Source organism: Sphingomonas sp. MJ1 (PH-R8), assembly GCF_048058635.1.
Lineage (GTDB): Bacteria > Pseudomonadota > Alphaproteobacteria > Sphingomonadales > Sphingomonadaceae > Sphingomonas.
The window spans coordinates 53,996-108,202 of record NZ_JBBEFX010000011.1 but is presented as its reverse complement, the minus strand read 5'-3'; the positions used below and the strand labels follow the sequence as shown (position 1 = coordinate 108,202).

The following is a 54,207-nucleotide window of genomic DNA, read 5'->3' as shown; positions in this document are numbered from 1 at the left end:
ACCTGAAGCGCATGAGCCTGATCCTGCTGACGAGCTGCGCCGCGGTGGCGCTGGCCGGCTGCGACGGTTCCTCGAGTGTGGCATCGCCTGGCGAGGGCACCGTAGTGATCCCGGGAACGCCGACCCCGACGCCGACCCCTCAGCCCACGCCGACCCCGACGCCCGGCACGCCGGCCGCGGACTGCCCGACCGGCACCAGCAACGTCGGCGTCATCGGCAACTATCGCAGCTGCCGCCTGCCGTCGCAGATCACCTCGGCGCTGTCGCTGCCGAAGGTCGCAGGCGTCGCCTATGAGATGAACGGCCGCGTCGACGTGGGCGTCGACATCGGCGGTGCAGGCAATGCTCCGGGCGGCGTCAGCGCGACGCTGACCATCGCGCCGGGCGCGATCGTCTATGCAAAGGCCGACGGCGACAACGACTTCCTGGTGGTCAACCGCGGCTCGCGCCTGGTTGCCGAGGGCACCGAGACCCAGCCGATCATCTTCACCGCGCAGCAGAACCTGACCGGCGAAGTGACCGACGAGACGCAGGGCCTGTGGGGCGGCATCATTCTCGCCGGCCGTGCGCCGATCTCGAACTGCAACGCCACGGTCTCGCCGGGTACGGCGCAGTGCGAGAACGTCGTCGAAGGCACCAGCACCGCGCTGTACGGCGGCGCGACGCCCACCGACAACAGCGGCACCATCCGCTACGTCCAGATCCGCTACTCGGGCACCATCATCAGCCCCAACAACGAACTGCAGGGCCTGACGCTGGGCGGCACCGGTTCGGGCACCGCCATCGACCACGTCCAGGTGCACAACAGCTCGGACGACGGCATCGAGATCTTCGGCGGCCGCACCAACCTGCGCTACCTGGTGATGACCGGCGCCGATGACGACGGCCTGGATACCGATGTGGGTTGGCAGGGCTTCGTCCAGTTCCTGCTCGCGATCCAAAAGCCGAACAACACGCAGAGCGACACCTACGCGACGGAGATCGACTCCAACGGCAACGAGGACGTGCTGCCGCGCCAGCGCTACAACCTCGCCAACTTCACCTTCGTGCATACGTCGAGCGGCGTGAATGCGGCGATCCGTATCCGCGGTGGTGCCGACGCACGCTTCGTCAACGGCATCGTCGTCAGCCCGGTCGCCTGCCTGAACATCGTCGCCGGCGCCGATGCCAGCGGCAAGACCACGATCCGCCCGGCCAACCCGGCGCTCGAGGATCAGGGCCCGCCGATGTTCGACTCGGTGCTGTTCGGCTGCGCGAACCCCTATGCGGAGACCACGGTCAACAACATCACCGTCACCAGCGCCGAACAGCGCGCGGTGTTCACGGCCGGCACGAACAACCTGGAGAATGGTTCGGGCCTGCTGTCCAACACCTACTTCCCGGCCGGTGCCGCGCTTTCGGCGACGCCGTTCGACGCCTCCACCCTCAACCCGACGGGCACCAGCTTCCTGGTGAAGACCAGCTACGTCGGTGCGGTGAACGGTGCGAACGACACCTGGTACCGTGGTTGGACCTGCAGCTCGAACCGGGCGGCATTCGCGACCAGCGCCAGCTGCACCGCGCTTCCCAACTAAGACCGATGGGCGGGGGACGTTCGCGTCCTCCGCCCCACATCTCCTGACCAGACCGCCGGGGCAGCAGCCATGAAGAAGACCGTGTTCCTGACCACTCTGCTCGCCTCGACAGCCTGGGCGCTGCCGGTCCAGGCGCAGACCACCACCACGCCTGCGACCCCGCCGGCCGGAACCACCGTCTCCCCGGACGCGGGTGCGCCCGCCGAACCGGAGGTCGACGTGTCGACGCCGGGCGCGGACATGGGCGGCGAGATCGTGGTGGTCGGCCGCAACATTCCCGACGCCGTTCGCGCGACCCCGCAGGTCGTGAACGTCCTCTCCACCGCCGACATCGCGCGGACCGGCGAAGGCGACATCGCCGGCGCGCTGCAGCGGGTGACCGGCCTTTCGGTCGTAGGCAACGGCTTCGTCTATGTCCGTGGTCTGGGTGACCGCTATTCGTCGTCGCTGCTCAACGGATCTCCGCTGCCCAGCCCCGAGCCGCTGCGCCGCGTGGTGCCGCTCGACATCTTCCCCACCAACGTCATCGCCTCTGCGCTGGTGCAGAAGAGCTATTCCGTGAACTATCCCGGCGAGTTCGGCGGCGGCGTGGTGAACCTGACCACCCGCGCCGTCCCCGAGGAGACCTTCCTTCAGATCGGCGGCTCGCTCAGCGCCGACACGGTCACGACCAGCGAACTCGGCTATGTCTATGATGGCGGCCGCTACGACTGGACCGGCTTCGACAGCGGCGAGCGCGACGTGCCGGGCTTCGTCAACGGTGCGGGTGCCGACGGCACCTCGCTGACGCCGGCGCAACTCACCCAGATGTCGAACGCGCCGACGACGCTGCTTCAGGAGAATGCGCAGCTTCCGGCGAATTATTCCGCCGAGATGAGCTTCGGCACGGCCAAGGATGTGGGCGCCACGCGCATCGGCGTGATCGCGGCGGCGGGCTTCAGCAACACCTGGCGCACCCGCGACGCGGTGCAGCAGGTTACCGACAGCCCCGACGCGATCCTGCTGCGCGACTTCCATACCGTGCTGACCGACAACCGCGCGATCCTGAGCGGATTGCTGGGCCTAGGCGCCGAGTTCGGCGAGAACCGCATCCGCTTCACCAACCTCTATGTCCACGACACGCTGAAGCAGGGGCGGCTGTCGCGCGGCTCGACCGCGAACATCGGGACGCTGCCCAACGGCATCGATCCCTTCATCACCCAGAACACGAACTGGTTCGAGCGGCAGCTGATCGACAGCCAGCTCGTCGGCGAGTTCAAGCTGGGCGACGTCTCGCTCGACCTGCGCGGCGCCTACGCCAACACGCAGCGCAACGCGCCGTACGAGCGCGCCTTCACCTACCAGTACAACGAGGGGCTGGAGCGCTACACCAACAACCTGTCCGGGCTCCAGTCGGCCAGCGTCGCGTTCAGCGAGCTCGACGAGGACCTGTGGTCTGGCCAGGCGAACGTCAGCTGGAAGGTCCCCGCGGCGCGGGAGATCATTCTGTCGGCGGGCTATGCGTACAACGACACTGACCGGGACTCGACGCGCTACACCTTCCAATATTCGGCCGCCAACAACGGCGCGCTCGATCCGGTGATCTCGCAGCTACGGCCGGACTATCTGCTGTCCGACTATACGGTGCTCACCAACGGCATCTATCTGCGCAACACCTCCACGGGGCAGGGCGCAGCCGCCTATAGCGCGAGCCTGCGCGTACATGCCGGCTATGCACAGGCCGAAGCGGAAGTCCTGGACGGCCTGCGCGGTACGCTGGGCGTCCGCTACGAGGATGCGGTGGAAGAGGTGCTGCCGTCCGGCGGCGCTGCCGGCACCCGGCTTGCCAATGATTACTGGCTGCCGGCCGCCACGATCACCTGGAACTTCGCCGAGGACATGCAGCTGCGGCTCCATGCCTCCAAGACGCTCGCGCGGCCGCAGTTCCGCGAACTCGCGCCCCAGCTCTACCAGGATTTCGAGAGCGACCGCCTGTTCTTCGGCAACGTGTTCCTGAAGGACTCGCAGCTTTACAACGGCGAAGCTCGCTTCGAATGGTATTTCGCGCGCGACCAGCGGCTCTCGCTTGCCGGCTTCTACAAGAAGATCGACGATCCGATCGAGGCCGTGGCGTTCTTCCCGGCGGGCACGGACACGCTCCAGACGGGCTTTGCCAACGCTCCGTCCGCACGGCTGTTCGGCGGCGAGGTGGAGTTCCAGAAGTACCTGCCGCTCGCCAGCCTCGGTGGGGACTTCTTCGCGACCCGCCGCCTCGTGCTGATCGCCAACTACACCTACACCGACTCCAAGATCAAAGCCGACGACAGCCTGATCGCGAGCCCGCTCCAGTCGGGCACCGAGCCGGTGCTCCGCCCGGCCAACGTGCTGTTCCAGGACGGTGCGCCGCTGGTGGGCCAGTCGGACCATCTGGTGAACCTGCAGTTCGGCATCGAGGATACCGAGCGGCTTTCCCAGCTGACGGTGCTGTTCAACTATGCGAGCGATCGCGTCACCAACCGCGGTCCCGTGGGCGGCGGCGGCGGCGTGCGCCTTCCCGACCTGGTGGAGCGTCCCGGCATTCGCCTGGACGTGGTGGGCCGGCAGGGCATCGTCGTCGCTGGCAAGACCATCGAGCTGAAGGCGGAGGCTCGCAACCTGACCGGCACCCGCTATCGCGAGTCGCAGACCTTCTCGGAAGGCCAGCGAGTCGACATCAACAGCTATCGCCTCGGCCGCATCTTTTCGCTGGGTGCGAGCATCACCTTCTGATCGACGGGGCCGGAAGTAGCGCTAACGACCTTGCGAAGTGAGTGGCAAGAACCGGCCCAATCGCTGTCATCGAATCTCCACCGATCGCGTGCATGGAAGAGGGACTCGCGGGCACTTCTGGAGTATATAACGCAGGTGAGTGTCGCGTGAGCTGAGGAGGGACATACTCGCGCGGTGGGTGCGGTTCGCCGGCACCGCCAATGGAGAGTACGATGCAGAGGGAAGACGACCTTCAGTATTACTACAAGCGCGCGGAGACCGAGCTGGAGCGGGCGCAGAGCGCGGTGGATCCGGCTGCGGTGAAGGCGCACTATCTGCTCGCGGGCTATTATCTCGACCGGGTGTACAACCGCGAGCTTCCCGCAGGTCATGGCCGCTAAGCAGGGCCCGAGCCCGGAAGAGCTGGAGCGCCAGGCGCTCGGCGCCCCGTCGCTGGCGGAGGCTCAGGCGATCGCCCAGCACGCCGACCAGCTCCGGCGGCGCAGCGGCACAGGGTCGCTGCTGCCGCGCGGCCTGCTGTCGCCCATTTTCCGGAACTGACTGCGACCGGTTCCGCTTGGGAACCGCTCACCAGCTCCAGGGGCGCTCCCGAAACCATTTGGTGAGCACATATTTGGTGCCCGCGCGCACCTTCATGCCGTGGTGGATCGTCGACGGGTTGCACGACCCGTCCGGCCGCTTGTTGTTCCAGGCGAGCAGCTTGCCGGTTTCCGGCTGGACGATCTTGTCGATCGCCTTGAACCGCGTCGCGCCGCCTGCCTCCGGCTCGTTGAGGTAGAGCATGACCGTCCAGGTACGGTTTCCCGCCACTCCGCAGTATCGCTGGAAGTCGACGCCGCTCGGCTCGAAATAGTCGGTGTGGGCCTTGAACTCCTGGCCCACGGCGTAGCGCTGGCCCTGCAGCGGCTCCCCATGCGCAGGATCGATGCCGCAGAAGCGATGGATTCGCGCCTCTACCTCCGCGACCTCGGGATCGAACCGGTCGAGGTCGCAGGTCTCGCTGGTGCGGAATGCCGCGTCGCCGTTGGAGTCGGAGATGGTGGAGGGCCGGCGCTGAGCGTCGATCCGGGCGATCATCGCGGCGCAGATTTCCTGGGGCAGGAAGTCGCGGACCATGAACAGCGTGAGCTTGGGGCTGGGGACCCGCTGGACGCCCGGATGCGAGAGAATGTACGCGATGATCGGTTCCGCCGGAAAGCCGGAGCCGAGCGAAGGGGAGGCCAACGTCTGCATGAGGGTGTCTCCTGCCAAAGTCGGGGCCGCGTTTCCAGCCGCAGGCGACCACGGGGCAGGGACATTCTTTGCACGTGATGTGCGACACGCGCTTGACGAAGTTCGCCGACCCCGTCTAAGCGGCCGGCTTCGCGGCGACCGTAGTTCAATTGGTTAGAGCGCCGGCTTGTGATGCCGGAAGTTGCGGGTTCAAGTCCCGTCGGTCGCCCCACTCCTTTCCCTGACACGCGGATATTCAGCCAGTGCAGACCGACTGGGGCTTCCCCGATTTCGACGATCACGAAGGCGTGCATCTCTTCTCGGATCGGGAAACCGGCCTGCAGGCGGTGGTCGCGGTCCACTCCACGAAGCTGGGTCCGGCCGCAGGCGGGGTGCGCTTCTGGCACTATGCCGATAGCGCTGCTGCGATCACGGACGCGCTGCGCCTGTCGCGCGGCATGAGCTACAAGAACGCGATGGCCGGCCTGCCGCTGGGCGGCGGCAAGGGCGTCGTGCTGGCCGACTCGGCACGCACCAAGACTCCGGAAATGCTCCAGGCATTCGGCCGCGCGGTCGAGTCGCTGGGCGGCCGCTACATCACGGCCGAGGACGTCGGCATTTCCGAAGCGGACATGACCGCCATCGCCAAGGCGACGCGCTACGTCTCCGGCCTTCCGGCAGAGGGCGAGAACGTCGGCGGCGATCCGGGTCCGTACACGGCCAAGGGCGTGTACCTGGGCGTCCGTGCCGCAGCCCAGCGTGCGCTGGGTGCCAGCGACATGAAGGGCGTTCGCGTCGCGGTCCAGGGCCTGGGCAGCGTCGGTGGCCGGCTGGCGGAGATGCTCGCCGCCGACGGCGCCGTGCTGACGGTTGCCGATGTGGATGCAGCCCGTGCGCAGCGCTTCGCGGACGCGCATGGTGCCACCGTGGCGGCTCCGGACGCAGTGCTGACCAGCGAGGTCGACATCGTCAGCCCGAACGCGCTGGGCGCGATCCTGGACGCAGCGACGATCGAGGCGCTCCGCTGCAAGGCGGTTGCAGGCGGCGCCAACAACCAGCTGGCAACCCATGCGGACGGTGCGCGCCTGCACGGCCGCGGCATCCTCTATGCGCCCGATTATGTCATCAACGCGGGCGGCATTATCAACGTCGCGCTGGAGTATCTGGGGCAGGGCGACCGCGCCGAGGTCGATGCGCGCATCGGCCAGATCCCGGAGCGACTGGTCGAGGTCTGGGACGAAGCGGAGCGCACCGGCTCCTCGCACGCCGAGGTCGCGGACCGCCTGGCGCAGCGCCGCATCGGGCGCTGAGGCCGGCCCGCCGGTCTTCCGGCGAACTTGGAGCGATCGCTGGCCCGGGCCACGGCCTTTGCCGAGGTTCCGCCCGTATGCCGAGCTTCGCCAGCACGACGGCAAATGGCGGGCCTGCGGTTCCCGCCGCACCAGTTTGACCCGGCGCAATGTTGTGGAAAGCGCCATCGCCGAATAAGCGCAGGCCTCGGGGTGACGCCCCGGGCAATTTCGCTTAACCCTTGTGGCTGATCGTGCCGACCCTCCACGCCTTTGCCAATCCGACGCGCTTCCTGTCGATCGCCCGTCCGCTGACGCCGGTGCTGCTGGCGCTGGGCGCGGCGTTGCTGCTGTTCGGCAGCTGGGCGGGGCTGACCCAGACGCCGCCCGACTATCTGCAGGGTGAGACGGTCCGCATCCTCTACATCCATGTCCCCGCCGCCTGGCTGGGCATGGGCGGCTGGACCGGCATTGCCGTCTCCAGCATCGTCTATCTCGTCTGGCGGCATCCGCTGGCGGCGATCGCCGCGCGCGCGGTGGCGCTGCCGGGCGCGGTGTTCGCGGGGCTGTGTCTCGCCACCGGTTCGATCTGGGGGCGGCCGACCTGGGGCACCTGGTGGCAGTGGGACGGACGGCTGACGTCGATGCTGCTGCTGTTCTTCGTCTATCTGGCCTATCTGGCGCTCTCGCGCGCCGATGCCGAGCGGGACGGGGACGGGCGCATCCCCGCCCTGTTCGGGATCGCCGGCACCGCGCTGCTGCCGATCATCCGCTATTCGGTGATCTGGTGGCGCACGCTGCACCAGGGACCGAGCATCACGCTCACCAAGTCGAGCGTGGACAACAGCATCCTGTGGCCGCTGGGCTTCACGCTCGCCGGCTTCTCGCTGCTGTTCGTTGCGATCGTGCTGATGCGGATGCGGGCCGATCTCGCACGCATCAAGGTGGAGGCGCGCCTGCGCCGGATGGCGGCCGCATGAACCCCTGGCCCTTCGTCATCGGCGCCTACGCGCTGACCCTTGGCGGCACCGCGGCGATGGCCGCGGCTGCCTGGATCGCCATGCGACGCGCCGAAGCCCAGGCCGAGCGCCAGAGGAAAAAGTGAAGCCCAAGCATCAACGCCTGACCCTGGTGGGGCTTGCCGTCGCCGCCGTCCTCGGCGCGAGCGGGCTCGCACTCTCGGCCCTCCAGGGGGAAGCCGCCTTCTTCTACGCGCCCTCCGACGTCGCCAAGGCCGCGCCGCCCGTCGACCGAGCGGTGCGGCTGGGCGGCATGGTCGCGCCGGGATCCATCCAGCGCCAGCCGGACGGGGTGACGATCGCCTTCACCGTCACCGATGGCGCCGCGCAGGTGCCGGTGCGGTTCAGCGGCATCGCGCCCGACCTGTTCAAGGAGAACTCCGGCGTGGTGGCCGAAGGGCGCTTCCGGCCCGACGGCAGCTTCGTCGCGGACAACCTGCTGGCCAAGCACGACGAGCGCTACATGCCGCCCGAAGTCGCAGGCAAGATGCACAAGAGCGAGACGCTGGAGCCATGATCGCCGAAGCCGGGCTCGCGGCGCTGTGGCTCGCCGCCGCGCTGGCGCTGTTGCAGCTGGTGGCGGCCACGCTTGGGCTGCGCATGACCCGTACGGAGACGGCGGGAGCCGGAGGCGCCGAGCTGATCGGCGCCGTTCGCCCGGTCGCGGTGGTGCAGGGGCTGCTGACCGCCTTTGCCTTTGGCGCGCTGGTGCTGGTGTTCGTCCGCACGGACCTGTCGGTGCTGTTGGTCGCGCAGAACAGCCACTCCGCCAAGCCGATGCTCTACAAGGTGGCCGCGGCGTGGGGGAACCACGAAGGCTCGATGCTGCTGTGGGTCACGGTGCTCGGGCTTGCCGGGGCTGCGATTGCGCTGCTGGAGAAGCGCCTCGACCCACGCACGCTGGTGGCGACACTCGGCGGGCAGGCGGCGATCGCGCTTGGCTTCTTCGCCTTCCTGCTGATCGCGTCCAATCCCTTCGCGCGGCTCGATCCGGCGCCGGCGGAGGGCATGGGGCTCAACCCGCTGCTGCAGGACCCGGGCTTGGCGTTCCATCCGCCGACGCTCTACTTCGGCTATGTCGGCTTGTCGGTGGCGTTCTCCTTTGCCATCGGCGCGCTCGTCACCCGCGATGTCGGCCCGCAGTTCGCGCGCGCGATGCGCCCCTGGGTGCTCGGTGCCTGGATCTTCCTGACGCTCGGCATCACCGCCGGCAGCTACTGGGCCTATTATGAGCTCGGCTGGGGCGGCTGGTGGTTCTGGGATCCGGTGGAGAACGCGTCGCTGATGCCGTGGCTCGCCGCCACCGCGCTGCTCCATTCGGTGACGGTGCTCGCCACCCGCGACGGGCTGCGTGCCTGGACGGTGATGCTGGCGGTGGTCGCCTTCTCCATGTCGATGGTCGGCACCTTTCTGGTGCGCTCCGGCATCCTCACCAGCGTCCATGCCTTCGCGGTCGATCCGAGCCGCGGCAGCTTCATCCTGGCGCTGCTGGTGCTCTACATCGGCGGCGCGCTCACGCTGTTCGGTCTGCGCATCGGCACGGTGCGGCAGGGCACGACGTTCGAGCCGATCAGCCGGGAGGCGGGGCTGGTGCTCAACAACCTGCTGCTGTCGGTGATCCTGGGTATCGTTCTGATCGGCACGCTTTATCCGCTGGTCGCGCAGGCGATGGACGTGCAGCTTTCGGTGGGGCCGCCCTTCTTCAACAAGACCGTGGGGCCGATCGCGCTGCTGCTGGTGGTGGCGCTCGCCGCCGGGCCGCTGCTGCGCTGGCGCCGCGACGACGCGCGGGCGCTCGGCCGGCGGATGCTGGTGCCGGCGGTGGTGACCGGGGTGGTGCTGGTGGCGGTGCTGCTGCTCGCGCCGGAGACCGGCCTACTCTCGCTGCTCGGACTGGCGCTGTCCGCCGGTCTTGCGGTTGCGAGTGTGGCGCCGCTGTGGGGTCGCAACCTGCGCCGGGCGCCGCTGTTCACCTGGGGCATGGTGATTGCGCACCTGGGCGTCGCGGTCAGCCTTGCCGGCATGGCGAGCGAGAGCGCCTTCACCCGCGAGGTGCTGGTCGCCGCCGGTGTCGGTGAGACCCAGGAGGTGGGGCCCTATCGCGTGACGCTGGAAGGCGTCCGTCCGGTGATCGGCCCCAACTGGACCGCCATCGAAGGGCGCATGCGCGTCGAGCGTGGCAGCAGCCGCTTCTGGATCGCTCCGCAGCAGCGCTATTTCGCGGCGCCGCCGACCGAGACGAGCGAGGCGGCGATCACCAGCGCGCTCGACGGCCAGCTCTACGTCGTGCTCGGCCAGGCGAGCGAAGGCGGCCGCCGCCAGCTGCGCCTGTGGTGGAAGCCGCTGGTGACGCTGATCTGGCTGGGCGGCGCGCTGATCGCGATCGGCGGCCTCTTGTCGCTAGTCGGCCGGCTCTGGCGCGAGCGGCGGCCCGGCCACCGCGCGAGGGATGCGGAGGTGCTGGCATGAAGCGGTGGCTGCTGTGGGTGCCCCTGGCCGCATTCGTGGTGCTGGTGATCGTGGTCGCACTCAACCTGCGCCCCACCGACACCACCGTGCGTTCGCGGCTGGTGGGCAAGCCCTTGCCCGCATTCACCCTCGCCGCGTCCGTGCCGGGCAAGCCCGGGCTTTCGGATGCCGCCTTCCGCGACGGCAGGCCGAAGCTGCTCAATGTTTTCGCCAGCTGGTGCGTGCCGTGCCTGGCGGAGGCGCCCAAGCTGCTGCGGCTGAAAGAAGCGGGGGCCGATATCCGCGCGGTGGCGATCCGCGACCGATCGACCGACGTGCAGCGCTTCCTCGCGGAGAATGGCGATCCCTACGCGGCGATCGGCGACGATCCCACCAGCCAGGTGCAGCTTGCGCTCGGCTCGTCGGGCGTGCCGGAGACCTTCGTGATCGACGGCAAGGGGATCATCCGCGCACAGCATATCGGCGACGTTCGCGACAGCGACGTGCCCGAACTGCTCCGCGCGCTGGAGGCGGCGCGATGAGCCGCACGACGCTTGCCGTGCTGGCGCTGCTTCTGGCAGCCCCCGCGCTCGCCCAGTCGGACCTGCCGCCGGCGCCGCTTGCCTATACCCAGCTGCCGGACCCCGCCAAGGAGGCCCAGGCAAAGGCGCTGATGAACACGCTGCGCTGCCTGGTCTGTCAGGGGCAGTCGATCGCCGACAGCGATGCCGAGATGGCCGGCGACATGCGCGCGCTCGTGCGCGAGCGGATCGCAAAGGGTGAGAAGCCCGAAGCGGTGCGCGCCTGGCTGGTCGAACGCTATGGCAGCTATGTGAGCTACGATCCGCCGCTCGATGCCGCGACGCTGCCGCTGTGGATCGCCCCGCTGGTGCTGCTCGCGGCGGGCATCCTGCTCGCGCGGCGCAGCATCCGCCGGCGCAGGAGGGCGTGATGGGCTGGGTGATGCTGGGCCTGCTGGCGCTCGCGTCGGGGCTGCTGCTCTGGCGACTGCGGGTAGCGCCGGCGCTGTGGTCGCTGGTCGGCGCCGCGATGATGCTGGGTGCGATCGGCTATTCGGTGCAGGGCCGGCCAAGCCTCCCCGGTGTTTCGGCCGAAGGGCAGCGCGAACGTCGCACGATCGACCCGAGCCTGAAGGAACTGCGGCAGGCGATGTTCGGCCGCTTCAACTTCGAAGAGAGCTATTTCATCGCCTCGGACGCGCTGCTGTCGTCGGGCGCGGTGGCACCGGCGGCGCAGGTGATGCTGGGCGGTGTGCAGAAGGCGCCCCAGAGTGCGGCCTTGTGGACCTGGCTGGGCATGATGCTGGTGGAAAAGGATGGCGGCACGCTGTCACCCGCCGCCAAGCTCGCGTTCGAGCAGGGGATGCGGCTGGCTCCCGAGCATCCCGGGCCCGCCTTCTTCTATGGCCTGGCGCAGGCGCGGACCAACGACTTCGCCCGTACCCGCGAGCTGTGGATGCGCGCGCTGGCGCTGACGCCGAAGGACGTCTCCTACCGGCAGGACATCGCCGTGCGGCTGGTGCTGGTCGACCGGCTGCTGGCGTTGCAGGCGCGCGAGCGTGCCGCCGGTATCGCGCAGCCGCAGCCGGAATAAGGCTCAGGCGACCAGATAGTCGGTGGACGCCCGCAGCCGCTCGACGTCGCGGCTGGGGGGAAGGCCCATGGTGCGGGCGTATTCCCGGCTGAACTGGGACGGGCTGCCATAGCCCACCTGGAAACCGGCGGTGGCGGCATCGAGCCCGCGCGCGATCATCAGCCGCCGCGCCTCCTGGACGCGAAGCTGGGTGCGGTAGCGCAGCGGGCTGAGCCCGGTGACGGTGCGGAAATGCTGGTGGAGGGCCGAGGGGCTCATGCCCGCGACCTCGGCCAGCGTGTCGATCGATACCGGCTCGGCATAATGGTGGCGCAGCCACTGAAGGGCGCGGTTAAGTTTGTCGCTCTGCGGACCGCCCGCCATCTGCCGCAACAATTGCCCGGCGGGGCCGCGCAACAGGCGCCAGAGCAGCTCGCGCTCCAACAGGGGGGCGAGGGCATCCCGGTCTTCGGGTGCATCGAGCAACGCCAGCAGCCGGCAGGCGGCGTCGATCATCTCGGCGGTGGTCTCGCCCAGGATGAGGCCCGGGATCGGGCGGTCCCCTTGCGAATCCGCAATCGGGTGCTCGGCCACCATCTCGGCGACCCGCGCAGCATCCAGGTGCAGGACGAGGCATAGATAGGGCGCGTCCGCGCTCGCCTGAGTCACTGCGCCGACCACGGGCAGGTCGACCCCGGCGAGCAGGAAGCTGCCCGGATCATAGTAGAACCGGCTCCGCCCCAGCTGCGCTTCCTTGGCACCTTGCGCGACCATGCACAGCGACGGCGCATAGACGGTCGGCGTCGGCGTGGTCACCGCGGCGGATCGTATAAGCGTGACCGAGGGAAGTGCGGTTTCCTGGAAGCCGTCTTCCGGAGCGTGGCGCGCGATCAGCGCGGCAAGATCGGTGATGCGGTGCATGGCTGCCTTGCTTCCACGCGGAAGCTGCCTGCGCAAGCCGCCGAACGTCCGGATGCAGGATCGTGCAAGCATCCCGGACTTCGCGTCTACCGCCTCTCGCGCCCGATCACGCAAAAAGGGTGCGGGCCAGCGACGATCGCTGGCGGATGGAGGAAGCACCATGTCCGACCTGAACGAGAAGACGATCCTGATCACCGGCGCCAGCAGCGGCATCGGCGAGGCGACCGCCCGCCTGCTGGCCGGTACCGGCGCCCGCCTGATGCTGGGCGCCCGCCGGACCGATCGCCTGGAGCGGCTTGCCGCCGAGATCGAAGCGGCCGGTGGCACCGTCGCGTGGCAGCGGCTCGACGTCACCGAGGCGGCCAGCTTCGCCAGCTTCGTGGACGCGGCGGTGGAGCGCTATGGCCGCGTCGACGTGCTGGTGAACAATGCGGGCATCATGCCGCTGTCGCCGCTCGCGGCGCTGAAGACCGACGAGTGGAACCGGATGATCGACGTCAACATTCGCGGCGTCCTGAACGGCGTTGCTGCCGCACTGCCGGGTTTTGTCGAGCAGGGCTCGGGCCAGTTCGTGAACGTCGCCTCGCTCGGCGCACATTATGTGGTGCCGACCGGCGCCGTCTATTGTGCGACCAAGTTCGCGGTGTGGGCGATCACCGACGGCATCCGCCGCGAGCACGACAACATCCGCGCCACGATCATCTCGCCGGGCGCAGTCGAATCCGAACTCGCGGACGCCATCACTCACCCGGAGACGGCCAAGGCGATGGAGGCCTTCCGTGCATCGATCCTGAAGGCGGACGCGATCGCCCGTGCGATCCTGTTCGCGGTCAGCCAGCCGGGCGATGTCGACGTCAGCGAGATCATCGTACGGCCGACCGCCAGTGACGCCATCTAGGTCCGTCCCGCTGCCGCTCGTCCTGGAGAAAGGGCGAGCGGCACGTCTCAGGAGGCGGCGGCAGAGATCGCGAGGCCCGCGCGTCGTCGATGGGCGGCGATGCAGGTGAGCACACTGGCGACCACCAGCACGAACGCGGCCGACTCGAGGAGAGTCGGGAGGCGCCGTTCCCAGACAAAGGCGTAGAGCAGGCCGAACAAGGTCTCGAACAGGATCATCTGGCCGACGAGCGTGAGCGGCAGCAGCCGGCTCATCCGGTTCCAGAGCAGGTTGCCGCCGATCGACGCAAGAAGCGCAACCGCGATCGAGACGCCGGCATATTCGAGCCAGGCCTGGGGCGTGTGGTTCAGCGGCTCGAACAGGAGCGTGACCGGGATCAGGGCCGTTGCCTGGAGCCCCGTGACGACACCGGTCAGCAGGTTCCAGTCCTGTGCGGAGACGTGCGCGAAGCGGCTGAGCGAACGGGTGTTGCCGATGGCATAGGCGGTCCACGACGCCAGCGCTCCGATGGCGAACAGGAGCCCCGTGACCGCGCCTGCAGCCGGTGCGGCGATCGCCTGCCAGCCGATGCAGACGGCGCCTGCGACGCACAGCAGGAGGGAGGGCACGAGCTTTCGCAGCGGCACCGCGCCGGAATCACGGCTGCCGATGATCGTCACCGGGACCGGGAGGAAACCGAGCACGAGCGACGTCATGGCGATGCCGCCCGTTTGCACCGCGGTCGACAGCAGCACGTAATAGAGCGTGTTGCCCGCCAGCGAGAGCCAGGCAAGCGACAGCCAGCCACGCGCCGGCACCGCCGCGACCAGGCTACGCCAGCGGGAACCGACCAGCGCGGCCGAGATGAGGCCGAAGGCGAGATACCGCCCGATCGCGAGTTGCAGGGGGGTGAACGCCCGCACGAGATCGGGAGCAAGAAACACCAGGCCCCAGAGCGCCCCGGCTCCCATGCCACAGGCGACCCCTAGAATGGTCCTGTTGGTGCCGGGCGAACCGGCCGCGGTGCTGATCATCGTCCTCCTCGTCGCGAACACCGCGCGGAATAGCACCACCTGCCTGAGGTTTTTGCGCTTGTGCCTGGCGTTGGATGCAACAAAAACTCGCGCATGGCCCAAGCGAATGCCCTTCGCCGACGCGTCCTCGACGCGTTCGACCGTGCGATCCTCCGCATCCTCCAGCGGGACAACCGCACTCCGCAGCGTACCATCGGGGAGGCGGTGAACCTCTCGGCAGCGGCGGTGCAGCGGCGGGTGGCAGCGATGGAGAAGGCCGGGATCATCGAGCGCAACGTCGCGATCGTCGATACGCGCGCGGTGCAGATGGGGATCACCGCGATCGTCGAAGTCCAGCTTGCGGACGAGCGCTCCCGTACCGTCGACGCCGCCAAGGCGCTGTTCCGCGATGCGCCGGAGGTGCAGCAATGCTATTATGTGACGGGCGGCATCAGCTTCGTTCTGGTGATCGTCGCGGCCGACATGGTCGCCTATGATGGAATCAGCCGGCGGCTGTTCTCCGAAAACGACGCAATTGCCAGCTTTCGCAGCCTGATCGCACTGGACCGGGTGAAGTTCGGGACGGAGATCATGATCCCGGACGCCGCCATGGTGCCCGCGCCGGGTCGCTGCTAGCGAGAGCGGCCAGAGACGAAAAGGGGAGGGAGACGATGCGAATCGGCCGGCGCGAACTATTGGCGGCGGGCATGGCGGGAACGGCGGCATCCGCCCTGCCGGCGTTTGCCCAGGCGGGGAACGGCGCGCGCGAACCGGTGCTCGCGCAGACGCCGCCGATGGGCTGGAACAGCTGGAACAGCTTTGCCACCACCATCACCGAGGCGCAGGCACGAGAGACCGCCCGCATCATGGCCGACAAGCTGCTGCCGTTCGGCTATGACGTCTTCACCGTCGACATCCAGTGGTACGAACCCAACGCCGCCAGCTACACCTATAATGCCAAGCCGGTGCCGGCGATGGACGGCAACGGCCGGTTGCTGCCGGCGCCGAACCGGTTCCCCTCCAGCGCGAACGGGCGCGGGTTCGCGCCACTCGCGGCGGAGGTCCATGCCCTGGGCCTCAAGTTCGGCGTCCACCTTATGCGCGGCATCCCGCGCCTGGCCGTCGAGCGCAACCTTCCGGTGCTGGGCACCCAGGTCCGCGCCGCCGACATCGCCGACACCAGCAGCACCTGCTCCTGGAACCCGGACATGTACGGCGTCGACATGACCAGACCGGGCGCACAGGCCTATTACGACAGCGTCTTCCGCCTGTTCGCGTCCTGGGGCGTGGACTTCGTCAAGATGGACGACATGAGCCGCCCCTATGATGCCCATGCGCTGGAGATCGAGGCGGCGCACAAGGCGATCGCCGCGAGCGGCCGGCCGATGATCCTGAGCCTGTCGCCCGGTGAAACGCCGGTCACCCGCGGCGAGCACGTGCGTCGCTTTGCGCAGATGTGGCGGATCAGCGACGACTTCTGGGACGAATGGCCGCTGCTGGAGGCGCAGTTCACCCGGCTGGAGAACTGGAACCCGTGGCGGCGACCCGGCGGCTGGCCGGACGCCGACATGCTGCCCCTCGGCCGGCTGGCGCTGGGCGAGCGGGATACCAAGTTCACGCCCGACGAGCAGCGGACGCTGATGACGCTCTGGTCGATCGCACGTTCGCCGCTCATCATGGGCGGGGACCTCAGGCACTTGGACGCTCCGACACTGGCGTTGCTGACCAACCGCGAGGTGCTGGCGGTGAACCAGGCGAGCACGGACAATCGGCCGCACTTCCTGGCGGACGGCGTGCGGGTCTGGTCCGCGCGGCCAGCGGACGGCGGCGGCCGCTATGTCGCGCTGTTCAACACTGGCAAGGAGGCGCGGGAGATCAGCCTGCCGTTCCGCGAACTCGGGTTCAGCGGCAGCCAGCCGGTGCGCGACCTGTGGGAAGGCAAGGCGCTGGCGCCCGAAAAGGACCGGCTCATCCGTCGTATCCCTTCGCACGGTGCCGGGCTCTACCGGGTCGGCTGAGTCCGCCCGGTCGAGCCCTGCGCGCGCACCGCCGCGACCCCCTGCAGGATGTTGTCCACCACGAACTCCGGCGCCTCGTGCGGCAGGCCGTGCCCGGCGGTGGCGGCGATATTCTGGTGCGCGTTGAAGGAAAGCGTCAGGAACTGCTTCTGCATGCGCTGGCTCGACTCCTCCAATCGGATGGCGAGCGGCTCCGAAAGCCCGGGCACCATGCGAAAGCGCTGGCTGTGCGTCGCCACGATCACCGGCTTGTCGCCCAGCGTCTTCAACTGACGCGCCGCTGCCGCACTCGCGCGCCAGTCGAGCCGTTCCTCGTTGCGGTTCGGATCCTCGATCATGGCGGAGAGAAAGGTGCGCACGTCGGTCAGCGGCTTCTCCTCCCCGGGCCTGGCACTGGGCAGCATCGCAAGCCAGGTCGTCATCTGGTCCGGATGGGTCGAAGAGACGAGCACCAGCCCGGCCGTATCGACCGGAAAGCGGCTCGCGAACACCTGCGCATGGAGACCGCCGATTGAGTGGCCGACCAGCAGAAACGGACCCCGAACCCCCGCTTCTTGTAGCACGGCGTGCAGATCGTTCGCCGCATCCAGGCTTGTCCGGATCGGCTCCGGCGATCGGTCGCTGCTGCCCAAGCCGGCGCGATCATAGAGGCAGATACGTGTCACGGGTGCGATCCGCGCCGCGATCCGTTGCCACCCTGCGTCTTCGACAGGTGCGGTACCCATGCCCGCATCCACCACCGCCGTGGGCTCGCCGGCACCCTGGCATTGTAGCCGGATCGCGCGCCCCCCAACGTCAAACCGGCCGTCAACTTCCGCGGGTGTTGTCGCGGTCCCCGCCAGCGCTAGCGACGCAAGAAGGGCGGCAAGCAGGTCGTGCATCGGTGCGGGCTCCCGGGTGGACGCCGCAATCTACGCCGACGCCAACGGCGCAAACAACCGGTCTCAACCCGGGCGGGGGGAAACGCCGCCACCCGAAGGCGGCGGCGCCGTACCTAGTTCGCTCCGCGGCCGGTCTTTTCCTGCAGCGCATCGATGCGCTTGGAAGCCTCCGCCTTGGAGAGGCCTTGGTCGAATTCCTCGCCGGCCTCTACGCTCAGCGTCTGGAGGTAGGATGCCTGGGCGCCGGTCATCGGCTCGTCGCCGGTGGTCCAGTCGTCCGGGTCCTTTTCGGCGTTGGAAAAGGGCTCGCTCTTGGGATTCTGATCATTCGCCACGGGGTATCTCCTTCCCCGGGACAAACGCCTTTGTTCTCACTCCGTTCCGGACCAGGCTTCCATCGTGAACGTCAGGGCCTCCGCCACGGCGGCATGCCGGATCTTGGCGCGGGACACGTTCAGGCCTGCTGCCAGGTGCCGGTCGGCACGCATGGCGCCTTCCGCGCCGAACTTGGCGAGCCGCATCACGAACGGCAGGGTCGCGTTGTTGAGCGCGAATGCGGAGGTGCGGGCAACCGCGCCCGGCATGTTGGCGACGCAGTAATGGATCACGTCCTCCTCGACGAACACCGGGTCGTCGTGGGTGGTCGCGCGGGAGGTTTCGAAACACCCGCCCTGGTCGATCGCGATGTCGACCAGCACGCTTCCGCGCTTCATCGTGCGCAGCATCTCCCGAGTGACGAGCTTCGGGGCTGCGGCACCCGGCACCAGCACGGCGCCGATCACCAGATGGGCCTGCGCCACCGCCGCCGCAATCGCGGCGCGAGAAGCATAGGCGGTCTTGATCTGGCTGCCGAAGTGAAGGTCGAGCTCGGCCAGACGCTCGTTGCTGATGTCGTAGATGGTGACGTCCGCGCGCAGCCCCACGGCCATCTGCGCGGCATTGATGCCGGCGACGCCGCCGCCCAGGATCGCGACTCGCGCCGGCGCGACGCCGGGGACGCCGCCCAGAAGAACGCCGCGGCCGCCCTGTTCCTTTTCCAGATAGTGGGCGCCGACCTGCACGGACATGCGGCCCGCGACCTCCGACATGGGCTTCAGCAAGGGCAGCGAGCCGCTGTTCGAGGTCACCGTCTCATAGGCGATGCAGGTCGCGCCGGACCGCATCAGCCCTTCTGCCTGGGGCTTGTCTGCGGCGAGGTGGAGGTAGGTGAACAGTGTGTGCCGCGGCTCCAGCAACGCGATCTCGGACGGCTGCGGCTCCTTCACCTTCACGATCATGTCGCTCTCGGCGAAGACGGTGGCGGCATCCGCCACGATCCCGGCACCCGCCTCGACATAGTCCGAGTCGGTAAAGTCGATTCCGGCCCCGGCGGAAGTCTCGACAACGACTTCGTGCCCGGCCGCGACCAGTTCCGCCACCGAGGACGGCGTCAGACCGACGCGATACTCGTGGTTCTTGATTTCCTTGGGAACACCGACGCGCATAAACCTCTCCGATACGGTAGATGATCCGCTATAGAACGGGTCGCCGGGCTTGTCCCGTTGCTAGCGCATGCTGCGCGTGCTAACGGCCGGCGCTTTCACGGCGAAACGAGTAGCGTTCAGGCGATGGTCATGTTTCACGCGATCCAGCAGATGCCGCGCCTGTGAATTCCCCGGTCTCCTCCCCGACGGGGATCGCCCTGCTGCCATCAGACCGCGTCGAGGATGGGCATGCCCATTCGCGTGAGCAGGCGACGTGGAAGCTCATGCTGGGCGCCGTCGGCATCGTGTTCGGCGACATCGGCACCAGCCCGCTCTACGCGTTCCGCGAAACCTTCGACGGGCACCACAAGCTGGCGCTCGACCCGCTGCACATCATGGGCGTCATCAGCCTGATGTTCTGGTCGATGATGATCGTGGTGACGCTGAAATATGTGTCGATCATCATGCGCGCCGACAACAAGGGGGAGGGCGGCAGCCTCGCACTCCTCGCGCTCGTGTCCGGCCGCACCCAGGGCAAGCGCTGGACCAGCGGCATCGTGCTGTTGGGCGTGTTCGCCACCGCGCTTTTCTATGGCGACAGCATGATCACCCCCGCGGTTTCGGTGCTGTCGGCGGTGGAGGGCGTCGCCATCGCAGCGCCGGCCTTCGGCGGCCTCGTGCTGCCGATCGCGGTGCTGATCCTCGTCGGGTTGTTCTCGATCCAGCGCGGCGGCACGTCGCGTGTCGGCGCCTTTTTCGGCCCGATCATGGTCTGCTACTTCACCGTGATCGCGGCGCTGGGCGTCGTCAGCATCGTGCAGACGCCGACCATCCTGCACGCCTTCCTGCCGACCTACGCGATCGCCTTCTTTGTGCATGATCCGCTCGCCGCGTTTCTGGCACTGGGGTCCGTGGTGCTGGCGGTGACCGGCGCCGAGGCGCTCTACGCCGACATGGGCCATTTCGGCCGCAAGCCGATCGCCTTCTCCTGGCTGTGGATCGTGCTGCCCGCGCTCATGGCGAACTACATGGGGCAGGGCGCGTTGCTGATGCGCGAGGGCGCCGCCGCCCTGCAGAGCCCGTTCTACATGCTGGCGCCCGACGACTTCCAGCTGCCGATGGTGTTCCTGGCGACGGCCGCCGCAATCATCGCCAGCCAGGCGGTGATCTCCGGAGCCTTCTCGGTCACGCAGCAGGCGATCCAGCTCGGCTTCATTCCGCGGCTGCGCATCGATCACACCAGCGCCGCTACCGCGGGGCAGATCTACATCCCGCTCATCAACTGGGCGCTGATGGTGATGGTGATCCTGCTGGTGCTCACCTTCCAGACCTCGTCCAACCTGACCGCGGCCTATGGCATCGCCGTCACCGGGGCGATGTTGATCGACACCTGCCTGCTGGCGGTGCTGCTGTTCGCGCTGTGGCGCTGGCCGGTCTATTACGCGCTGCCGCTGCTGGCCGTCTTCTTCCTGGTCGACGGCGCCTATTTCGCGGCCAACCTTACCAAGGTGCCCGACGGCGGCTGGTTCCCGCTGATGATCGGCATCATCGTCTTCGTGCTGCTCACCACCTGGGCCAAGGGGCGCAAGCTGATGATCGAGCGGCTGCGCGAGGCCGCGATGCCGATCAAGGTGTTCATCCAGTCGGCCGCGAGCTCCGCGAGCCGGGTGCCGGGGACGGCAGTGTTCATGACCTCCACCCCCGATGGCGTCCCCCATGCGCTGCTCCACAACCTCAAGCACAACAAGGTCCTGCACGAGCGGGTGGTGCTGCTGACGGTGAAGATCACCGACGAGCCCTTCGTCGCCGAGGAGAACCGGGTGAAGGCCGACGACCTGGGGCAGGGCTTCCACCGCCTGATCCTGCGCTACGGCTTCATGCAGGATGCAGACGTGCCCGCCGCGCTTCGGCAGGTGAAGGTCGCGGGCGGCGATTTCCGGATGATGGAGACCAGCTTCTTCCTCGCTCGTCAGACGCTGTTGCCCTCGTCGCGGCCCGGCATGATGATCTGGCGCGAGAAGCTGTTCGCCTGGATGCTGCGCAACGCGGAAAGCGCGATGGAGTTCTTCCGTCTGCCCACCAATCGCGTGGTGGAGCTCGGCAGCCAGGTCGAGATTTGATCGAGCCCGCGCCCCCAGCCTCCGCTCCGGGCGCGCCGATCATCGTCTCGGCCTTGTTCGGCGCGGCGGATCATGCCGCGCTGGACGCGCTCCGCCGCCGCCACTTCCCGCCGGAGCGCAACCAGCTGGCCGCGCATCTGACGCTGTTCCACCATCTGCCGCCGCATGTGGCGCCCGAGCTGCGGCAGCGCCTTGTCGCCGAGACCCGCGGCGTCGGCGCGCCGCGCGCCAGGATCGCGGGGCTGCGCAACCTGGGGCGCGGCGTCGCGCTGCGGATCGAATCGCCGGAGCTGGAGGAAATCCGCGCCCGCCTCGCAGACGCGTTCGCGATGCTGCTGACGCCGCAGGATCGGGCCGGCTGGGCGCCCCACGTCACCATCCAGAACAAGGTCGAGCCGGCAAAAGCGCGCGCGCTGCTGAACGCGTTGCAGGCCGATTTCCGGCCGCGTCCGCTCGCGATCGCCGGGCTGGCGAGCTGGTGGTACCGCGGCGGCCCCTGGGAGCCGATTTCCCGTCACAAGTTCGCTTGACCGGCGCGAAACGCCTTCGTATAGGCGCGCCCTCGCCACGGCGAGTGCCCATGGGGCGGAGTAGCTCAGTTGGTTAGAGCAGCGGAATCATAATCCGCGTGTCGGGGGTTCAAGTCCCTCCTCCGCTACCATTTTCCCGAATAGAAGCAGTTGCGTGCGGATCGGTGTCGATCCGCTGGAACACTGTACCGCACCATCCGTTTCGCGCTCACCAATTGGGAGACGAACATGCGGAAGCTGCTGATCACGATGAGTGCACTTGCGCTGGGGGCGATGCCCGCAGCCGGCATCGCGCAGACGATGACCCCGGAACAGGTTGGGGCCGCGCCGATGAGCGGGACTCCGTCCGAGAACTACGCCGCCTGGGCGGCCGACAGCGACAAGTATGAGATCCAGTCCAGCCGGATCGCGCTGACGAAGTCCAAGAGCGACGCGACCAAGGCGTTCGCGCGCGAGATGATCGCGGATCATACCACCACCACCAAGGCGCTGATGGCGGCGCTCCCGAAGACGGAGCCCAAGGTCAAGCGCCCGCCGAGCGCGCTTTCGGAGCCGAATGCGGCCAAGATCGCGGCCCTGAAGGCGGCGGATGCCGACAGCTTCGACGCTCTCTACATGCAGCAGCAGGCCGAGGCGCACCGTGCGGCCTGGTCGCTGCACAAGGGCTATTCGACCGACGGGCAGGACCCGGCGCTGAAGCAGGTGGCGGACTCGGCCGTGCCGATCATCGAGAAGCACCTGGCGCACCTGCAGAGCGCACCGGGCGGCATGTAAGCCGCGCCAGAAGGTGACATGGAGGAGGGCTCGCCGGACCGGCAGGCCCTCTTTTTTTCGACCGGTCTACCCGGCGGAACAATGGGTTGCCGCGTCGCACGGTTGCGGCGCGACGCATCTGGGCCTAGCGGATGCGGCATCATGACCGATCAGCCTTTTGCCGTCGCCCTGGTCTCGGGCGGCCTCGACTCCATGGTTTCCGCCGCGCTCGCTCGCGAGGCGGGATACCGTCTCCTTGCCCTGTCGGTGGACTATAACCAGCGCCACCAGATCGAGCTTGCCGCCGCCGGCCGCGTCGCCGCGGCGCTGGGTGCCGACCGGCACGTGACCCTGTCGCTGGACCTTTCCGCGTTCGGCGGATCGGCGCTGACCGCCGACATCGCCGTCCCGAAGGACGGCGTCGCCCCCGGGATCCCGATCACCTATGTGCCGGCGCGCAACACCATCTTCCTAAGCCTGTCGCTCGGCTGGGCCGAGGCAGCGGGGGCGCGCGACCTGTTCATCGGCGTGAACGCGCTCGACTATTCGGGCTATCCGGACTGCCGTCCGGAGTTCATCGCCGGCTTCGAACATCTGGCGGCCCTTGCGACCAAAGCCGGGGTGGAGGGCGAGGGGTTCAAGATCCACGCGCCGCTCCAGCACATGACCAAGGCCGACATCGTGCGTGAGGGCACCCGGCTGGGCCTGGACCTGGGCATCAGCTGGTCCTGCTATGACCCGCAGGGCGACCTTCACTGCGGCCTGTGCGACAGCTGCCGCCTGCGCTCGAAGGGTTTCGAGGAAGCAGGCGTGCCGGACCCGACCCGCTATGCCACCGCTGCGGCCTGAGCGGGGCGTTGATATCGTGAGCTATGCCGTCAAGGAGATGTTCCTGACGTTGCAGGGCGAGGGCGTGCACGCCGGTCGCCGGGCGGTGTTCGTGCGCTTTGCGGGGTGCAACCTGTGGAGCGGGCGCGAGGTCGACCGTGCCAGCGCCATCTGCCGCTTCTGCGACACCGATTTCGTCGGAACCGATGGCGAGGGCGGGGGGAAGTTCGCCGATGCGGCGGCACTGGTCGCGGCGGTCGAGGGCTTTTGGGGGCCGGGCACCGAGCGCCGCTTCGTCGTGCTGACGGGCGGGGAGCCCATGCTCCAGATCGACGATGCGCTGGTGGAGGCGCTGCACGCGGCCGGCTTCACCATCGCCATCGAGAGCAACGGCACGATCGCCGCGCACCCGGGGATCGACTGGGTATGTATCAGCCCCAAGGCGGGCAGCACCGTCGTGCAACGCAGCGGCGATGAACTGAAGCTCGTGTGGCCGCAGGCGGGCCTGAGCCTGGAGGAGATCGAAGGCTGGAACTTCGCCAACTTCCTGGCCCAGCCGCTCGACGATCCCCAGGCGGATGCGAACCGGGAAGCGGCGGTCGCGCTCGTGCTCGCCCGGCCGAAATGGCGCCTGTCTCTCCAGACGCACAAGCTGCTCGGGCTGCGGTAATCCGCAGCCCGGATCCGGATCAGCCGAGCAGCGGGTAGGCGCCGCAGCGCCTGTCCTGCCAGATGCCCTTCTTCCAGCACTTCGGCCGGGTGAGCGGCTCCATGTTGGTGAGCGAGCGCTGATAGAAGCCGCCGGGGAACTGCTGCTCGCTCGAAGGAACGAGGCTGTTGCGGAGCTTGCGCATGTGCTGTTCCGCAAGCGCGCCGAACTGGCCCTTGGGGGTGAACACCGCCTCCTGGCCGATCTCGCCCGCCGCCTGGCAGAAGTTGAGCTGGGCCGACACGGTCGAGAAGCTCGAGTAGACACGCGTGCCGAACTGGTCGAGCGCGTTCTGCCCTTCCTTTTTGGTCTTGGCGTTGCGCTCGAAGTACTTCGCCAGAGTCTCGTAGCTGCGCTTCAGCTCGTCCGCATGGGTGTCGAGCAGGTCGTTGTAGTTGTTGAGCGTCAGCAGGGTGGGCTCGAACTGGCACTGGAGCGCGGCGACGTTGAGGCCCGCGCGCAGGTTCCAGGCCAAGGCCGCGCGCAGTTCGTCACCGGTCGCGCCGGGAAGCGCCTGGACGGTGATGCCGGGCTCGGTGCCGGTCACGCGCGCACCCGACAGCTCAGGCGACTTGAAGAAGAACTGCGCGGAAGCGGGGGCGGCGTAGGTTGCCGCCGCAAGGGCCGCGCCGGCGATCAGGGTTCGCACTGACTTCATGGGATCCTCTCACGCGCCGATGCGGCGCCACGAGGAGGGGTTACGGGGTTTTGGCGTGCGTCGCCAAGACCCTTTTTGCGCGTCGCCGACGATATGCAATCCGCAGCCAGCTGCTTGGGATTCAACGGAATCTTCAGGCGGCGGCTTGCTGCGCTGCGGCAGCTGAGCAGGGCGCCTCCCAGGCGGCCCCGATCGACCAAAAAACAAAGGCCGCCCGGTCGCCCGGACGGCCTTTGCTGAACAGACGCCGAAGCGTCTGATTACATCGCGTTGGTGGTCGCGGTGGTGTCGTTGCCCAGCGCGGTGTCGTTCGCGAGCATCGTGTCGTTCGCGAGCATCGCGTCGTTGCCCATGGCGCCGTCAACGGCGGTCATGTTGTCGGTCATCGTGCCGTCGAGCGAGGTGTCGGTCGAGTTCAGATCGGTCACGATGGTGTTGTCCGTGGTGGTCTCGGCCGAGTCGCCGCAAGCTGCGACCATCAGCGCCGCACCGGCGACCATCGAGCTGGTAACGATCTTGGAAATGATTGCGCGCATGTAGAGCTCCCTAAACAAGTGGTTTGGCGGCTTATCTGCCGTTTAATACCCAACCGGGGATGGACATTAGTCGGTTCGCGGGCAGCCCTCAAGCGGGTTTTCGCGCGATGCGGTGAGTGACGCCAGCAACGTCGGAAATTCCAGCAAAAGTGCCGCGTCGAAGCTTTCCTGGCGAGCATCCCGCCCAAGCTGTTCGAGACTGGTTACTGGGAATTCGGGAAGGCCGCACGGCACGATCCCGCCGAAGTGCGTGAGGTCCGGAGACAGGTTGACCGAAAAGCCGTGGAAGGTGACCCAGCGCCGCACGCGGACACCGATGGCGCCGATCTTCGCCTCCTGCCCCCCGTCGCGCGTCCAGATGCCGATCCGCTCGGGCACCGAGAACGCCTCGACCTCCAGCCGCGCGAGGGCGCGGATGACCCATTGCTCCACCGCATGGACGAAGCAGCGGACGTCGCGGCCGCGCTGGGCGAGGTTCAGCATCAGGTAGCCCACCCGCTGGCCTGGGCCGTGATAGGTGTAGCGGCCGCCACGGCCTGCCGGATAGACCGGGAAGCGCGGGTCGAGCAGCTCGGCCGGATCGGCGCTGGTTCCTGCGGTGTAGAGCGGCGGATGCTCGACCAGCCACACCAGTTCGCCGGCCGTACCATCGGCGATCGCGGCTGCCCGCGCCTCCATGGTGGCCAGCGCCTTGGGATAGTCGGTGAGACCCGGCTCGATGCGCCATTCCGGCAGTATGGGTCGGGGCAAGGGGGGAGTATCGGGGGTAAGCATTGGCAAGCCCCGGTAGCACAGGTACAGCCACGCGTCATGCAACCAGTGGGGAATGGGGCGCCGATGCGGGCCATGGTCGAGATGGAGCAGGTGTGGGATCGCACCGCTGCATTCCTCCGCGCACGTCGCGCCACCCTGGTCGCGTTGGCGCTGCCGGCACTGTTCGTGCCCGCTGTGATCGGCGGGCTGGCCGAAGCCGCTGCTGCGCAGGACGTCGGCGCATCGGGCGGGATCTGGATGCCGGTGCGCCTCGTGGCCGGGCTGCTGATGCTATGGGCCGAACTCGCGATCCTCGCCCTGGCCGTCGGGCTCGAAAGTCCGCGCGCGGCGCTTCGGCAGGCCGGGTTGCGCCTGCCGGTGGTGATCGGCTTCGCCCTGCTGGTGACCGCGATGCTGCTGCTGCTGGCGATGCCGGCGGTGGCGATCCTGGTGGCCTATGGCTTTGACTTCGTGGCCGCGGCGGCGGGCGAAACCGTGACCCCGAGTGTCGCCGCGGCGGCATGGATTGCGCTCTACGCGCTGGTGCTGATCCCGTTGCTGCTGTGGGTCGCCGCACGGCTGAGCCTCTTGCCTCCGGTTATCTTGCAGGAGCGGCGCGGGCTGGGCGCGATCGCGCGCACCTTCACCCTTACGCACGGCCTCGCCGCCAAGATCATCGGCATGTTCCTGCTCTATGGGATCGTCTCTACGGTGCTCACGGCTGCGACCCAGTACGCGGGCGGCACCGTTCTCGCGCTGATCTTCGGCAGCGACGATGGCCTTGGCGTGGCGTCCGTGCTGACGCTGCTGCTCACCACCCTGGTAGAAACGGCGCTCGCCGTGATGCTGTGGGTGTTCACGGGCAAGCTCTACCTTGCGGCACGCGAACGACAGGACGGAACGGCGGCACATCGATGAAGCTGAATATGGCTGCCGTGGTCGGCGGCGCGTGGACCCTTTGGCGGCGGGAACGTGCGCTGCTGTTGCCGCTGGCGGGTGTGTTTCTGGTGGTGCCGACGATGGCGGCGACCATCTGGATGGTCGTGCCGGAGGTTCCGGACCCGGCAGCGCCGGCGGACGCCGCCACGTTGCTCCAGTCCATGCAGGCCTATCTCTACGCCAACTTGCACTGGCTGCTGTTGCAGACCCTTCTTGGCCTGTTCGGCACCGGCACGATCCTGGCGCTGTTCCTTGATGCGAGCCGGCCCACGGTTGCAGGTGCGATGGGCGTGGCGCTGCGGCGGTTCCCGGCGCTTCTGCTGGCCCAGATCGCATGCCAGTTCGCCGTGGTGCTCGGGCTGATGGCGTTTCTGCTGCCAGGGCTCTACGCCGTCGGCCGGATCTTCCTGATCCCCGCCGCGATCGTCGCCGAGCCGCGGCGCAATGCGCTCGATGCCATGGCGCGCGGCCTCCAGCTTACCGCCGGCAACGGCTTCGCCCTGCTCGGGCTTCAGGCGGTCTTCTACTTCGCAGCGCAGATGGTGGTAGCGCTGGGCAGCGCGTTTACGTCCGCAGGACAGGGGAACGATGTCGCGGTGGCCCTGGGTGCGCTCGTCGCCGGCATCGCGAACGGCGGGATGACGCTCGCCTATGCCCTGTTGCGCGTCTCCGCCTATGCTCAGGCGAGCGGCAGCCGCGGATAATGCGGCGCCGCGTCGGGCGACAGGATGCCCGATGCGCGCGGATCGGCGAAGGTCTCGACGGTCCGCTTGAACGGCACGAACCCGCTCTTGCGATAGAAGCCCAGCGCACGCGGGTGGTCGAGCGTGCAGGTGTGGACCCACAGCCGCTCGACGTCCTTGCGCCAGGCGAGGGTCAGCGCCTGCGCCATCAGCCATCGGCCCAAGCCGCGGCCCACTAGCTCCGGGACCAGCGCGAAGTAGGACAGCTCGCACTCGCCTGCGCGTCGGTGGTCGAGTTCCAGCATCCCGACCTCGATCCCGCGCGGATCGACCACGGCGTACACCGAGATGCCCGGATCGTGGAGGATCGCGCGCAGGCGATCGTCGTCCATCACCAGCCGCGAGAACCACAGCCACGGCTCGCCTACCCGGCGGAACAGCGCCCGGTATTTGGCAAGATCCGGTTCTCGCCAGTGGACGAGCCGGAGCGGCGCGTCCGGCAGCGGGCACAGCGGCGGCCGCGCCCGCATCTCAAGCGAGGTGACGATCGTGGCGACCTCGTCGGGGCGGACCGGGATCAGCCCCACGGGATCAGCTCCAGCTCGCCATCGGCGGCAGGCTCATCAGGATCGCGTCGATGTTGCCGCCGGTCTTCAGGCCGAACAGGGTGCCGCGGTCATAGACCAGGTTGAATTCGGCATAGCGGCCCCGCCACTCGAGCTGCCGGACGCGATCTGCGTCGGTGAAATCCTGGTTCATCCGGCGGCGCACCAGGGCCGGGTAGATCGCGAGGAACGCCTCGCCCACATCGCGGGTGAAGGCGAAGTTCGCATCGAAGTCGCCTTCCAGATGGTCGTAGAAGATGCCGCCCACCCCGCGGTGCACGTTGCGATGGGGGATGAAGAAATAGTCGTCCGCCCACTTTTTGAACCGCAGATAGTGGTCGGGATCGTGCCGGTCGCACGCGGCTGCCAGCGTCTGGTGGAAGTCGGCGGTGTCCTCGTCATAGGGGATCGGTGGGTTGAGGTCCGCTCCGCCCCCGAACCAGCGCTTGGTGGTGACCAGGAAGCGCGTGTTCATGTGCACGGCGGGCACGTGCGGATTCGCCATGTGCGCGACGAGGCTGATGCCGGTCGCGAAGAAGGCCGGGTTCTCCGCCGCGCCATGGATGGACTGGGCGAAGCCGCCCTCCAGCGTGCCGGCAACCGTGGACACGTTGACGCCCACCTTCTCGAACACGCGCCCCTTCATCAGCCCGCGCACGCCACCACCGCCATGGCCGCCCGCCCAATCGACGCGGTCCCATGGGCTGTAGTCGAAGCGCGCATCCGACCCGGCTTCGCGCTCGATCGCTTCGAATTCGGCGCAGATCCGGTCGCGCAGGTGCTCGAACCAGGTACGCGCGGCAAGCTGTTGAGAATCGAGAGGTTCCATCGCGACGGCTTAGCTTCGCCCCCCGCGCGAAGTCGAGAGCCTCAGCGGAATGCCGGCCAGCCGCCGGTCTGGCGCAGCGCCTCGCCCACCACCATGGCGCCGGCGACGGCGACGTTCAGCGAGCGCATCTCGGGGCGCATCGGAATGGCGACTGCGAGATCGGCAGCCGCATGCACCGCCTCCGGCACGCCGGAGCCTTCGGAACCCAGCAGCAGCGTATCGCTTGCGTCGAATCGCGCACTCGGCAGCGGCACCGCACCGCGGGTGGTGAGCAGCACGAGGCGGCCGGGCAGCTGCGCGCGGAATGCTTCCCAGTCGACGTGGCGCACCACCGACGCCTGCGCCGCATAGTCCATGCCGGCGCGTGCCAGCGCACGGTCGCTCCACGGGAAGCCCATCGGCTCGATCAAGTCGATGCTCACGCCGAGGCAGGCACCCAGCCGGAGGATGGTGCCGACATTTCCGGCGATGTCGGGCTGAAACATTGCGATCCGCACCGCACGGCTTTGCCCTGCCTCAAACTCTTGCGCAACGATGCCGTGTAGAGGCGGCGCGCAGGCAGTAGCGCGGGGGCGGTTGGCAAAGTGACGCCCCCACGTCTATCACGTTGCGGAGGCGCCGGAGATCAAGGCTACTTGACGCAGCCGAATAGATGGCAAGGCTGCCTGTAATTCTCTGAGGCGCGTTCGCGCCGAATGGTTTGGGTGCAGGGGCAAATAGCGCATGGCGACAATAGACGAGGTTCCCCCCGGCGGAGCGACCGGCTCGCATGAAGATGTGATCGAGAATGCCCGCCGACGCGATTATCTATCCATTGGCGCGGTGGCATTTGCAGGGGTGGGCGTGGGCGTGATCGCCCTGCCGCTCATCAATCAGATGAGCCCCTCGGCGGACGTGCTGGCGCTTTCGACCACGGAACTCGACCTGTCGGCGATCGAGCCGGGCCAGGCGATCAAGGCCTCGTTCCGCAAGCAGCCGCTGTTCGTGCGCAACCTCACCCCGCAGGAGATCGAGGCCGCCAACAAGGTGCCGCTGTCGGACCTGCGCGACCCCCAGTCGCTCGCCGAACGGACGAAGGAGGGGAAGGCCAACTGGCTCGTGACGCTCGGCGTGTGTACCCACCTGGGCTGCGTTCCGCTGGGCGCGGGCGAGGGCGAGAACAAGGGTCCGTTCGGGGGCTATTTCTGCCCGTGCCACGGCTCCGCCTACGACACCGCCGGTCGCATCCGGCAGGGGCCGGCACCGACGAACCTCTCGGTGCCCGACTATTCGTTTACGTCCGACACCACGATCCTGGTCGGCTGAGGAGAGACACGCGATGAGCTTTCCCTGGGCCCAGCATTATGCGCCAAAGCACCCGCTGATGCAGTGGGTGGACAGCCGCCTGCCGCTGCCGCGCTTCGTCTACAACGCGATCGGCGGCGGGTATCCCGTGCCCCGCAACCTCAACTACTTCTGGAACTTCGGCATCCTCGCGGGTGCCGCACTGATGATCCAGATCGTCACCGGCGTCGTGCTGGCGATGCATTATGCCGCCAACGGTGCGGTCGCGTTCGATTCGGTCGAATCGATCATGCGCGACGTCAACGCCGGCTGGTTCCTGCGCTATGCCCACGCGAACGGCGCCTCGATGTTCCTGGCGGTGGTCTATATCCACATCTTCCGCGGGCTCTATTACGGCTCGTACAAGGCGCCGCGCGAGATGGTGTGGCTGCTGGGCGTCGTCATCTTCCTGCTGATGATGGCAACCGCCTTCATGGGCTATGTGCTACCCTGGGGGCAGATGAGCTTCTGGGGCGCGCAGGTGATCACCGGCTTCTTCTCGGCGATCCCGGGCGTGGGCGAGACCATCCGCATCTGGCTGCTGGGCGGCTATGCGCCGGACAATGCCGCGCTCAACCGCTTCTTCTCGCTCCATTATCTGCTGCCGTTCGTGATCCTGGGGGTCATCATCCTCCACATCTGGGCGCTGCATATCCCCGGTTCGGGCAACCCGACCGGCGTGGAGGTGAAGGCCGAGCAGGATACGATTCCGTTCCATCCCTATTACACCGCCAAGGACGGTTTCGGCCTGGGCGTGTTCCTGATCGTGTTCGCCGCCCTGCTGTTCTTCGCGCCCAACTATCTGGGCCACGCGGACAACTACATTCCGGCGAACCCGCTCTCGACGCCTGCGCACATCGTGCCGGAATGGTATTTCTGGCCCTTCTACGCGATCCTGCGCGCGTTCACCGTGGACTTCATCATCCCGGCGAAGCTGTGGGGCGTGCTGGCGATGTTCGGCTCGATCCTGCTGCTGTTCTTCCTGCCGTGGCTCGATCGCTCGCCGGTGCGTTCGGCGAACTTCCGCCCGGTGTATCGCACGCTGTTCTGGGTGCTGGTGCTCGACGTGCTGGTGCTGGGCTTCTGCGGCGGTGCGCCGGCGGAACCGGCCTACATCATCGCGAGCCAGATCGCGGCGGCCTATTACTTCCTCCACTTCCTGGTGCTGGTGCCGATCGTCTCCGCCTTGGAGCGTCCGCGCCCGCTGCCGAACTCGATCACCGAGGCGGTGCTGGAAGGAAAGAGCGGCTCTCGCATGCGCGAAACTGCAGTGACCGGCGCGCCGGCCGCGGCCGAATAAGGGGCATCGACTTTCATGATCTCTTCCCTTTTCCGGTTGGCGTTGCGCAACCTGAACATCCTGATCGGTCTGGCATTCGCGGGCGTGCTGATGCTCGCGCTGATCACGACCGTCTACGGCCTGGTCACCGAGCCTGCCGCACCGACTGCGGAGCATGAGTTCCACCGCGAGCACAAGCCGCTCAAGCTGGCGTCGGACGGGCCGTTCGGGCGCTTCGACCGCCAGCAGCTCCAGCGCGGCTTCCAGGTCTACAAGGAAGTCTGCGCCGCCTGTCACTCGCTCCGCCTGGTCGCGTTCCGCAACCTGGAGGACCTCGGCTACAACGAGGCCGAGGTGAAGGCGATCGCCACCCAGTGGGCGATCCAGCAGCCGAGCATCAACCCGGAAACCGGCGAGACGGCGACCCGGGCCAACATCCCGTCGGACCGCTTCCCGCTGGCCTTCGCCAACGACGTCGCCGCGCGGGCTGCGAACAACAACGCGATCCCGCCCGATCTTTCGCTGATCACCAAGGCGCGCGAGGGCGGGGCGGCGTACATCTATTCGCTGCTGACCGGCTATCAGAACCAGCCCGCGGAACTGGTGCACGAGTTCCCGGGTGCGAAGACGCCGGAAGGGTTGCACTACAACCCCTACTTCCCGAACCTCAACATCGCGATGCCGCCGCCGATCACCAGCAACGACCAGGTGACCTACCAGGACGGCACGCGCGCGACGATCGATCAGATGGCCAAGGACGTCTCGGCGTTCCTCGTCTGGACCGCGGAGCCGAACCTGGAGACGCGTCACCAGGCGGGATTGGCGACGATCCTCTTCCTGGTGATCTTCACGCTGCTAACCTTCGGCGCCTATCGCAACATCTGGCGGGGCGTGAAGCATTGATGACGACTGAGAGCGCCGCCGAAGCGATCCGGCGGCGCATCCGGACGATCCCGGACTTCCCGAAGCCCGGCATCCAGTTCCGGGACATCACGACCCTGCTGCTCGACGCCGAGGGATTGCGCCTAGCCGTCGAGCAGATGGTCACCTCGGTCGAAGGGCCGATCGACCTGGTGGCGGGCATCGAGGCGCGCGGCTTCGTCTTCGCGCCGGCCGTCGCACTTGCACTCGGCGCGGGCGTGCTGTTGGTGCGCAAGGATGGCAAGCTGCCCGGCGCGACCATCGCCGAGGACTATGCCCTCGAATATGGCACCGACCGCATCACCATCCATGCCGATGCCTGCGCGCCCGGTGCGCGGGTGCTGCTGGTCGACGACCTGATCGCCACGGGTGGCACCGCACGCGCGGCGGTGCGGCTGCTGCGCAAGGCGGGCGCCACCGTCACCCAGGCAGCCTTTGTGATCGACTTGCCGGACTTGGGTGGTGCCGACGCGCTGCGCGGGGACGGCATCACTGTCCGCAGCCTCGTGGCGTACGACGGGGACTAGGCGTCCTCGACCGCGCTGGCGGCAGCGACCTTCTGCCGCCCCAGCCGGTGCTCCCGCCAGACGATGAACAGGCCGCTCACGACGATCACGGGTGCGCCGATCCAGGTCGCGGATCCCGGGAGCAGGCCGAACAAGAGCCAGCCGTAGAGCGTCGCCCAGGCCAGGCCCGAATAATCCATCGGCACCACGACGGCGACCGGCGCATGGCGCAGGGCGGCGGTGAGCGCGATCTGGCCCATGCCGCCGACCAGCCCGATCGACACCAGGATAGCCCAGGTCGCGGCGTCATGCGGCTTCAGGTTGAACGCGTAGAGCAGCGCAAGCGGCGGAAGCGACAGCAGCGAGAACCAGAACACCGTGGTTCCGCTGTTCTCCGTCCGCCCGAGCTGGCGTAGCAAGATGGCGACGATCGCGACGAACAGCGCGGCGAGGAGCCCGACGACCGCGCCGAAGGGCGTGACAGGGTGCCCTGCACCGGGCTGAGCGACGATCAGCACCCCCGCAAAGCCCACCAGCACGGCGCTCCACCGCTGCCAGCCGGTCGGCTCGCGCAGGATCACCGCGCCGAGGATCGTCGCAAAGATCGGCACGGTGAACTGAAAGGTGGTCGCCTCCGCCAGCGGCAGCAGCAACACCGAGCCGAAGGTGAACACCATGCCGAGGAGCCCGACTGCCGAGCGGCCCAGATGGGCGCCGAAGCGCCGGGTGCGCAGCGTCGCAAGGCCTGGTCCCATCGCCACGAAGGCGAAAACCACCGGCAACGCGCAAAACTGGCGCCAGAACATGGTCTCGAACAGCGTCGCGCCCCGCATCTCGGCGAGCTTCACCAACGCCGACATGGTCGAGAGGAAGAAGATCGCGAGCAGCCGCAGGCCCACGCCCTTGAGGATGGTATCGCCCGGCATGCCGCGGCTGTAGGTGGCGGAGGAACGGGGCACAACCGCGGCGGGTGAGCGGCCCGACGGTTCCCCTCTTGTGAGGCTGCGTTTAGTGTGCCGCTCCAGGAACTGGCGAGCGGGGTCGGCGGGCTCGCGGGGGCGCCAGGCCCGGGCGCTGGGGTGACCGGGGGACCGGGCGTCCGCGGCTTGCGCATTCAAGCTGAAGCTTCAGGCTCGGAATGACCGACAGGGGAATCTCGAGCTTCGCTTTCCAAGACATTGCTTCCCCCCCAAATCTTCAAGGCTACGCATCCATCTCGGAGGAGTGATTTGCACGGCTCATCCGGTACGGAGATAGTGCAGGGTAGAGGCGCGCGTTGCACCTCAAAGAGTGTCCATACTGGAACGAGTACGCTTAAGATCCCATTGGCATGTGAAAACTCCCGCCGATGTGGAGGTAGATCAAATCGCTGATCGTGGCGCGCCCGTGCACAAAGCGCGAACGATTGAATCACGATAGCTGTTGGGGCGCAGAGTGCAGTTCAGGTTGCTGGTGTCCGGTGCGCTCGCCTGCTTCCCGCGGCCGGAATTCAGCGACGCCCTTGTCAGCTATGACATGATCACGCCCATTGCAGCGCTGGGGCTCATCGAGAGGATTCACTGGAAGCCGGCCATCCGCTGGCGCATCCGGGCGATCCATCTGCTCGCGCCCGTTCGCGCGGTCGACCTGGTGGGACCAAGGGGCGTCATGCGGGCGCTGGAGGCACCGCGTTGGGCCTTGGACTTTGGCTTCGACCTGACCCTGCGCGCCGGACCGCGGGACAGCATCGACGCGCATGAGTCGATGTTTCTTCGCAAAGCCCGTCGTCTGGATCCCGAAAGCGGCTATCTCGGGCTGCTCGAGCTTCCGGCGACCCTGAAGCTCGCTTCCGTCGATACCTCGCTGGACAGCGCCTTCGATGGCCCGGCGCAACTGGATCTGGGTTGGCTGCCGTTCGAGCGGGTCCCGAAGGATCCCCGCCGCTTTCGTTACTTCCGGGCGCGGCCGTCGACGGGATAGTGACGCTCCCGCGGCAGGGCGAGGGGGTGTTCAGCTGAGACTGGGATTAGGCCGCCACCTGTGCCCGCCACTCCCGGTACCATTCGACGAACCTCGCCACGCCGGTTTCGATCGGCGTGTCGGGCGTGTAGCCGGTGAGCGCGTGCAACAGCGTCGGATCCGCATAGGTGCGCGGCACGTCGCCGGCCTGCATGTCCATCATGTTGAGCTTGGCACTGCGGCCGGTCGCATGCTCGACGGTCCGGATGAAGTCCATCAGCGGGGTAGGCTGGCCGCCGCCGATGTTGACCGCCCGGAACGGCGCCTCGTGGGAGAGCGTGTCGATCGCTGCCTCGCCGATGACGCGGTTCTCTTCTGCGGGAGGGATGTCCGCAAGCCGCACCACCGCCTCGATCAGATCGTCGACATAGGTGAAGTCCCGCGCCATCTGGCCGTGGCCGTATACGTCGATCGGTCGGTCGTTCAGGATCGCGTCCGTGAACTTGAACAGCGCCATGTCGGGCCGGCCCCACGGCCCGTAGACCGTGAAGAAGCGGAACATGGTGCTCGGAACCCCGAACAGATGGGCGTAGCTGTGCGCCATCGCTTCCATGCCCTTCTTGGTCGCCGCATAGAGGCTCAGCGGTTCGTCCGCGCGGTGGGATTCGCTGAACGGCACCGTCGGGTTCGCGCCATAGATCGACGAGGTCGATGCCATCAGCAGATGCTGTGGCTGGAGCGCGCGCGCGAGTTCCAGCACGTTCCAGGAGCCGGTCAGATTGCTTTCGACATAGGTGCCGGGCGCCTCGATCGAATAGCGCACGCCCGCCTGGGCAGCGAGGTGGATGATCACCTCCGGCTCTGCGATCTCGGCGGCCTGATAGAGCGCGGACCGGTCCTCCAGCATCCCTTCCACCATGCGGAACCGGTCCGACCGGGCGAGCACGGCGTTGCGGGCCTGCTTCAGGCGCACGTCATAATAGCGCGTCATCCCGTCGAAGCCGGTGACGTCGTGCCCGTCCGCCAGCAGGCGGCGCGCCAGATGGAACCCGATGAACCCGGCGGTGCCGGTGATCAGGTACCGCATCAGTCGACGGTCGCTTCCGCGGGGGCCGCCTCGTTGGCGGTCGCTGGCTTCGGATGTCCCGGGCGGCCCACACCGCAGTAGGTGAAGCCGGCCGCCTCCACCGCTTCGGGGCGGTAGATGTTGCGCAGGTCGACCAGCACCGGCTGCGCCATGATGCGGCCCAATCGCTTGAGGTCGAGTGCGCGGAAAGCGTCCCATTCGGTGACGATCACGACCGCGCAGGCACCCTCTGCGGCGGCGTAGGCCGAATCGGTGTAGACGATGTCCGGCATCAGCGTGCGGGCGGCCTCCATCCCCTCCGGATCATAGGCGCGCACGGTGGCGCCGGCATCCTCGAGCACCTGGACGATCGCAAGCGCGGGCGAATCGCGCATGTCGTCGGTGTTGGGCTTGAAGGTGAGGCCGAGCAGCGCGATCGACTTGCCGCGGACATCGCCGCCCAACGCGGCAATCACCTTGCGCGCCATCGCGCGCTTGCGCGTGTCGTTCACGGCGACCGTGGTCTCGATGAGCCGCACCGGTGCTTCGTAATCCTGCGCCGTCTTCACCAGCGCCAGCGTGTCCTTGGGGAAGCAGGATCCGCCATAGCCCGGGCCTGCGTGCAGGAATTTGGATCCGATCCGGTTGTCGAGGCCGATGCCGCGCGACACGTCCTTCACGTCCGCACCGACCTTTTCGCACAGGTCGGCGATCTCGTTGATGAAGGTGATCTTCATCGCAAGGAAGGCGTTGGCGGCGTACTTGATCAGCTCGCTGGTGCGCCGGCCGGTGAACAGGACCGGCGAACGGTTGAGGAACAGGGGGCGGTAGACCTCTTCCATCGGCGCGCGCGCACGCTCGTCCTCGATGCCCACCACGATGCGGTCCGGCCGCTTGAAGTCCTCGATCGCCGCACCCTCGCGCAGGAACTCGGGGTTGGAGGCGACCGCGAACTCGGCGTCCGGGTTCACCTCGGCGATGATGCGCTCGACCTCGTCGCCCGTGCCGACGGGCACGGTCGATTTCGTGACGACGACGGTGAAGCCCTTGAGCGCCGCGCCGATCTCCCGCGCGGCGGCATAGACATAGGAGAGGTCGGCGTGGCCATCGCCACGACGGGACGGGGTGCCGACGCCGATGAACACCACGTCCGCCTCCGCCACTGGCGCCGCCAGTTCGGTGGTGAAGGAGAGGCGACCGGCCGCGACATTGCGCGCGACGAGCTGGTCCAGGCCCGGCTCGTAAATGGGAATGCCGCCGGCACGCAGCTTGGCGATCTTCGCCTCGTCCTTGTCGACGCAGACCACGTCGTGACCGAAATCGGCGAAGCAGGCCCCGGACACCAAGCCGACATATCCCGATCCGATCATGACAATGCGCATTGCGTGCTCTTCCTTACTGCCGGGTAGCCGCCGTTTTGGCGGAGCCGAGGCGTATCACGGTCCTGGCACATATGGCCGAACGCAGCGGCAGGGAAGCGTGGATTGGTTCGGATTCCATGAGGTGCGGGCAGGCGCCGCGCCTATCTGCCGGATCGCTGACACAGCAAAAAGGCCGCCCAGGAGTGCCCTGGGCGGCCTTTTGTATTCCAGGCTGCGAGCAGCCGGCCGTGATCAGTACGGACGGATGTCGTCGCCGTAGCTCTTCCGGAAGAAGGCGAAGATCTCGAACAGCATTGATGGTCTCCTCGGCTGGTTCGCAATCCCCTTAACCCTAATTTAACCCTAATGCAACCTTAACCCTCTTTGGAGCGCCATTAACTCGTCCTTCAGTCCTATGTGAGACGAGGGTGCGCCATGATGCCGCTCTCGCTCACCCCCGTGTCGCCCCTCGGTGGCTTCGGCTTGCCTGGTGAAAGGCGCGAGCTGTCCGGGGCGGAGATCGAGCAGGGTTCCACGGCGGTTGCTGCGAATTCAGGTGCTGCCGAAGCTTCATGCGTAAGGGCGTCCGAAACCTTGCGAATTTTGCTGCTGGCCGAGATTGCCAACTTCACGCTGCTCCGGCGGCATCTTGGTGTCACGCGAAGCGAAACGATCGTTGCCGAGCTGGTCGATCGCTGCGCCCAAATCCTCCCAGGCGCGCGGAGCCGCTCTTCGTCCGACAGGCTCGTCGCCATCGAGTTTGAGGCGGCGTCCCTTGAGGATGCGGAGGCTGCGGCTGCTCGGCTACAGCAGGGTTTTGCAGAGCCCTTCAACTTGGACCGGGAAACGCATGCCATTCGGCTGCGAATCGGCGGTGCCGCTGGACGCAACTGCGACTGTGAGGAGGTCCAACTCGCCGAGTGGGCGGAGAAAGCCCTTGCCGAAGCCCGGGCTGAAGGACGGGACATCATTCGCGATGTTGCCTCGACGCACTTAGGTGTCGATCCGCTCGAGCTCATCCACGAATTGCCCCGCGCACTTCGAGAAGGAGAGATCTTTCTCCAGTATCAGCCAAAGGTGCGTGTGAGGCAGCAAGAGGTTGCGAGCGCGGAGGCACTGGTGCGGTGGCGGCATCCGACTCGCGGGTTGGTTCTGCCGGGTGAGTTCATCCAGGCGGCCGAGCAGAGCCGCGGGATTGGCGCGCTGACGCTCTGGACCCTCGAGCAGGTACTCCGCGACCAGCGCATGCTCGCGCAGGCCGGCTACGACATTCCGATCTTTATCAACATCTCGGGCGTGCTGCTGGCAGATGCGGGGTTCGTCGATCAGGCTTGTGCCAGGCTCGGAGACCATGGCGCCAAGATCGGCTTCGAGATCACTGAAACCGCAGTGATCCGGGACCCTGAAAGTGCCATCCGCCACTTGCAGCGCTTTGCCGACATCGGGGTGGTGATCGCGATCGACGACTATGGTGCCGGCCTTTCGTCGCTCGCTTATCTGAAGCAGTTGCCCGCCAGCGAGCTCAAGATCGACAAGCTTTTCGTCACGCAGCTGACCAGCAGCAACCGGGATCCATTGATCGTGCGCTCCACGATCGATCTCGCCCATGCGCTGGATATGGAGGTCACGGCTGAAGGCGTGGAGACGCCGGCCGCGATGGCCCTGCTCAGCGTCATGGGCTGCGACTTGGTCCAGGGGTATCTCATCAGCCGCCCCGTGGAGATCGACGCGTTCCGCCAGTTTCTTGAAGAAGACGAGCATCTCAAGGCGCTTGATGGGCAGCGCTTCTCCTTCCTGCGTTCCGACAGGCTGTGGAAGAGCGCCTGAAGTGAGGTGGCACTTAGCGGTCGGGCCGGGGGAGCGTGGCTTCAAGTCCGCATTGGGTTGTCGCGGAGCGCCTATTCTCTTGCTGCTCTCGTCGACGGCAACCTTAGCCGCGACTAACGGGCAGGATGTCGACGGGCTTGCCGCCGCAGCGGCCGCGAACGTGGTCTTCGACCCCGCCGGGGCGCTAAACCTTGCCGAGCGAGCAGAGCGGGAACTGCGCACGACGGCCGACCCTTCGCCCAGTTTGCACGCGCGGGTGTATGCCGTGCAAGCCGATGCCGCAGAGCGGCTAGGGCAGACGGCCCGGAGCCGCTTGCTTGTCGAGCAGGCGCTTGCGATCCTGGGGGACGCGTCCAATCCGAAGCTCAGGGGCGACTTGCTACTGACCCGCGGCGCCGTAAACACGACGCAAGGCGCAGTTTCAGCCGCACTTGCGGATTTTCAAAATTCCTATCGGTATTTCGTAGAGGCGAAGGATCGGCGTGGCCAGGCTATCGCGCTTACCCACCTGGCATCCCTCTATCGCGAGGGCGGCGATTTCGGCGGCGCGCACCGCTATTATCAGCAAGCTTTAGAAACAAGGCCGCCGGCGAGCGTCGCTTTCGCGATCTACAACGGTCTCGGCAATGTGCTCACCGAGATGAGTCGGTACTCGCAGGCTTCCGCTGCATTTGAGCGGGCGCTTCAGTACGCGCCGCGGGAAAGCGCTGCCGTCCGAGCTCGGATCCTGGCCAACATGGCGCGGGCACAGCTCAACGGCGGAAACTTGACGGCAGCAACTCGAACGGCGGCTGAGGGAATGCGGCTCGTAGCCCGTTCGGACGCGGCAGAAGTGCTGCCCCAGATCTACAGCGTTTCCGCGCGGGTGGAGCTGGAGCGCGGCAATCTGGTCCGCGCCCGGACCCTCATCGAGCGAAGCTTCGACGGAGTCCCGCCGACGGAAACCACCCTGGCGATGCGCGACAACCACCTTGTGGCGGCCCGGATCTACCAGCGCAGCGGGGAGCCCGAGAAAGCCGTCGAGCATCTGCTTGCGCTGCGCCGGCTGGACGAGCAGGCGCTGGAGATCGCCACCTCTGCGAAGGCGGCGCTGATGGGGGCACGCTTCGACTTCCAGAACCAGGAATTGCGCATCGCGCGCCTCAAGGCCGAGGAACTGCGTCGGAACGTCGAATTCGAACGCTCGCGTACGCGCTTCCAGCAGATCCTGTTCGGCGGCATCGCTGCCGCTGTTGCGCTCCTGATCGGCCTGCTGACCTTCGGCCTGATCACGATACGCCGCAGCCGCAACGAGGTGCGCGCCGCCAACGTCGGCTTGGGCATCGCCAATGCATCGCTGGAAAAGGCGCTCGCCGCAAAGACGGAGTTCCTGGCAACGACCAGTCACGAGATTCGCACGCCGCTCAACGGCATCCTCGGCATGACCCAGGTCATGCTCGCCGATCCGGCGCTGGAACCTGCCACGCGCGAGCGGGTGAACATCGTGCACGGAGCCGGCATGCGGATGCGCGGCATGGTCGACGACATCCTCGACGTCGCCAAGATGGAGAACGGCAACTTCACGATCGACACGACCACCGTCGATCTGCCCGCCACCCTGAAGGAGGCCACTAGGCTTTGGGAGGAGCAGGCGCAGGGGAGGGGGATCGCTTTCTCCCTGGAGTGCGCCGATGTGCCGCAATGGATCGAAAGCGATCCGACGCGGCTCCGCCAGATCGTCTTCAACCTGCTTTCCAACGCGCTGAAGTTTACCCATGCCGGCAGCATCGCGGTCCGGGCGACCGTGGTGGAAGGCGATGGTGCCCGACACTTGCAGATCGCCGTCCGCGATACCGGGATCGGTATCCCCGCGGACAAGCACGCGCAGATCTTCGAATCCTTCCGGCAGGTGGATGCCGGCACGACTCGCCAGTACGGCGGCACCGGCCTGGGGCTCACCATCTGCCGCAACCTTGCGGTCGCGCTCGGCGGGACGATCCGGGTGGAAAGCGTGGAGGGCGTGGGTTCGACCTTCACCGTCGTCCTGCCTCTGGTGGAGGCGCCGGCACCGGCGATGGCCGATGGCAGTGCCGGGGCGGCGGCCGGCATGCTGGTGATCGATCGCAACCCGATCGTGCGCGGCATGATGCGCACGCTGTTCGCGCCGCATGTCCTCGAACTGCGCTTCGCGGCTAGCGTCGAAGAAGCGCTCGACGAACTCGCAAAGGGCGGGATCGCGCGAGTGCTGATCGACGAGGCCGCGTTGGAAGCCGACACGGACGATCCAAAAGCTCGGGTGGAGCCGATCGCAAGCGCCGCCCGGGCCGCCGGCGCGACGACCACGATCCTCTGGCCCAACCTGGACGAGCGCACGCGCGCGGCGTTGGAGGCAGCGGGGATGGACCAGGTAATCGGGAAGCCGATCTCGGGCGCGCGGCTCGTGCAACTGCTCTTCGCGACGAAACGCAGGAATCCGGGCGATTCGGCCCTTGTTTCATGCGCGGCATAGCGCAATAGCCTTGGACACCATGCCCCCGCTGCTTACCCTCGCCATGCCCTTCAGGATCCGGGGGCGATGAACATTCTGTTTGTCGAAGACGATGCCATGAATCGCCGGGTCGTGCGCGACATGCTGGACGTCGCCGGGGCCACCATGGCGGAAGCAGATCGGGCCGAAGAAGGCCTGCGCCGGATCGATGAGGAAGACTTCGACGTGGTGCTCGTCGACCTGCGCATGCCCGGCATGGACGGGCTCGAGGCGATCGGCCGTATCCGGGCCCGCGAGGATGCCAAGCGTGACCTGCCGCTGATCGTCGTGACCGCCGACACGGCGCTCGACCTGCGTGAGCGCTGCATCGCCGCGGGGGCCGACGAGGTGCTGTTCAAGCCGGTCGCCATGGAGGCGCTGTTCGATGCGATCGGCCGCATCCTCGCGAGCAAGTCCGACGAAGACGCCATTCTCTTCTGACCTCCAGCCGCGGTAGCAGGGTTTCCCGCTGCGGAAGGCAAGGTGCCATGCGACCCGTCGCCGTCAGTGCCGGCCTCCACGGGTACGAGAGTCTGCGGGCAGCCTGTCGACTCCGTGGCCCCGGACCCGCATGGCTGCAGGGCGCACCAGTAGCCATGCCAGCAGGTCGGCGATGGCGTGTTTTTCCAGCGCTGGGGTTATGATCCCGCACGGCAGCGGACCTCTCGACACTCCGCTGCGCAGCGACGGTCGAAACAAGGGAAAAAGGTTGAACGCGGCGCCCCGCGCTGGTAGGGGCAGCGCATACCGCCGCGGCCTGCGCTCCGGCGACCTTTTGCTATTGCACGAAACGAATCGGAGTTAGACGGCCTCATGCAAATCATCGTCCGCGACAACAACGTCGACCAGGCTCTGCGCGCGCTCAAGAAGAAGCTGCAGCGCGAAGGCGTGTATCGCGAGATGAAGCTTCGTCGTCATTACGAGAAGCCGAGCGAGAAGCGCGCTCGCGAGCGTGCGGCTGCCGTGCGTCGCGCCCGCAAGCTCGAGCGCAAGCGCGCGGAGCGTGACAACGCCCGGTAAGATTTCGCATCCGGCGCCCGCACTCGGGTGCCGGATGTTGCTGCCTGTTCGGGTTTCCATCCTTCTTCATCGCCGTCGCGGCGCCGGTACGCGCCCCTGACATAAGCGGGATCGCTGTTCATGTCCGTCACTGCCGTCCCGCTCCAGCCCGTGAAGCGTCGCTACCTCGTCTGGCTCTGGATTGGCATTGCGCTGATCGTTGCGGCTGCGGCGGCGCTTGCGTGGGCCGGAACTCCGCACAGCAAGGTGACCGAGTCGGGTCTCCGCTACGAAATCATCGAACCGGGTACGGGCCCCGCGCCCACGGACGATGACGTCGCGCTGATCAACTATGTCGGCAAGCGTCCGGACGGTAGCGTGTTCGACCAGAACCAGCAGACTCCGATGCCGGTGCGCGGCGTGGTTCCAGGTTTTGCCGAAGCGCTGAAGATGATGCCGAAGGGGTCGAAGTACCGCTTCTGGATCCCGCCGCACCTTGGCTATGGCGCGCCGCGGCCCGCGGGTGCCCCGCCGCTCACGGGTGAACCGGCAGAACTGGCAAAGATCACGCTCCAGTTCGATGTCGAGCTGCTCGACTTCATCCCGGAGGCGGTGCTGCGTCAGCAGATGATGCAGCAGATGATGCAGGGCGGCGGCGCCGGTGGTGCGATGCCCGGCGGCGGCGCACCGGAAGGTTCCGGCCGCTAAGCCTCTGCGGAGCGCGGGCCTCGGTCCGCGCGCACGCTCCCGAGTTTCCAAGGCCCGGCACGCCACACGGCATGTCGGGCCTTTTGCTGTTGGTGCGTTGCGCTTCCTCGTTCTTGCGGAGCTTCACCATTCCGGGTGCGGCGCGACAGTGAAGTTCCGGCACTGGCAACTATGGGCGAAGTACCCGCCCGCCGGGGACTCGACCTGGGACGTGTTATGCTTCCGAACTGGATTAGTACGACCGGCGCGCTTCTTGAGTTAACCATGTAATGCTTCCTATAACCTGCCGGTGGCCGTATTCAGGCCGGGGGTTAGGGGATGAGCGGAGAGGCCGATCCATGGGTGCTGCCATCCGGCCCGGTCCCCACCGCGGGCCGGCGGGTCATGCGTTGGCAGCCCTCGCGCGGTGTCCTGCGAACTCGCCTGCTCTTGTTCCTGAGCTTGCTCGATCTCGTGGTGATCCTCGGCAGCTTCCTGTTCGTCGGAGCGCTACACAGTTCCGGGGGGGCTCAGCAGGGGCTGGTGATCGGGCTTGCGATGCTCTCGATCTATTTCCTCTCCGCCTTCAGCAGCGGGGCCTTTGCCGTCTCCGTGATCGACCGCAGAAGCAGAGGGGTAGCCTGCGCCCTTCGTTCGATGCTGTTCGCAGCAGGGGCGGTCCTGTTCACCGCCTTCTACCTGCGGGCAAGTGCGGATTTGTCGCGGGTCATCGTTGCAGGCGGCACACTCGTCAGCCTTGCTGCCCTGGCGGTCGCGCGGAGTTTGTTCCTCCGCAACGCGCGCCGCATCATCGGCGGCAACCCGTACAACGTGGTGCTTCTTTCGGACGGAGGGGCGTTTCGCAGGACCGGCGCGGGCGAATACTCGACCATCCTGGCAGCTTCTAGCTTCGAGCCAGGACGGCACGATCCTATGATGTACGATCGTCTCGCCGTGGCCCTGCAGAAGGCGGACCGGGTCGTAGTCGCCTGTTCTGCCGAGCGGAGGCACGCGTGGGTGCATGCGCTGCAAGGGGCAAATGTGCAGGGGGAGGTGCTGACCCCCGAGCTGACGGCTTTGGCTCCGCTGGGCGTGGCGCACTTCGGTGAAGATCCGACCCTGATCGTTGCGAAGGGGCCGCTCGGGGTGGAGGAGAGGCTCGTCAAGCGCCTGTTCGACATCGCGGTCGCCTGCGGCGCGCTGCTGCTGCTGGCGCCGATATTCGCAGTGATCGCGCTGGCGATCCGGATGGAGTCGCCGGGCCCTGTGTTGTTCGTTCAACGCCGGATCGGCCGCGGGAACCGGATGTTCCACATGCTGAAGTTTCGCAGCATGCGCCCGGAGCGGTGCGACGAAGACGGAAGCGCCTCCACCACACGGGATGATGACCGGATCACGCGCGTCGGGCGATTGCTCCGCCGCACCAGCCTCGACGAGCTGCCGCAGCTGGTGAACGTCCTTGCGGGGAATATGTCGATCGTCGGCCCTCGGCCGCATGCGCTGGGGTCGCGTGCGGAGGATCAGCTGTTCTGGGAAATAGACGACCGCTACTGGCATCGGCACGCGGCGAAACCGGGGCTGACCGGCCTGGCGCAGGTGCGTGGCTATCGCGGCGCCACCAACCACCGGAGTGACCTGGTCAACCGGCTGCAGGCCGATCTCGAGTATCTACATGGTTGGACGATCTGGCGGGACATGCTGATCGTCGCGCAAACCGTCCGAGTGCTCGTACACCGAAACGCATACTAAGGGTGTGGACGGAATTCAGCCAATAACTGGCGGTGGCGAGATGCACCGTGTCGATAGAGGGTGCTGCAGTGAAATGGAACTGAGAAAGGTGGGCTCCAGAAGCAGTCAATCCAGAACCTTCAGCCGAATTGATAAGGCAGGAAGGGATGGCTGTTAGTCTATTGAAACGATACTCCGCCAAGACACTTGTGCGGCAAAAGTGTGCTCAGCCATAGCGACTCATATCCGAGGCAGTTTTCCGCGCGTCCGTAAGACGCATTAGAAGAGGGCATGCCTCGCATCTCTCCGGCCTTGCTTGTCCTTGTGCTCGCGTTTGCGACACCGGCCGCTGCAGTCCCCGTCTTTGCACCTGCCGTGTCCGCGAGCGAGGACCTGCTGGCACTGCGCACGCTAGATCGGCGGATGGAGACGGTCGGCTATCGCCTGGCGGCGCGTGCCGCGCATTTATGCCCCGACAAGGCGCCGCTGCCCGGCTTCCTGCTGCACGACATCAGCCAGTACGGCGGATCGGATCGCGCGGAGGTGCGCACCACCTTCGGAATCGGCAATGCCCCATCGGTGCTGGCGCTGGCGCCAGACAGCCCCGCCGCGCGCGCGGGGCTTCGCGAAGACGACGGAATCGTCGCGATCGACGGCCGACGGGTGCCCGAACTGCCGAGCGGCACGAGCGGGACCTTCACGCGCCTGCTGGCGGTGACGGACCAGCTCGAGAAGGCGCTGGCGAGCGGGGAGGTTACGCTGACGGTCGAGCGGAACGGCGCGCGGCAGGAGATCCGGTTCAGCCCGGAACAGGGATGCCCGTCGCGCTTCCAGACCCGACCGTCGGAGACGCTCGATGCCCGCGCGAACGGCGATTATGTCGAAGCGACAACCGCGATGGTCGCCTATGCTGGGGATGATGCCGAGCTTGCAGCCGTGCTGGGGCACGAGATGGCGCACAACATCCTGAAGCACCGCGCCCGCCTCAACGCCGCTGGCATACAGCGGGGCCTGCTCCAGCAGTTCGGGCGCAACGCGCGGCTGACCCGCAACACGGAGGTCGAGGCGGATCGGTTCGGCGTGTACCTGATGGCGCACGCCGGCTTCGATCCGCAGGCGGCGGTCCGTTTCTGGGAACGCTATGGCCGGGAACATGGTGCCGGCATCTTTCGCGCGGCAACGCACCCGAGCGAACGTCGTCGCATCGAGATCATCAAGGCCGAGATCGCCCGCATGCAACGCCTGGAACAGGCCGGGCAGGAGCCGCTGCCCGATCTCGGCAGCCAGCCGAACTAGCGCTCAGCCTGCAACGCGCAGGCGGGGAGACGGAGCTGCGGCTTTCGGTTGGTCCGGCCAGATGCCGCGCGCGTCGTGCACGCGCTTGTCGGCGCGTTCGTCCAGCGGCACCGATCGGAAGATGTCGTGGTCGACCAGCACCACGAACGCTGGGCAGGTCTCCAGCGCGGTGTCGAGATCGATCAACTGCGCACCGGTGCCCTCGAACGCCTGCGGGAGGCGCGCGGCATAGGGCTCCACGATCCGGACGCGATCGCCGAAGCGCTTCGCCAGGTGCAGCGCGATCTTGAGTGCAGGGCTTTCACGGAAATCGTCGATGTTGGCCTTGAACGCGAGGCCCAGGCACGCGATCGGCGCTCCGGGCACCGCTTCTGCGAGTGCTTCCGCCCGGGCGATCGTGTGGGCGATCTTCGCGTCGTTGACTTCGCGCGCGGTGCGAATCAGCCTGCTATTCTCCGGATCGGCATGCACCAGGAACCAGGGGTCGACTGCGATGCAGTGGCCGCCGACGCCGGGCCCGGGCGACAGGATGTTGACGCGCGGGTGGCGGTTGGCCAGGCGGATCACCTCCCAGACGTCGATGCCCATCGTGTCTGCCACCACCGAGAGCTCGTTGGCAAAGGCGATGTTGACGTCCCGGAATGCGTTTTCGGTGAGCTTGGTCATTTCCGCCGCACGCGCCGTGGTGGTCACGCAGGCGCCCCGCACGAAGCGGCGGTAGAAATGTAGTGCCTTGCGGGCACAGCGCGGGGTGATGCCGCCGATCACCCGATCGTTGTCGATCAGTTCGACCAGGATTCGGCCGGGCAGCACGCGCTCCGGGCAATAGGCGATCGCGACGTCCGCGGTCCCGCTGCAATGGCCGGGGATCGCGAGGTCCGCACGCCTGTCGGCGAGCAGTGCCGCCACCTTCTCGGTGGTGCCGATCGGGGAGGTGGACTCCAGGATTACGGTATCGCCCGCCTTGAGCACGGGCGCGATGGTGGCGGCGGCTTCCAGCACATAGCCGATGTCGGGCTCATGGTTCGGCCCGAAGGGGGTCGGCACCGCGATGACGAACACGTCGGCCGGCGCGATCTGGGTCGAGGCCCGCAGCAGACCGCGTGCAACGACGCCCGAAACCAGGCCGTCCAGATCGATTTCCTCGATGTGGACCTTGCCCGAGTTCACCGTCTCGACCACGCGCGGATCGACGTCGATGCCGAGGACGGAGGCACCCGAGCGGGCGATCACGGCGGCGGTGGGCAGGCCGATATAGCCCAGCCCGACCATGCAAACCTTCAGTTCAGAGTCCGAAATCACGTGCCACGATCTCCGCGATCCTTGCCGATGCCCGGCCGTCGCCGAACGGATTATGCGCGCGGGCCATGGCCGCATAGGCTTCGTGGTCGTCGAGGAGCGTGCAGATTCCCGAAACGATACGATCTTCGTGCGGGCCGACGAGGCGCGCGGTGCCGGCCGTGACGCCCTCCGGCCGCTCGGTGGTCTCGCGCATCACCAGCACCGGCTTGCCGAGGGCAGGGGCTTCCTCCTGCACCCCGCCCGAATCGGTGAGGACGATGTGGGCGAGTTCGAGCGCGCGGATGAAGTTGGGGTAAGCCAGCGGCGCCACGCGCGCGACGTTTGGGCGATCTCCGAGCACTGCGTCCATGGCTGCGATCACGTTCGGGTTGGGGTGGACCGGAAAGAGCACCGCCACGTCCGGGCGGTCGGCGATGCGGCCGACCGCGCGCGCGATCGCGGCCATGCCGTCCCCGAAGTTCTCCCGCCGGTGGGTCGTCACCAGCACGACGCGTTTGCCGGCAAAGCGTTCTGCAATGGGCGCGATCTCGGCAGCGAGCCCGGGATCGGCGGCGATCCGATCGCGGGTCGCGTGCAGTGCGTCGATCACCGTGTTGCCGGTGACGTGGATGGATGCAGGCGACACGTTCTCCGCCCGCAAGGCGGCGGCCGCGGTCTCGGTCGGCGCGAAGTGGAGGTCGGCGATCGGGGCGACGATGCGCCGGTTCACCTCCTCGGGCCAGGGCTGGTAGATGTCGCCGGAGCGAAGGCCCGCCTCGACATGGCCGACCGGGATTTTTCGGTAATAGGCGGCGAGGGCGCCCACCATCGCCGTCGCCGTGTCGCCCTGGACGATCACCCGGTCGGGACGCTCGCGGTCCATCACCTCGCCCAACGCCAGCAGGAGGCGGGCGGTCAGGCGATCCAGCGACTGGCCGGGCTCCATCAGGTCCAAGTCGATGTCCGGCGTCACTCCCGCGATCGCAAGCACCTGATCGAGAAGGCCGCGATGCTGCGCCGTGACGCAACTGCGCACCGCAAGTCCCGGTCGCTCGGCTAGCGCGTGCAGGACCGGGAACAGCTTGATCGCTTCGGGACGTGTGCCGAATACGACCAGAATGCGTCGATTTGGGTGCGGTGGCATGGCAGCCTCCTATCGCGGATGTTTAGGGAGTGCTAATTCCGCGAGACTATGGGCTGGGGGGCCCGACCGTCCAGTGGCCGTCCGGCCGAAGCAATCACAGGGAGCAAGCATGACCATCAAGCCACTTCGCAAGGCAGTGTTTCCGGTCGGGGGCCTCGGCACCCGGTTCCTGCCGGCAACCAAGGCCATGCCGAAGGAAATGCTCCCGGTCGTCGACCGTCCGCTGATCCAATATGCCGTGGACGAGGCGATCGAGGCGGGCATCGAGCAGATGATCTTCGTCACCGGTCGCGGCAAGCATGCGATCGAAGACCATTTCGACATCGCCTACGAGTTGGAGGCGACCATGTCGGGCCGCGGCAAGTCGCTCCAGGTGCTCGACGCCACGCGCCTGAAGCCGGGTCGTGTCGCCTATGTGCGCCAGCAGGAGCCGATGGGGCTGGGCCACGCCGTCTGGTGCGCACGCGACATCGTCGGCGACGAGCCGTTCGCGGTGCTGCTCGCGGACGACTTCATGGTCGGCCAGCCGGGCTGCCTCAAGCAGATGGTCGAGGCGTACAACAAGGTCGGCGGCAACCTGATCTGCGCGCAGGAAGTGGCCGACGACCAGACCGACAAATACGGCGTGATCACGCCGGGCACGCGCGACGGCACGCTGACCGAAGTGAAGGGCCTCGTCGAGAAGCCTAAGGCGGGGACGGCGCCGTCGAACCTGGCGGTGATCGGTCGCTACGTGCTCCAGCCCGAGGTCATGCGCATCCTGGAGACGCAGGAGGCCGGTGCCGGTGGCGAGATCCAGCTGACCGACGCGATGGCGCGGATGATCGGCAATCAGCCTTTCCACGGCGTGACCTTCCAGGGCGTCCGCTACGATTGCGGCGACAAGGCGGGCTTCCTCCAGGCCAATCTCGCAACCGCGCTGGCGCGCGAGGACGTGGGCCCCGCAGTCCGCGCCTTTGCCAAGGACCTGCTCGCCTGACGACTGCGCCCGGCACGCAGCCGGGCGTCAGAACGCCAGCAGGCGATCCTCGCCCAGGGTCGCCAGCAGGCTGACCAGCCCGCCGGCGGCCGTGCCGGCGGGGAGCTCGGCCATCGAGAGTCCGGTCAAGGCGAGACCGGACTGGCAGACCAGCAGTTCCACGCCGCTCTCGCGGGCGATCGCGACGAGGTCGGCCCGGTCCGGCAACCCGGCCGCAGCGAGCCGGGCGGCATCGGGATCGGCGGACGCCTGGAGCAGTACGACCGCGTCTTCATGGAGGAACACCCGCGCCCGGCCGCCCAGCGCGGCAGTGGCCGCAGCGGTGGAGAGTGCCGCCCGGAAGCGGAGGGGATCGGCGGTCGCGACGAGGACGGTCAGCCCCCGCATGCGGCGCACCCAGGATCCTTGGGGAGCAGCAGCGTCCGGAAGCGCAGCGCCAGCGTGTCGATCAGCAGCAGCTTGCCCGCGCTATCCTCGCCGAAGCCGGTGATGGCGCGGATCGCCTCCAGTGCGGCGAGGCTGCCGACGACGCCGGTCAGGGCGCCGAGTACGCCCGTGTCGGCACAGCTGCGATCCGGGCGTTCCGGGTCTTGGCCGACGAAGCAGCGATAGCAGGGCTTGTCCGCTTCCCAGCCGCGGAACACCCCCAGCTGCCCCTCGAACTCGCCGACTGCGGCGGCGACCAAGGGCACGCGGGCCGCAAGTGCGGCATCGGCCACCGCAAGCCGCGTGGCGAAATTGTCGGTCCCGTCGACCACGACGTCCATGCCGCCGACCAGCCCGGCTGCGTTCGCCGAATCGATCCGGAGCTGGTGCACGGTGACGGATACGTGCGGGTTGAGCCGTGCGACCGCGTGCCGCGCGACCTCAGCCTTCGGCTGTCCCAGATCCCCGGTGCCGAACAGGGTCTGGCGCTGGAGGTTCGACAATTCGATGCGGTCGTCGTCGATGATGCTGAGCCGCCCGATTCCTGCCGCGGCAAGATACTGGATCACTGGCGAGCCGATGCCGCCTGCACCGACCACGCACACATGCGCGGCGGCGAGCCTGGCCTGCCCGGCGCCGCCGACTTCCTTTAGCACAATGTGGCGGGCGTAGCGCTCCAGCTCCGCGTCGGTCAGGATCATTCGGGCAGGTCGAAGGTCATGCTCACACGGTACCAGGTGCCTTCCACCGCGAAGCGCGTGTTCAGATTGTCGCGCGCGAAGCCGAGCACCAGCCCGGCCGCATATTGCTCGACCGTGGGGCAGTTGATGGCGCGCGGGATGGTCGCCCGCACGCTCGCGCCGCTGCCGACCAGGACGGCGACGTCGGCATGGACGCGGCGCTTGCCGGCGATCGGGGCAGGCGGCGTGCAACGGCCCTGCGCCATTTCGCCCTGGACGAAGCGGACCATCTGCGGCGTCACTTCCGGTTGGGTACGATAGGGAAGCGCGTCCAGGGCTTCCCAATCGATCGGCGAGGTACGGAGGCGATTCGGTTCCGCCGGAGGTGGCGTCAGCTGCGCAGTCAGCGCGGCCATCAGGGCGAGGAAGGGGGTCACCGCCCGGTCGACCCGAAGCCGCCACTGCCGCGCGCGGTCTCGTCCAGGGTCGGCACTTCCTCGAGTGACGCGCGGAGCACCGGCGCCGGCACGAGCTGTGCGATGCGCTCGCCGCGACCGATGGCGAACGGTTCCTGTCCCAGATTGACCAGGATCACCTTCACTTCCCCGCGATAGTCGCTGTCGATCGTGCCGGGCGTGTTGAGGCAGGTGATGCCGTGCTTGATCGCAAGGCCGGAGCGGGGACGAACCTGCACTTCGTAGCCGGCGGGGATGGCCAGGGCGAAGCCGGTCGAGACCGCGTGCCTGGCGCCGGGCGCAAGCGTGCAGTCTTCCGCGGCCACGATGTCCATGCCCGCGGCGCCGGCCGTCGCATAGGCCGGCAGCGGCAGCCCCCGGCCATGTTCCAGCCGAAGGACGGCGATGCGGATCGGTTCGCCGCTCATTGGCCGGCCTGAAGGGAGGCGAGCATCCGGGTCGTGGCCGAGAGCACCTCCGGGTCGTTCAGGATCTCGTTGCCCTTGCCCGGGAGCACGCGGAAATCGGTCGCAATGCCGCGAAGCGCGAGTGCCTCGGCATAGCCGCGCGAGAACTTCGGCGGGGTGATCGGGTCCTCGGAGCCGACCAGCAGCGCGGCCTTGGTCTGCGGGCGCACACCGCCCACCGTCATCAGCGGATCGAGGCTGTCGGGTGCAGGCTTGAACGATGTGCCGGGCATCCGCTTCTCCATGTGCTTGCGCCATTCGGGCAACATGCACGGACAGGCGGCGAGCACCATACCATCGATCAGTTTCGGCCGGAGGCCGGCGAGGTTCGCCACCAATGCCGCCCCGCCGCCGTCCCCGACGACGACGGTGGGAACGTCCGGATATCGTTTGCGCCCGGCCTCGATCCGGTCGGCAAAAGCCGTGATACGCTCCCGCGTGAAACCACGGGTCATACCCTTGTCCGCGTCGCCCTCTGCCACGGGCTCGGTGAGCGCCACCACCCGCGCACCAGGGGCCGCGGCCGCCAGGTCGCGCCCGAAGCGGTGGGGATCGGTCGCATCCGACGTCGCCCCGTCCCGGTGCAGCACATAGACCAGTGCCTTCACCGAACGACGGCCGCTGGGGCCGAACGCCTGCTCCCGCACCGTCACTGTTGCACTGTCGGAGGCCGGACGAACCCCGCCGCCGGCGCAGTTTGCGAGCGCGAGACCCAGGGCGAGGGGGAACAGCCTATGCCAGCGCATGTGCGATCCGCTCCGCCAGACGCTCCGCAACCAGGTCCTTGTCCATTCGCTCCCAACTTTCCACGCCATTTTCAGTCACCAGGTGGATCGCGTTGGCGGTCCCGCCCATCACGTCCCCCGATACGTCGTTGGCGACAATCCAATCTGCGCCCTTCCGTGCGCGCTTCCCGGCGGCATGGTCGATCACGTCGTGCGTTTCCGCCGCAAACCCGACCAGCAGCCGCGGTCGCCGCAGGCTATGCCCGAGCGTCGCGAGGATGTCCGGGTTGGCGACGAGTTCCAGCCGATCGCCCATGTCCGCCTTGGCGCGCTTCAGGGGCGCGGCCTCGACCCGCCAGTCCGCGACGGCTGCCACCATCACCGCGGCGTCGGCCGGAAGCGCCGCCTCAACTGCGTCCGCCATCTCGCGCGCGCTTTCCACGTCCACCCGCGACACGCCCGGCGGGGTCTGAAGCGCCGTCGGCCCGGACACCAGCGTCACGCGCGCGCCGAGCTTCGCCAGCGCGCCGGCAATCGCATAGCCCTGGCGGCCGGAGGAGCGGTTGGCGATGTAGCGCACCGGGTCGATCGCCTCGTGCGTCGGCCCCGCCGTCACCAGCACGTGCCGGCCGGCGAGGGGCCGGGCCGCGGGTGCCAGGGCGCGTTCGATCGCAGCGAGGATCGCTGCGGGCTCCGGCAGGCGGCCCGGTCCATACTCCCCACAGGCCATCGTGCCTTCGTCGGGCTCGAGCACCGTGACGCCGTCGCGACGCAGTTGCGCGACGTTGCGGACGGTGGCGGCGTGCTGCCACATGCGCACATTCATCGCGGGCGCAGCGAGCACCGGCTTGTCGGTCGCGAGCAGCAGCGTGGTCGCCAGATCGTCGGCCATGCCGGCGGCCATCTTCGCAAGCAGGTCTGCCGTCGCGGGTGCGACCACGACCAGGTCTGCCTCGCGGCTGAGCTGGATGTGGCCCATCTCGGCCTCTTCCTTCAGGTCCCACAGGCTGGTGTGGACCGGTGCCTCCGAAAGCGCGGCGAGCGTCATCGGGGTGACGAAGTGGGCGCCTCCTTCGGTCAGCACGCAGCGCACGGAAATGCCGGCCTTGCGGCACAGGCGGATCAGTTCGCACGCCTTGTAGGCGGCGATGCCACCCCCGACGATCAGCAGGATGCGCTTCATCGCGTGATCCTCTGCACCCGAACCCGCCGCCTGTCGAGCAGCACGCGGGCGAGGTCGCGCAGCCCGTCCGGCGCAAAGGCCAGGCCAACGAGCAGCAGGGGAGCGACGAGGAATGCCCAATAGAAGTCGTCCGCGCCCGGGAGGATGGCTGTCGCGGCAGCATAGACCGCCAGCGTCACGGTCACACGCAACGCGACCGGATCGTCCCACATCGCCCAGCCGAACAGCGCGAGCGCGACCAGCAGCGCGGTCATCGCGGCCGGCAGCAGGTGGAGCACCGTCGTGGTGATGGCGGCGCGCACGAAGAAGCCGAAGCCGTGCAGCCCCGCCGCGTCCGAGGCGGTCGGATCGAGCGGACCAACGACCTGCGCGACGGCCTGGGCGTGGAACACCAGGACGATGGCCAGCAGGCCGACTCCCGCCGCCCAGCC

Annotated in this window: 59 protein-coding genes and 2 tRNA genes (2 of these 61 only partly in view); 37 read left to right on the top strand and 24 right to left on the bottom strand. The window is 67.6% G+C overall.

All coding sequences use genetic code 11. From position 1 onward, the window contains the following. The 4 genes from VPH46_RS11070 to VPH46_RS11055 form a co-directional block, all read left to right on the top strand. Positions 1-1,574: the 3' portion of a hypothetical protein gene (locus VPH46_RS11070; RefSeq protein ID WP_204991388.1), read on the top strand. 7 nt of this gene lie to the left of the window's left edge; only the last 1,574 of its 1,581 coding nucleotides appear in the window; its start codon lies off the left edge, out of view; the stop codon is at positions 1,572-1,574. A gap of 69 nt (positions 1,575-1,643) precedes the next feature. Next, positions 1,644-4,322 carry a TonB-dependent receptor domain-containing protein gene (locus VPH46_RS11065; protein ID WP_416611213.1) on the top strand — a complete coding sequence of 893 codons (2,679 nt, stop codon included), beginning with the start codon at positions 1,644-1,646 and terminating at the stop codon, positions 4,320-4,322. A gap of 212 nt (positions 4,323-4,534) precedes the next feature. Next, positions 4,535-4,702 (top strand): hypothetical protein, encoded by a 168-nt coding sequence (locus tag VPH46_RS11060; protein ID WP_164521292.1) that lies wholly within the window; start codon positions 4,535-4,537, stop codon positions 4,700-4,702. After that, positions 4,692-4,862, top strand: a complete 171-nt coding sequence (locus VPH46_RS11055) for a hypothetical protein (RefSeq protein WP_165889953.1) — start codon at positions 4,692-4,694, stop codon at positions 4,860-4,862. Before VPH46_RS11060 ends, VPH46_RS11055 begins: the two co-directional genes overlap by 11 nt. 27 nt (positions 4,863-4,889) lie before the next feature. Here the strand turns inward: VPH46_RS11055 and VPH46_RS11050 are convergent, their stop codons facing one another. Continuing rightward, entirely contained in the window at positions 4,890-5,555 is a 666-nt protein-coding gene (locus VPH46_RS11050) for a prolyl hydroxylase family protein (RefSeq protein ID WP_416611211.1), read from the bottom strand. A 134-nt stretch (positions 5,556-5,689) separates the two neighbouring features. On the opposite strand from VPH46_RS11050, the gene VPH46_RS11045 reads away from it, so the two are divergent. The 9 genes from VPH46_RS11045 to VPH46_RS11005 all read left to right on the top strand — a co-directional run bounded on the left by VPH46_RS11045 (position 5,690) and on the right by VPH46_RS11005 (position 11,904). Continuing rightward, positions 5,690-5,766: transfer RNA gene (locus VPH46_RS11045), tRNA-His, on the top strand. A gap of 31 nt (positions 5,767-5,797) precedes the next feature. After that, on the top strand, positions 5,798-6,844 hold the full coding sequence (locus VPH46_RS11040; RefSeq protein ID WP_416611209.1) for a Glu/Leu/Phe/Val family dehydrogenase: 1,047 nt from the start codon (positions 5,798-5,800) through the stop codon (positions 6,842-6,844). A 233-nt stretch (positions 6,845-7,077) separates the two neighbouring features. Then, positions 7,078-7,803: a heme ABC transporter permease CcmC gene (ccmC, locus tag VPH46_RS11035; RefSeq protein ID WP_416611249.1), complete on the top strand. Its 726-nt coding sequence runs from the start codon at positions 7,078-7,080 to the stop codon at positions 7,801-7,803. After that, positions 7,800-7,928, top strand: coding sequence for a hypothetical protein (locus VPH46_RS11030; protein WP_267495222.1), 129 nt, complete (start codon positions 7,800-7,802; stop codon positions 7,926-7,928). Before ccmC ends, VPH46_RS11030 begins: the two co-directional genes overlap by 4 nt. After that, positions 7,925-8,359, top strand: coding sequence for a cytochrome c maturation protein CcmE (gene ccmE / locus VPH46_RS11025; RefSeq protein WP_129340402.1), 435 nt, complete (start codon positions 7,925-7,927; stop codon positions 8,357-8,359). Before VPH46_RS11030 ends, ccmE begins: the two co-directional genes overlap by 4 nt. Beyond that, a complete protein-coding gene (locus VPH46_RS11020) occupies positions 8,356-10,311 on the top strand; it encodes a heme lyase CcmF/NrfE family subunit (protein ID WP_416611206.1) in 1,956 nt (651 codons plus the stop codon). The genes ccmE and VPH46_RS11020 overlap by 4 nt, the downstream gene beginning before the upstream one ends. Then, positions 10,308-10,832: a redoxin family protein gene (locus tag VPH46_RS11015; RefSeq protein ID WP_416611204.1), complete on the top strand. Its 525-nt coding sequence runs from the start codon at positions 10,308-10,310 to the stop codon at positions 10,830-10,832. Before VPH46_RS11020 ends, VPH46_RS11015 begins: the two co-directional genes overlap by 4 nt. Then, entirely contained in the window at positions 10,829-11,242 is a 414-nt protein-coding gene (locus VPH46_RS11010) for a cytochrome c-type biogenesis protein (RefSeq protein WP_416611202.1), read from the top strand. Before VPH46_RS11015 ends, VPH46_RS11010 begins: the two co-directional genes overlap by 4 nt. Then, entirely contained in the window at positions 11,242-11,904 is a 663-nt protein-coding gene (locus VPH46_RS11005) for a tetratricopeptide repeat protein (RefSeq protein ID WP_416611200.1), read from the top strand. The genes VPH46_RS11010 and VPH46_RS11005 overlap by 1 nt, the downstream gene beginning before the upstream one ends. Before the next feature lie 3 nt (positions 11,905-11,907). Here VPH46_RS11005 and VPH46_RS11000 read toward each other — a convergent pair whose 3' ends face one another. Next, positions 11,908-12,804 (bottom strand): AraC family transcriptional regulator N-terminal domain-containing protein, encoded by an 897-nt coding sequence (locus VPH46_RS11000; protein WP_416611199.1) that lies wholly within the window; start codon positions 12,802-12,804, stop codon positions 11,908-11,910. A gap of 160 nt (positions 12,805-12,964) precedes the next feature. On the opposite strand from VPH46_RS11000, the gene VPH46_RS10995 reads away from it, so the two are divergent. Next, positions 12,965-13,702 carry an SDR family oxidoreductase gene (locus VPH46_RS10995; RefSeq protein WP_416611197.1) on the top strand — a complete coding sequence of 246 codons (738 nt, stop codon included), beginning with the start codon at positions 12,965-12,967 and terminating at the stop codon, positions 13,700-13,702. A gap of 47 nt (positions 13,703-13,749) precedes the next feature. On the opposite strand, the gene VPH46_RS10990 is transcribed toward VPH46_RS10995, so the two are convergent. Then, positions 13,750-14,715, bottom strand: a complete 966-nt coding sequence (locus VPH46_RS10990; RefSeq protein ID WP_416611195.1) for a DMT family transporter — start codon at positions 14,713-14,715, stop codon at positions 13,750-13,752. A gap of 93 nt (positions 14,716-14,808) precedes the next feature. Between VPH46_RS10990 and VPH46_RS10985 the strand changes: the two genes are divergently transcribed. Together VPH46_RS10985 and VPH46_RS10980 are read left to right on the top strand one after the other, a co-directional pair. After that, positions 14,809-15,330, top strand: coding sequence for an Lrp/AsnC family transcriptional regulator (locus VPH46_RS10985; protein ID WP_416611193.1), 522 nt, complete (start codon positions 14,809-14,811; stop codon positions 15,328-15,330). 35 nt (positions 15,331-15,365) lie between these two features. Beyond that, the gene (locus tag VPH46_RS10980) at positions 15,366-16,712 is read left to right on the top strand and encodes a glycoside hydrolase family 27 protein (RefSeq protein WP_416611191.1); all 1,347 of its coding nucleotides are present in this window, start codon (positions 15,366-15,368) and stop codon (positions 16,710-16,712) included. Here the strand turns inward: VPH46_RS10980 and VPH46_RS10975 are convergent. The 3 genes from VPH46_RS10975 to ald all read right to left on the bottom strand — a co-directional run bounded on the left by VPH46_RS10975 (position 16,697) and on the right by ald (position 19,077). Then, positions 16,697-17,437 carry an alpha/beta fold hydrolase gene (locus tag VPH46_RS10975; protein WP_416611189.1) on the bottom strand — a complete coding sequence of 247 codons (741 nt, stop codon included), beginning with the start codon at positions 17,435-17,437 and terminating at the stop codon, positions 16,697-16,699. The two genes, VPH46_RS10980 and VPH46_RS10975, sit on opposite strands and share 16 nt — an antisense overlap. Positions 17,438-17,706: 269 nt before the next feature. Beyond that, a complete protein-coding gene (locus tag VPH46_RS10970) occupies positions 17,707-17,928 on the bottom strand; it encodes a DUF3072 domain-containing protein (RefSeq protein WP_416611187.1) in 222 nt (73 codons plus the stop codon). A 36-nt stretch (positions 17,929-17,964) separates the two neighbouring features. Beyond that, on the bottom strand, positions 17,965-19,077 hold the full coding sequence (ald, locus tag VPH46_RS10965; RefSeq protein WP_416611185.1) for an alanine dehydrogenase: 1,113 nt from the start codon (positions 19,075-19,077) through the stop codon (positions 17,965-17,967). A gap of 200 nt (positions 19,078-19,277) precedes the next feature. Between ald and VPH46_RS10960 the strand changes: the two genes are divergently transcribed. The 6 genes from VPH46_RS10960 (at position 19,278) to queE (ending at position 23,957) form a co-directional block, all read left to right on the top strand. Next, positions 19,278-21,176, top strand: coding sequence for a potassium transporter Kup (locus VPH46_RS10960; RefSeq protein WP_416611247.1), 1,899 nt, complete (start codon positions 19,278-19,280; stop codon positions 21,174-21,176). Then, positions 21,176-21,706: a 2'-5' RNA ligase family protein gene (locus VPH46_RS10955; protein ID WP_416611245.1), complete on the top strand. Its 531-nt coding sequence runs from the start codon at positions 21,176-21,178 to the stop codon at positions 21,704-21,706. Before VPH46_RS10960 ends, VPH46_RS10955 begins: the two co-directional genes overlap by 1 nt. Before the next feature lie 54 nt (positions 21,707-21,760). Next, positions 21,761-21,837 (top strand) — tRNA-Met (locus VPH46_RS10950). A 97-nt stretch (positions 21,838-21,934) separates the two neighbouring features. After that, a complete protein-coding gene (locus VPH46_RS10945) occupies positions 21,935-22,480 on the top strand; it encodes a DUF4142 domain-containing protein (RefSeq protein WP_125961064.1) in 546 nt (181 codons plus the stop codon). 141 nt (positions 22,481-22,621) lie between these two features. Continuing rightward, positions 22,622-23,308 (top strand): 7-cyano-7-deazaguanine synthase QueC, encoded by a 687-nt coding sequence (gene queC, locus VPH46_RS10940; protein WP_125961063.1) that lies wholly within the window; start codon positions 22,622-22,624, stop codon positions 23,306-23,308. Between the two features lie 16 nt (positions 23,309-23,324). Beyond that, entirely contained in the window at positions 23,325-23,957 is a 633-nt protein-coding gene (gene queE, locus VPH46_RS10935) for a 7-carboxy-7-deazaguanine synthase (RefSeq protein ID WP_416611182.1), read from the top strand. 19 nt (positions 23,958-23,976) lie between these two features. Here the strand turns inward: queE and VPH46_RS10930 are convergent, their stop codons facing one another. From VPH46_RS10930 to lipB, 3 genes are all read right to left on the bottom strand, one after another. Next, positions 23,977-24,654, bottom strand: coding sequence for a hypothetical protein (locus VPH46_RS10930; protein ID WP_416611180.1), 678 nt, complete (start codon positions 24,652-24,654; stop codon positions 23,977-23,979). Between the two features lie 260 nt (positions 24,655-24,914). After that, positions 24,915-25,190 carry a hypothetical protein gene (locus VPH46_RS10925; protein ID WP_132882164.1) on the bottom strand — a complete coding sequence of 92 codons (276 nt, stop codon included), beginning with the start codon at positions 25,188-25,190 and terminating at the stop codon, positions 24,915-24,917. Positions 25,191-25,256: 66 nt separating this feature from the next. Next, complete coding sequence (lipB, locus tag VPH46_RS10920) at positions 25,257-25,964, bottom strand: lipoyl(octanoyl) transferase LipB (RefSeq protein WP_416611243.1); 708 nt, start codon at positions 25,962-25,964, stop codon at positions 25,257-25,259. A gap of 63 nt (positions 25,965-26,027) precedes the next feature. Here lipB and VPH46_RS10915 point away from each other — a divergent pair, with 63 nt between their 5' ends. Continuing rightward, positions 26,028-26,861 carry a hypothetical protein gene (locus VPH46_RS10915; RefSeq protein ID WP_416611178.1) on the top strand — a complete coding sequence of 278 codons (834 nt, stop codon included), beginning with the start codon at positions 26,028-26,030 and terminating at the stop codon, positions 26,859-26,861. Then, positions 26,858-27,586, top strand: coding sequence for a hypothetical protein (locus VPH46_RS10910; RefSeq protein ID WP_416611176.1), 729 nt, complete (start codon positions 26,858-26,860; stop codon positions 27,584-27,586). Before VPH46_RS10915 ends, VPH46_RS10910 begins: the two co-directional genes overlap by 4 nt. On the opposite strand, the gene VPH46_RS10905 is transcribed toward VPH46_RS10910, so the two are convergent. Genes VPH46_RS10905 through VPH46_RS10895 form a run of 3 tightly spaced genes read right to left on the bottom strand, consistent with a single transcriptional unit; the run spans position 27,562 to position 29,496 of the window. After that, on the bottom strand, positions 27,562-28,152 hold the full coding sequence (locus VPH46_RS10905) for a GNAT family N-acetyltransferase (protein WP_416611174.1): 591 nt from the start codon (positions 28,150-28,152) through the stop codon (positions 27,562-27,564). The two genes, VPH46_RS10910 and VPH46_RS10905, sit on opposite strands and share 25 nt — an antisense overlap. 4 nt (positions 28,153-28,156) lie before the next feature. Further along, positions 28,157-28,999 carry an oxygen-dependent coproporphyrinogen oxidase gene (gene hemF / locus VPH46_RS10900; protein WP_416611172.1) on the bottom strand — a complete coding sequence of 281 codons (843 nt, stop codon included), beginning with the start codon at positions 28,997-28,999 and terminating at the stop codon, positions 28,157-28,159. A 41-nt stretch (positions 29,000-29,040) separates the two neighbouring features. Continuing rightward, the gene (locus VPH46_RS10895) at positions 29,041-29,496 is read right to left on the bottom strand and encodes a tRNA (cytidine(34)-2'-O)-methyltransferase (RefSeq protein WP_416611170.1); all 456 of its coding nucleotides are present in this window, start codon (positions 29,494-29,496) and stop codon (positions 29,041-29,043) included. Positions 29,497-29,722: 226 nt separating this feature from the next. Between VPH46_RS10895 and petA the strand changes: the two genes are divergently transcribed. Genes petA through VPH46_RS10875 form a run of 4 tightly spaced genes read left to right on the top strand, consistent with a single transcriptional unit; the run spans position 29,723 to position 33,049 of the window. Then, complete coding sequence (petA, locus tag VPH46_RS10890; protein ID WP_416611169.1) at positions 29,723-30,304, top strand: ubiquinol-cytochrome c reductase iron-sulfur subunit; 582 nt, start codon at positions 29,723-29,725, stop codon at positions 30,302-30,304. Positions 30,305-30,317: 13 nt separating this feature from the next. Beyond that, positions 30,318-31,622 carry a cytochrome b gene (locus VPH46_RS10885; protein WP_416611167.1) on the top strand — a complete coding sequence of 435 codons (1,305 nt, stop codon included), beginning with the start codon at positions 30,318-30,320 and terminating at the stop codon, positions 31,620-31,622. Between the two features lie 15 nt (positions 31,623-31,637). Continuing rightward, entirely contained in the window at positions 31,638-32,504 is an 867-nt protein-coding gene (locus VPH46_RS10880) for a cytochrome c1 (RefSeq protein WP_416611166.1), read from the top strand. Then, complete coding sequence (locus VPH46_RS10875) at positions 32,504-33,049, top strand: adenine phosphoribosyltransferase (RefSeq protein ID WP_416611164.1); 546 nt, start codon at positions 32,504-32,506, stop codon at positions 33,047-33,049. The genes VPH46_RS10880 and VPH46_RS10875 overlap by 1 nt, the downstream gene beginning before the upstream one ends. On the opposite strand, the gene VPH46_RS10870 is transcribed toward VPH46_RS10875, so the two are convergent. Then, the gene (locus tag VPH46_RS10870; RefSeq protein ID WP_416611162.1) at positions 33,046-33,954 is read right to left on the bottom strand and encodes a DMT family transporter; all 909 of its coding nucleotides are present in this window, start codon (positions 33,952-33,954) and stop codon (positions 33,046-33,048) included. The two genes, VPH46_RS10875 and VPH46_RS10870, sit on opposite strands and share 4 nt — an antisense overlap. A gap of 508 nt (positions 33,955-34,462) precedes the next feature. On the opposite strand from VPH46_RS10870, the gene cas5 reads away from it, so the two are divergent. After that, positions 34,463-34,987, top strand: coding sequence for a CRISPR-associated protein Cas5 (gene cas5 / locus VPH46_RS10865; protein ID WP_416611160.1), 525 nt, complete (start codon positions 34,463-34,465; stop codon positions 34,985-34,987). A 46-nt stretch (positions 34,988-35,033) separates the two neighbouring features. Here the strand turns inward: cas5 and VPH46_RS10860 are convergent, their stop codons facing one another. Both VPH46_RS10860 and VPH46_RS10855 read right to left on the bottom strand, forming a co-directional pair. Next, positions 35,034-36,053, bottom strand: a complete 1,020-nt coding sequence (locus VPH46_RS10860; RefSeq protein ID WP_416611158.1) for an NAD-dependent epimerase — start codon at positions 36,051-36,053, stop codon at positions 35,034-35,036. After that, a complete protein-coding gene (locus tag VPH46_RS10855) occupies positions 36,053-37,414 on the bottom strand; it encodes a UDP-glucose dehydrogenase family protein (protein ID WP_416611156.1) in 1,362 nt (453 codons plus the stop codon). The genes VPH46_RS10860 and VPH46_RS10855 overlap by 1 nt, the downstream gene beginning before the upstream one ends. 414 nt (positions 37,415-37,828) lie before the next feature. On the opposite strand from VPH46_RS10855, the gene VPH46_RS10850 reads away from it, so the two are divergent. The 7 genes from VPH46_RS10850 to VPH46_RS10820 all read left to right on the top strand — a co-directional run bounded on the left by VPH46_RS10850 (position 37,829) and on the right by VPH46_RS10820 (position 46,436). Next, positions 37,829-39,220, top strand: coding sequence for an EAL domain-containing protein (locus tag VPH46_RS10850; RefSeq protein WP_416611154.1), 1,392 nt, complete (start codon positions 37,829-37,831; stop codon positions 39,218-39,220). Then, positions 39,138-41,708, top strand: coding sequence for an ATP-binding protein (locus VPH46_RS10845; RefSeq protein ID WP_416611152.1), 2,571 nt, complete (start codon positions 39,138-39,140; stop codon positions 41,706-41,708). The genes VPH46_RS10850 and VPH46_RS10845 overlap by 83 nt, the downstream gene beginning before the upstream one ends. Before the next feature lie 66 nt (positions 41,709-41,774). Beyond that, positions 41,775-42,167 carry a response regulator gene (locus tag VPH46_RS10840; protein WP_129340476.1) on the top strand — a complete coding sequence of 131 codons (393 nt, stop codon included), beginning with the start codon at positions 41,775-41,777 and terminating at the stop codon, positions 42,165-42,167. A gap of 372 nt (positions 42,168-42,539) precedes the next feature. After that, positions 42,540-42,746 (top strand): 30S ribosomal protein S21, encoded by a 207-nt coding sequence (gene rpsU / locus VPH46_RS10835; RefSeq protein WP_125961043.1) that lies wholly within the window; start codon positions 42,540-42,542, stop codon positions 42,744-42,746. A 120-nt stretch (positions 42,747-42,866) separates the two neighbouring features. Next, complete coding sequence (locus tag VPH46_RS10830; RefSeq protein WP_416611150.1) at positions 42,867-43,433, top strand: FKBP-type peptidyl-prolyl cis-trans isomerase; 567 nt, start codon at positions 42,867-42,869, stop codon at positions 43,431-43,433. 318 nt (positions 43,434-43,751) lie between these two features. Continuing rightward, positions 43,752-45,161 (top strand): exopolysaccharide biosynthesis polyprenyl glycosylphosphotransferase, encoded by a 1,410-nt coding sequence (locus VPH46_RS10825; RefSeq protein WP_416611148.1) that lies wholly within the window; start codon positions 43,752-43,754, stop codon positions 45,159-45,161. 354 nt (positions 45,162-45,515) lie between these two features. Continuing rightward, a complete protein-coding gene (locus tag VPH46_RS10820; protein ID WP_416611146.1) occupies positions 45,516-46,436 on the top strand; it encodes a M48 family metalloprotease in 921 nt (306 codons plus the stop codon). A 3-nt stretch (positions 46,437-46,439) separates the two neighbouring features. On the opposite strand, the gene wecC is transcribed toward VPH46_RS10820, so the two are convergent. Continuing rightward, the gene (wecC, locus tag VPH46_RS10815; protein ID WP_416611144.1) at positions 46,440-47,708 is read right to left on the bottom strand and encodes a UDP-N-acetyl-D-mannosamine dehydrogenase; all 1,269 of its coding nucleotides are present in this window, start codon (positions 47,706-47,708) and stop codon (positions 46,440-46,442) included. Between the two features lie 13 nt (positions 47,709-47,721). Beyond that, complete coding sequence (wecB, locus tag VPH46_RS10810) at positions 47,722-48,861, bottom strand: non-hydrolyzing UDP-N-acetylglucosamine 2-epimerase (RefSeq protein WP_416611142.1); 1,140 nt, start codon at positions 48,859-48,861, stop codon at positions 47,722-47,724. 109 nt (positions 48,862-48,970) lie between these two features. On the opposite strand from wecB, the gene galU reads away from it, so the two are divergent. Then, positions 48,971-49,840 (top strand): UTP--glucose-1-phosphate uridylyltransferase GalU, encoded by an 870-nt coding sequence (galU, locus tag VPH46_RS10805; RefSeq protein WP_416611140.1) that lies wholly within the window; start codon positions 48,971-48,973, stop codon positions 49,838-49,840. A gap of 27 nt (positions 49,841-49,867) precedes the next feature. Here the strand turns inward: galU and VPH46_RS10800 are convergent, their stop codons facing one another. The 7 genes in view from VPH46_RS10800 to VPH46_RS10770 are tightly spaced (each overlapping or abutting the next) and all read right to left on the bottom strand, a layout consistent with a single transcriptional unit that may run on beyond the window. After that, a complete protein-coding gene (locus VPH46_RS10800; protein ID WP_416611138.1) occupies positions 49,868-50,227 on the bottom strand; it encodes a DsrE family protein in 360 nt (119 codons plus the stop codon). Further along, positions 50,215-50,967 (bottom strand): HesA/MoeB/ThiF family protein, encoded by a 753-nt coding sequence (locus VPH46_RS10795; protein WP_416611136.1) that lies wholly within the window; start codon positions 50,965-50,967, stop codon positions 50,215-50,217. The genes VPH46_RS10800 and VPH46_RS10795 overlap by 13 nt, the downstream gene beginning before the upstream one ends. After that, positions 50,964-51,383 (bottom strand): hypothetical protein, encoded by a 420-nt coding sequence (locus VPH46_RS10790; RefSeq protein ID WP_416611134.1) that lies wholly within the window; start codon positions 51,381-51,383, stop codon positions 50,964-50,966. Before VPH46_RS10790 ends, VPH46_RS10795 begins: the two co-directional genes overlap by 4 nt. After that, the gene (dut, locus tag VPH46_RS10785; RefSeq protein WP_416611132.1) at positions 51,380-51,829 is read right to left on the bottom strand and encodes a dUTP diphosphatase; all 450 of its coding nucleotides are present in this window, start codon (positions 51,827-51,829) and stop codon (positions 51,380-51,382) included. Before dut ends, VPH46_RS10790 begins: the two co-directional genes overlap by 4 nt. Further along, complete coding sequence (locus VPH46_RS10780) at positions 51,826-52,614, bottom strand: alpha/beta hydrolase (protein ID WP_416611130.1); 789 nt, start codon at positions 52,612-52,614, stop codon at positions 51,826-51,828. Before VPH46_RS10780 ends, dut begins: the two co-directional genes overlap by 4 nt. After that, positions 52,601-53,776, bottom strand: coding sequence for a bifunctional phosphopantothenoylcysteine decarboxylase/phosphopantothenate--cysteine ligase CoaBC (gene coaBC, locus VPH46_RS10775; RefSeq protein ID WP_416611128.1), 1,176 nt, complete (start codon positions 53,774-53,776; stop codon positions 52,601-52,603). The genes VPH46_RS10780 and coaBC overlap by 14 nt, the downstream gene beginning before the upstream one ends. Further along, positions 53,773-54,207, bottom strand: the 3' end of a protein-coding gene (locus tag VPH46_RS10770; RefSeq protein ID WP_416611126.1) for a hypothetical protein. Its footprint extends 669 nt past the window's final position; 435 of the gene's 1,104 nt are visible here — the last part of the coding sequence; its start codon lies beyond the right edge, outside the window — the gene reads right to left on this strand; its stop codon occupies positions 53,773-53,775. The genes coaBC and VPH46_RS10770 overlap by 4 nt, the downstream gene beginning before the upstream one ends.

What these genes read in the sequence shown, in the direction of transcription:
- VPH46_RS11015 (WP_416611204.1), top strand. Translation starts at nt 10,308, where the DNA reads ATGAAGCGGTGGCTGCTGTGGGTGCCCCTGGCCGCATTCGTGGTGCTG.
- petA (WP_416611169.1), top strand. Translation starts at nt 29,723, where the DNA reads ATGGCGACAATAGACGAGGTTCCCCCCGGCGGAGCGACCGGCTCGCAT.
- VPH46_RS10985 (WP_416611193.1), top strand. Translation starts at nt 14,809, where the DNA reads ATGGCCCAAGCGAATGCCCTTCGCCGACGCGTCCTCGACGCGTTCGAC.
- VPH46_RS10870 (WP_416611162.1), bottom strand. Translation starts at nt 33,954, where the DNA reads ATGCCGGGCGATACCATCCTCAAGGGCGTGGGCCTGCGGCTGCTCGCG.
- VPH46_RS10980 (WP_416611191.1), top strand. Translation starts at nt 15,366, where the DNA reads ATGCGAATCGGCCGGCGCGAACTATTGGCGGCGGGCATGGCGGGAACG.
- VPH46_RS11005 (WP_416611200.1), top strand. Translation starts at nt 11,242, where the DNA reads ATGGGCTGGGTGATGCTGGGCCTGCTGGCGCTCGCGTCGGGGCTGCTG.
- VPH46_RS10855 (WP_416611156.1), bottom strand. Translation starts at nt 37,414, where the DNA reads ATGCGCATTGTCATGATCGGATCGGGATATGTCGGCTTGGTGTCCGGG.
- VPH46_RS11065 (WP_416611213.1), top strand. Translation starts at nt 1,644, where the DNA reads ATGAAGAAGACCGTGTTCCTGACCACTCTGCTCGCCTCGACAGCCTGG.
- rpsU (WP_125961043.1), top strand. Translation starts at nt 42,540, where the DNA reads ATGCAAATCATCGTCCGCGACAACAACGTCGACCAGGCTCTGCGCGCG.
- VPH46_RS10910 (WP_416611176.1), top strand. Translation starts at nt 26,858, where the DNA reads ATGAAGCTGAATATGGCTGCCGTGGTCGGCGGCGCGTGGACCCTTTGG.
- VPH46_RS10995 (WP_416611197.1), top strand. Translation starts at nt 12,965, where the DNA reads ATGTCCGACCTGAACGAGAAGACGATCCTGATCACCGGCGCCAGCAGC.
- VPH46_RS10885 (WP_416611167.1), top strand. Translation starts at nt 30,318, where the DNA reads ATGAGCTTTCCCTGGGCCCAGCATTATGCGCCAAAGCACCCGCTGATG.
- VPH46_RS11060 (WP_164521292.1), top strand. Translation starts at nt 4,535, where the DNA reads ATGCAGAGGGAAGACGACCTTCAGTATTACTACAAGCGCGCGGAGACC.
- VPH46_RS10945 (WP_125961064.1), top strand. Translation starts at nt 21,935, where the DNA reads ATGCGGAAGCTGCTGATCACGATGAGTGCACTTGCGCTGGGGGCGATG.
- VPH46_RS10990 (WP_416611195.1), bottom strand. Translation starts at nt 14,715, where the DNA reads ATGATCAGCACCGCGGCCGGTTCGCCCGGCACCAACAGGACCATTCTA.
- VPH46_RS10795 (WP_416611136.1), bottom strand. Translation starts at nt 50,967, where the DNA reads ATGATCCTGACCGACGCGGAGCTGGAGCGCTACGCCCGCCACATTGTG.
- queC (WP_125961063.1), top strand. Translation starts at nt 22,622, where the DNA reads ATGACCGATCAGCCTTTTGCCGTCGCCCTGGTCTCGGGCGGCCTCGAC.
- ald (WP_416611185.1), bottom strand. Translation starts at nt 19,077, where the DNA reads ATGCGCGTCGGTGTTCCCAAGGAAATCAAGAACCACGAGTATCGCGTC.
- VPH46_RS10930 (WP_416611180.1), bottom strand. Translation starts at nt 24,654, where the DNA reads ATGAAGTCAGTGCGAACCCTGATCGCCGGCGCGGCCCTTGCGGCGGCA.
- VPH46_RS10825 (WP_416611148.1), top strand. Translation starts at nt 43,752, where the DNA reads ATGAGCGGAGAGGCCGATCCATGGGTGCTGCCATCCGGCCCGGTCCCC.
- dut (WP_416611132.1), bottom strand. Translation starts at nt 51,829, where the DNA reads ATGAGCGGCGAACCGATCCGCATCGCCGTCCTTCGGCTGGAACATGGC.
- wecC (WP_416611144.1), bottom strand. Translation starts at nt 47,708, where the DNA reads ATGGTCGGGCTGGGCTATATCGGCCTGCCCACCGCCGCCGTGATCGCC.
- VPH46_RS10800 (WP_416611138.1), bottom strand. Translation starts at nt 50,227, where the DNA reads ATGCGGGGGCTGACCGTCCTCGTCGCGACCGCCGATCCCCTCCGCTTC.
- lipB (WP_416611243.1), bottom strand. Translation starts at nt 25,964, where the DNA reads ATGCTTACCCCCGATACTCCCCCCTTGCCCCGACCCATACTGCCGGAA.
- VPH46_RS10925 (WP_132882164.1), bottom strand. Translation starts at nt 25,190, where the DNA reads ATGCGCGCAATCATTTCCAAGATCGTTACCAGCTCGATGGTCGCCGGT.
- VPH46_RS11000 (WP_416611199.1), bottom strand. Translation starts at nt 12,804, where the DNA reads ATGCACCGCATCACCGATCTTGCCGCGCTGATCGCGCGCCACGCTCCG.
- VPH46_RS10880 (WP_416611166.1), top strand. Translation starts at nt 31,638, where the DNA reads ATGATCTCTTCCCTTTTCCGGTTGGCGTTGCGCAACCTGAACATCCTG.
- VPH46_RS10975 (WP_416611189.1), bottom strand. Translation starts at nt 17,437, where the DNA reads ATGGGTACCGCACCTGTCGAAGACGCAGGGTGGCAACGGATCGCGGCG.
- hemF (WP_416611172.1), bottom strand. Translation starts at nt 28,999, where the DNA reads ATGGAACCTCTCGATTCTCAACAGCTTGCCGCGCGTACCTGGTTCGAG.
- VPH46_RS11020 (WP_416611206.1), top strand. Translation starts at nt 8,356, where the DNA reads ATGATCGCCGAAGCCGGGCTCGCGGCGCTGTGGCTCGCCGCCGCGCTG.
- VPH46_RS11050 (WP_416611211.1), bottom strand. Translation starts at nt 5,555, where the DNA reads ATGCAGACGTTGGCCTCCCCTTCGCTCGGCTCCGGCTTTCCGGCGGAA.
- VPH46_RS11055 (WP_165889953.1), top strand. Translation starts at nt 4,692, where the DNA reads ATGGCCGCTAAGCAGGGCCCGAGCCCGGAAGAGCTGGAGCGCCAGGCG.
- galU (WP_416611140.1), top strand. Translation starts at nt 48,971, where the DNA reads ATGACCATCAAGCCACTTCGCAAGGCAGTGTTTCCGGTCGGGGGCCTC.
- VPH46_RS11030 (WP_267495222.1), top strand. Translation starts at nt 7,800, where the DNA reads ATGAACCCCTGGCCCTTCGTCATCGGCGCCTACGCGCTGACCCTTGGC.
- VPH46_RS10830 (WP_416611150.1), top strand. Translation starts at nt 42,867, where the DNA reads ATGTCCGTCACTGCCGTCCCGCTCCAGCCCGTGAAGCGTCGCTACCTC.
- VPH46_RS10915 (WP_416611178.1), top strand. Translation starts at nt 26,028, where the DNA reads ATGCGGGCCATGGTCGAGATGGAGCAGGTGTGGGATCGCACCGCTGCA.
- VPH46_RS10875 (WP_416611164.1), top strand. Translation starts at nt 32,504, where the DNA reads ATGACGACTGAGAGCGCCGCCGAAGCGATCCGGCGGCGCATCCGGACG.
- wecB (WP_416611142.1), bottom strand. Translation starts at nt 48,861, where the DNA reads ATGCCACCGCACCCAAATCGACGCATTCTGGTCGTATTCGGCACACGT.
- VPH46_RS11010 (WP_416611202.1), top strand. Translation starts at nt 10,829, where the DNA reads ATGAGCCGCACGACGCTTGCCGTGCTGGCGCTGCTTCTGGCAGCCCCC.
- VPH46_RS10850 (WP_416611154.1), top strand. Translation starts at nt 37,829, where the DNA reads ATGATGCCGCTCTCGCTCACCCCCGTGTCGCCCCTCGGTGGCTTCGGC.
- VPH46_RS10840 (WP_129340476.1), top strand. Translation starts at nt 41,775, where the DNA reads ATGAACATTCTGTTTGTCGAAGACGATGCCATGAATCGCCGGGTCGTG.
- VPH46_RS10780 (WP_416611130.1), bottom strand. Translation starts at nt 52,614, where the DNA reads ATGCGCTGGCATAGGCTGTTCCCCCTCGCCCTGGGTCTCGCGCTCGCA.
- coaBC (WP_416611128.1), bottom strand. Translation starts at nt 53,776, where the DNA reads ATGAAGCGCATCCTGCTGATCGTCGGGGGTGGCATCGCCGCCTACAAG.
- VPH46_RS10860 (WP_416611158.1), bottom strand. Translation starts at nt 36,053, where the DNA reads ATGCGGTACCTGATCACCGGCACCGCCGGGTTCATCGGGTTCCATCTG.